The sequence below is a fragment of the Nostoc sp. GT001 genome, assembly GCF_030382115.1.
Classification (GTDB): Bacteria; Cyanobacteriota; Cyanobacteriia; order Cyanobacteriales; family Nostocaceae; genus Nostoc.
In genome coordinates this window covers 1,242,572-1,300,242 of sequence record NZ_JAUDRJ010000003.1, presented here as the reverse complement: position 1 = coordinate 1,300,242, position 57,671 = coordinate 1,242,572, and the positions used below count along the sequence as shown (strand labels likewise).

Below are 57,671 nucleotides of genomic sequence, written 5' to 3'. Positions count from 1 at the left end.
TGCAATACTAAAGTCAATTAATTTAACTTGTTTGGTTTCTGGATTAATTAAAATATTGGCGGGTTTGATATCTTTATGAATAATCCGATCGCGATACAATATATCTAAGGTGTTGCACAGTGCGATCGCTATTTCTAAAAACTCCATCAAAGATTCTAGGTTTCGCCCAATTTTCCACTCCCATTCGGCTACGCTCACGGCAAGCCCACTCCTTAATCCCCAATCCTTGAGAGAAATCCCCCCAAAATCTTCCATTACCAAGGCATAAGTATTTTGATACGGTTCTAGGTTATAGGTTTGGACGATCAGAGGTGAGTTGAGATTTTTCGCTATGGTGTACTGATTACGAAACGACAAAAGTTCGCTGAAACTCGGATAAGGATTTTTCAGCAACTTAATCACTACGGGTAATGAGTCAGTCTCTCGATAACCTCGATAAACGATGGTTCTAGAACCATTGTAGAGTTCTTCGCTAACCTTATATCCGGGAATATTGACTCTCGTACTAACCATACTGCTAAATCTTTAAGACTCCAGATATAGTGTTCCCAGATATAAAGCGAACCCGTCGCTCCACGACTTGAAATTTTCAGGATTTAGAGTCAAAGAAAATCGGCGCTAATCCCATTCCTTCTCTACGAGACGCGGCGCGAACAAGGAGTATCCGAGATTCATACCGGAATTTCAATCGTAAATTCTGTACCCTGATTCAGAACCGAGTTAAAACTTAATTTTCCACCGTGGGTTTCTTCAACGATTTGCCGAGCGATCGCTAACCCTAATCCTGTACCTTTACCCACAGCTTTCGTAGTAAATAAATGGTCAAATATTTTTTGTTTAACTTCTTCGCTCATCCCCTTGGCATTATCAGTAATGGAAACTTTAACGAGATTATTTTCGACTGAGGTTGTAATTGTAATACAGTTAGGATTGTCTTTAATTTCTTCAAAGCTGAGTCCATAGTTAGATTCATCTAATGCATCAATAGCATTAGCGAAAATATTCATAAATACCTGATTTAATTGACCGGGGAAACATTCTACTTGAGGTAAATTACCGTAGTTGGCAACAACTTGAATCGCCGGACGTTGTTCATTGGCCTTGAGACGATGTTTGAGAATGAGAATAGTGCTATCAATGCCTTGGTGGATATTGAAAGGTACTTTGTAGTCTTGATCGGCACGAGAGAAAGTTCTCAAACTGGTGCTGATGTTCTTTAGCCTGTCACACGCCATAGACATAGAATCAATCATCTTTGGTAAGTCTTCTAAGCTATAATCCAAGTCGATTTCTTCGGCGTGGTCTTCGATTTCATCGCTTTTATTGGGGAAACTTTCTTGATATAGTCTGAGATGTTCAACAATATCAGCGATAGTAGGTTTCGCTTGTTTGAGACTAGCAGCAATAAAACCAAGGGGATTATTCATTTCGTGAGCTACACCAGCAACTAAGTTGCCTAGTGCAGACATTTTCTCAGTTTGCACCATTTGTAATTGTGCTTGTTGCAGGTTTTGTAAAGCAGTTTCTAGCTCTTGTGCTTTTTGTTGAAGTTGGATTTCGGCAACTTTGCGTTCGCGTAGCACAGCTTGCTGTTCTGTAATATCATCTGCTAGGGAAGCAACTCCGATTAACTCGCCATCTGCATTTACAAGCGGATTGTTATACCAAGCACAAATGATAATTTGACCATCCTTTGTCACATTTTCATTGATACTGTAATTACCGCCCTCCTGCGATATAATTTCGACGCTGACTCGCTCAATTTCTGCTTGAATTATTTCAGGAATGATGAATTTGAATCCACAACCCAAAGCCTCTTGTTTGCTGTAGCCAAAGATTCTTTCTGCGGCTGGGTTCCAGTCAGTAACCTGGAAATTAGTATCCCATTCGATGACTGCTAGTGGAGTTTGCTGAACCAATAGGTGGAGTCGTTGCTGGGATGATTGCAACACACACTGTGCGGTGCTTAACTCCTCAAGCGATCGCTCTAGCTGTTGGGAATACTCTAGCGATCGCTCATAAAGTCGGGCATTTTCCAAAGAAATTGCGGCTTGGGCGCAGAGTAAGTTGAGAAGTTCGACGCGATCTTTTGTGAACGCCCCCGTTGCTAGATTATTTTCTAGATATAAAATGCCCAGCAACTTCCCTTGATGCAAAATCGGGCTACACAAGATACTTTTGGGCTGCTGACGGATGATATAGGGGTCATTAGCTAAGGTGCGATCGGCACTTGCATTCACCAGCACAGCAGTTTGCTTGTCATGCAAGACTTTGTAAATCAGTCTGTGGGGAATGTCCTGGCTATCTTCAATGGGAATACGCTGCAAGACAACTGGCTTTGAACCTGTGGTAATTGACCCTTTGATTAACAGGCGCGAGTCTCGCAAGAGCATGAACACGCATTTATCAGCCCCCGCATTTTCGATGACGATGGTCAGCAACGATGAAAGTAGATTTTCCAGTTCGATTTCACCGGAAATAGTATGAGAAGCTTTGAGAATAGTAGCTAAATCTAAAGCCACAGAAACATTACTACTGGATATGGCCGAACTGGTGGAAGTGACACTACCCAATGTGAACAAAGTTTCGTGAGTGGAGAGAGGAGAACGGGTTTGCTCTAATATAGGTCTAAGTAGTTGTGGATAGCGAGCTTCTAGGTCAGCGACTTTGGCTTTTGCACCCCAACGAGCATAAGCATAGTAGGCTTCAATCATGTAGTCCCCAGCAATGCGCTGTCTGCCCCAATCTAGGTAGAATTTTGCTGCCAGTTCGTTAGCAAGTGCTTCTTCTTGGGTATATTCGTTGGCTTTGGCTAGAGTTATCGCCTTGTCGTAAAACTCAATTGCTTCGGCTTTTTGTCCTAATACTCGACATTTTTCCGCCTCTACCAAATCAACCTTATGTTGATAATTCATGGGTGCATGATACGCCCATTGCTGTAACTTGGTTTGATTTTCTGTTACACCCTGCAATTCTTCTGATGTTTCATCTAACTGTGGATTTAATTGTGCCAGAGTTAGCAGAGAATCATAAAGATAAAATACTGGTTCGGTGACTAATCCCGCACCAGCCATAAAATAGCGCCTGACTTCAATAGCATGATTTTTCGCTGGCTCAATTTCTCCAAACAAGAAACAAAGCATTAGTTTATACAAATGGAAAATATACAATCCATATCCATCTTTGGCAGACTCTAGCTGCGGTCGAAATTCTGTTTCTTCAAGGGCTTTCCCAGACAAAAAAGTGGTGTGTTCTGCAAAACCCAGCAGATTTAAAACAGGTTGCCAATAAATCCGGCAATAGTTTGCAGTTGTTAATTGATTTAATTGGGTCAAACTATGGCAGTAAGCGCAAATATCCTGCTCTAAGGTAGCCAGGGGTTGACTGCTCCAAAAAGAATTGAGACAAAAACTGTGGCCATTGTACCCAGTAAGTACCAAGTTCCCAAATTCTATGGCACTGGTGTAACCCTCTTGCAACAGGGGTAGTGTTTCTTTAATGTGAGATTTGCGGTGTACAACAAATAACCCCAAGATCATCAAAACATCTGTTTTACTTGCTTTGGCATCGAGTTTTGAAATAATCTGGAGTGCCAGGGAAGCAAACTGTGTTCCTGTATCCACGACTTGGAAGAAATTGCAGAGAATATTGCCATAGTTCACATAACCGAAAGCAGAAGTCGATGTGTTACCGTACTGAATTGATAGTTTAACGGACAAAGTATTCAGCAATGGGTACAGCACAGAGCCAGTGAGGTAAGCTGCTGGGCTGATGATATTGACAATTTTAAGAGTACCAAGTTTTTCTGCATCGGTCATTTCAGGCAAGTGAACCAAATCAGCGATTTCCCTATCTCCAATGAGTTCCTTAATCTGTTGGATTTCCTGTTGAATATCTGATGGTGTCGGTGTTTCAGGAAAGGTTATGCCAAGCTGTTGTAAGATTGGTTGGGCGATCGCGATCGCTAATGTCAGTTTACTTTGGGAAATATGAGATTGAATTCTAATGCAGTAAACATTGACTTTTTCAGGTAAGGAGCGTGCCTGTTGAATGACAATATCAATAAGCTGTTCCATCGCCTCAAAATTACCGTTTAGCATTGCTACTTCCGCAGCTAATTCATATAAGGCGAGGGTCATTTCATACTGCTGCTGCCAAGTATTTTCTGACAACAAAGACAATCCCACTGTCGCATATTCACGCGCTGCTTGATAGGCGGTTGAAGTTTTAGCTTTGCGACAGGCAATTAAATTGAGGCCAGCTAATTCTTCTCGTTGAGTTGGTTGGGTAATTAAAACAGTTCCATGATTTAATTGATTGACGATTTCAAAAATCCGGTCAACTCTAGCTTGTGTGGAAATCTGTTGTAGAAGCAGTTGTCCGATTTGGTAATGAGTCGTTTGTTTTTGGTCATCGGGAATTAGGGAATAGGCTGCTTGTTGAACGCGATCGTGTAAAAATTTGTAGGTAACATTTTGAGACTTTTCTGGCGTAATGGCTTGACTTTCTGCCCCTACATAAAATTTATAAACATCACCAATCGGTAAAATCAAACCTTCTTGCAATGCTTTCCATAAATTGGCTGCGGTTTCTACCTCTGAGTGTTCTGAAACAATTGCTAATGTTGCTAGCTCGAACTGATTGCCAATACAAGCGGCTAACTTCAGAATATTCTGGGTTGCTAACGGTAACTTCTCTAACTGCAACGCCATAAATTCTACGACATCATCGGTCAAGGCTTGTTGATTAATTTTGGACAGATCGCATTGCCAACAGCCTAACTCCAAGTTAAACTGAATGAAATTTTCTTCGTGTAGGGCTTTGAGAAATTGGGTGGCAAAAAATGGGTTGCCTTTAGTTTTTTGATAGACTAATTGTGAAAGTGGTAATGCCAAATTTTCTGTACTTTTTAGGGTATCAGCGACTAATTGATTGATTTGGGATTGACTCAGGGGTGTTAAAGTAATAGTATTAATAGTTGCTTGGTTTTTTTGGATTTCGCTCAAAGTCAACATTAATGGATGGGCTGGATTGACTTCGTTATCACGATAAGCACCAATGATCAAAAGATGACCTGTATCAGCCATTAATAGCTGCATCAACTTTAATGATGCTGAATCAGCCCATTGTAAATCATCTAAAAACATCACTAATGGATGTTCGGCGCTAGTAAAGACTTGGGTGAATTTTTGAAACAATAAATTAAAGCGATTTTGGGCTGCCGTTCCTGATAATTCTACTGCTGGTGGTTGTTCGCCAATGATTTTTTCTAATTCGGGAATGACTTCAATAATTACCTGACCGTTCTCTCCAACAGTTTCTAATATTTGATTTTTCCATTGCTCTAGTTGGACATCACTTTCGGTTAACAATTGCCCCATTAAATCCCGAAATGCTTGTACAAAAGCAGAGAAAGGAATATTGCGTTGAAATTGGTCATATTTCCCTTTGATAAAATAACCGCGTTGCCGAACAATTGGTTTATGAACTTCGTTGACAACGGCGGTTTTCCCAATACCCGAAAAACCTGCTACCAGCATCATTTCTGTTGCACCAAGACTGACTCGCTCAAATGCTTGCAGTAAAGTTTCTGCTTCGGTTTCTCGTCCGTAGAGTTTGTCGGGGATGATGAAGCGATCGCATACATCCCGTTGTGCAATTTTAAAACTTTGAATTTCACCAGAAACTTGTAGCTGATCTAAACATTTTTCTAAATCCAATTTTAGTCCTAATGCACTCTGATATCTCTCTTCGGCATTCTTCGCCATCAATTTCATGACGATATCTGAAATCACCTGCGGTATCTCTTCTCTAATAACTGAAGGAGGTTGTTTTGCAATATGACAATGCACCAACTCCATTGGATCGTTTGATTGAAATGGCAAAACTCCAGTAAGTAATTCGTAGAATGTCACACCCAAAGAATAAAAATCAGTGCGATAGTCAATTCCCCGATTCATTCTTCCTGTTTGTTCCGGGGAAATATAAGCGAGTGTCCCTTCTAATCCATTAGAATTTATCAAAGTTTGTGTTTCTCGTGGGAGTAAGGATGCGATACTAAAGTCGATTAATTTAACTTGTTTGGTTTCGGGATTAATGAGAATATTGCTAGGTTTAATGTCTTTGTGAATAATCCGTTCGTGGTAGAGTATATCTAAGGTATTGCAGAGTGCGATCGCAATTTCTAAAAACTCTTTTAAAGACGAGATATATTGCGTTTCTACAGAGGTAAAATAATTTTTGAGAGAAATCCCCCCAAAGTCTTCCATCACCAGCGCATAGGCATTTTGATAGGGTTCTAGGCTATAAGTTTGGACTATTAGCGGTGAGTTGAGATTTTTAGCTATGGTGTATTGATTCCGAAACGACAAAAGTTCGCTGAAACTCGGATAAGGATTTTTCAGCAACTTAATCACTACGGGTAATGAGTCAGTCTCTCGATACCCTCGATACACAATGGTTCTAGAACCATTGTAGAGTTCTTCGCTAACCTTGTATCCGGGAATATTGACAAGAGTGCTAACCATACTGCTAAATCTTTAAAACTTCCAGATTTAGTATTCCCAGATGTCTAAAATTATTTACCAAAAATAGCCACAATTACACCGAAATTTCAATAATAAATTCCGTACCCTCACTGAAAACCGAGTTAAAACTCAATTTTCCGCCGTGGGTTTCTTCAACGATTTGCAGACTGATTGCTAGTCCTAGACGATCCCTCGCTTTGTTAATTTTTATAACTCAAGCTTGATTAAAAACCATGCCTAACACTAGCTGACAGCAGTAACTTATTAACAGTTGCACAGATAGATACACTTAAGTTAATCTTTAAACTACCTATGGGCACTCCAATTAAAGGCATATTTAGAACCAATCGGTAACAATACAAAAGATGATTAACTATTAACTTAATGACTAACAGACGCCAATTTTTAAAAGGGGTGGCAGCACTTTCTAGCTTATCTTTAGGTGGTTGTGGCTGGAGGCTGGCTGAAGTACGTGCTAATTCTAATACCAGTAGTCAGCGTGACCAACTTTATATCTTTACCTGGACACAATATACTGACAATCAATTACTGAAAACTTTTAGCAGCCAGACTGGCATAAAAGTCCTAGCAGATGTGTATGATTCCAATGATGTCATGCTGGCTAAATTGCAAGCTGGAGGCGGTGGCACTTACAGCATCATCAACCCATCTGATTATATGGTGCAGAAGATGGTAGACAAAGGCTTGTTAACAGAAATAAATCACGATCGCTTAATCGGTCTAGAGAATTTATTTCCCCGTTTTCAAAATCCTAGTTATGACCCCAATAACCGCTACAGTATCCCTTTTAACTGGGGGACAACAGGTTTACTTTACAATTCTGAAAAAATTAAAGATGCACCACAAGACTGGGATTATCTTTGGCAAAATCAAGAGCAACTGAATCAGCGGATGACCTTGCTCAATGATGTTCGAGAAGTGATGGGTGCAACCTTACGAATGCTTGGTTATTCTTATAACTCAAAAAATGAACAAGAAATTAAACAAGCTTATGAAAAATTGAAGCAGCTAAAACCTGCGATCGCCCGTTTTGACACTGACGCTTGGCAAAATCAAATTCTAGCCGGAGATTTACTACTGGCAATGTGTTATTCAGCAGATGCAGTGAAAATCTCTCAAGAAAATCCTAAACTCAAATATGTGATTCCTCGTAGTGGTTCTTCATTATGGACAGACACTATTGTAATTCCCAAAACAGCCCCCAACCAAGCTGGAGCTTACGCTTGGATTAACATGATTTTGCAACCAGAAATCGCAGCCCAAATCACTCAACGCCTAAATATTTCTACGCCGAATAGCGCCGGATTTGAGCAATTGCCAAAAACAATCCAAAACAACACTAATTTGTTTCCCCCAGAGTCTCTGCTAAAAAATTGTGAACGTGTTACACCTGTAGGAGAATTTGAAGAGGTTTACGATCGTTATTGGACTCAATTAACTAGCAGTTAATTGAGTTAGGAGTTAGGAGTTAGGAGTGATTAATTTGGAAAAAAATGAGATTTCTAAAATAGAAGAATTGCAGCACCCCGTCAGAAATTGGCTGCAACCCTTGGTATTGCTTGCACCCTCTGGAATTTGGTTATTACTTTTGTTGGTGCTGCCATCTTTAATAATTTTCGAGTTAAGTTTAGTTGCAGACATCCGACCAGGAGATTTGGTCAATCCTAACGGATTCAAAAACTACACCAGAATATTTGACTCACTTTATCTGCAAGTAATTGGGCGATCGCTATTTTTTGCCTTTGGTACTACGGTAATTTGTTTAATTTTGGGCTTCCCCGTCGCCTATTGGATTGCTCAGATAGCGCCGCAGCGTTGGCGAAATTTATTGCTATTAGGCTTTGTCTTACCTTTGTGGACTTCTTCCTTACTCCGTTCTTATGCTTGGATTACAATTCTTCGTCCCACTGGTTTATTGAACACTTTATTCAGCAATTTAGGCTTGCCTACTTGGGAATTACTCAACAATAGTCAAGCTGTATTAATTGGCATGAGTTACAGTTTATTACCCTATATGGTTTTGATTTTATATGCTTCTCTCGAAAAGCTAGATAAGCGCTTGCTAGAAGCTGCGGCTGATTTAGGTGCAAATCCGGTGGAAACTTTTTTCCAAGTAACTGTACCGCAAATTTTTTCGGGAATTGCGGCTGCTTCCATGCTTGTATTCATCACAGGCTTGGGGGATTTTGTCGATCCAGAATTACTCGGTGGTGCTTCTAGTATGACGGCGGCGCGGTTAGTTTATAACCAGTTTCTTGGAGCAACCCAAAATTGGGGATTCGGTTCAGCCTTGAGTATGACCTTAATTTTGTTTGTTAGTATTGCGATCGCACTTTTAATTAAGTTTGGGGAAGCTGCACCCAAACGCTAAACTTTTGGTCACTCACTTATAATAAAGGCATCAAACGCCAGCGAGACAACGGTTATGCTCTCACCCGATCTCAAAAATGCGTTACCAACTACCGATGAACTTCCCTGTTCAGACGATACGCCAGTGGATAACGAAGATCAAAACTTTTTGCCCAACATTCTACTTTTCTTACTTAACTCCATTTGGGCAAATCGCATGGATTGGTACTTCGGAGTAGATATGGGAGTGTATCACACCACAGGAGTAAATCCCAGAGTACCCGTAGTCCCAGATGCTTTTTTAAGTCTGGGAGTAGAACGGAAAAAGGGTGGTAAATCACGCAAAAGTTACGCGGTTTGGGAAGAAAATGGGATAGTTCCAATATTCATATTAGAAATGGTATCCCATACTCCAGGAGGTGAATACGACGAAAAACTAGATATATATAGAAAACTCGGTGTATTGTACTACGTAATTTATAACCCTGAGTTTTGGCGACGCGATCAACATCAACCCTTTGAAGTATATAAGTTGCTCGATGGAAACTACCAATTACAAATAGGTGAACCCTATTTGATGCCAGAGGTGGGTTTAGGTATAGGGCGACACCAAGCTGTAATTGGCGGGATACAACAGGAGTTTTTATGTTGGTATGACGAGCAAGGAAACCGCTATTTTACAGATGCAGAACAGGCACAACAAGAACGGCAAAGGGCTGAACAATTAGCTGAGTATTTACGTTCTCTAGGTGTAGATCCAAATAATCTACCTGATAATTCGTAATTCGTAATTACAAATTATAAATTATAAATTATTTTTCACTATGAGTAAATGATCTAAATTATCTGTATTATTGTTTATTAACTCCTTAATTTTAGAGATAAACTCATGCTCTAAAAAAGGTTTGGTTAAGTAAGCTTTTGCACCCAATTCTTGGGCAAGCTGGCGATGTTTTTCAGCGCTGCGAGAAGTGAGAATTACTACGGGTATTTTTGCTAAATTGGTGTATTGGCGGAAATTGCTCAACAACTCAAAACCATTCATTCGTGGCATCTCTAAATCGGAGACGACAACTTTAATTTCAGGATGTAACTGCAATTTTTCTAGAGCTTCTACACCATTTTGGGCTTGTATTACTTGATAGCCAGATTTTTGGAGAGTCAGAGAGAGAGTTTGCCGGAGACTAATTGCATCATCTACTATTAAAACAACTTTTGGTGACTTATAATCTGGCTCTTGAGAATAACTGGATTGGGTTTCTATGGTTGTTGTGGAAGTCGATGCCGCAAGTAATGGTGTAGATGAAAAAGTATGCCCTGATATCGACAAGGCTTTTTTATTTGACGAAGAAGCAACTGGTAGTGCCCTGATATCAAGTGTTGTTTGTTGGATTTCGCTAGATTTTACCAGTAACAAAGCATCAATTACTAAGATGAGATTACCATTGGCTAAACTACTACAACCATAAATGTATTTTGGCGGTGCGATCGCATTTCCTAAAGGTCTGATTACCAGTTCTTGTTCGCCGATTATTTGGTCAACTTCTAAAGCAACCTTTCCCTGATTTCGCTGTAGCAAAAGCACCGGATTTTTCGCTACACTTGGGTCGTGAGTATTTGAAGTGTCGTATTGAGTCTCATTATTAATGAATGAACCATTATAATTAATCAACTTTGAAAGTTGACGAAGGCTAACCATAGTCTCATCATTGTCTATATTCCAATATAAGACTTTTTTTCCTTCAATTTCTTTAATCTGTTGTTCAGAGGGAATTAATATTTTTTCGATACTGTCCAATATCAGACCATAAACAACACCTTTGGCTTGAACAAGCATTAACTTTTCTGTAGTCATAGAAAAAGGAATTTTGAGGATGAATATTGTTCCTTGGTTGGGTAAGGATTGAACTGAAATCGAGCCGTTGAGTGCGTGCATCTGAGTACGCACAATATCTAAACCCATACCGCGCCCAGAAATTTCACTTACTTTATTTGCAGTAGTAAATCCAGGCGAAAATATCAAATCTAAAAGTTCAGGTTCAGCCAGACTAGAAGCATATTTTCTAGTTTTTTCTTCAGTTTGTATGGGATAAAGTTCAGCAGCTTTTCTGCGAATTCTGTCTAAATTCAATCCTTGACCATCATCACGAACTTCGATAACAGTTTGGCTACCCTGATGATAAGCGCAGATTTCGATTAAACCTTCTTCTGGTTTACCAAGCTCTCGGCGAACTTGCGGAGCTTCAATACCGTGGTCAAAAGCATTACGCACTAAGTGTAACAAGGGATCGTAGAGTTTTTCTGCGATCGCTTTATCTACTAGTACTTCACTACCAGTAAGTTTCAATTCTACAAGTTTGGCATGAACATTCCCCAATTTATTTACCATGTGAGGGAAGCGATTCAATATATTGCCCAAAGGTGCCATTCGTGCTTCGACTAAGCTATCTATAATATTAAGAGTTAAATTCTCTTGTTTATCACTAATTTGAGTAGCTTGGGTCAGAAGCAAATCGAGAGATTCTGTGGTTTCTTGTAGTTGCAGTGTTTCTTCTATTGCTTCATGCAATGTCATGTGAAATTCTGTATATACATCCATTTCTAGAGAGTCAAAATCCACTGCAAAACTTTGCGTTTGTTGTGAGGTAATATTTTGTATTTGTAAAGGTAGATCGCGTAAATTATTTAAAGTTGTTTGATGTCTAGTGAGTTGCTGTTCTAGTTGCTCAATTATTTCTTTGACCTGTTCATCTTGTAAACTACCCCGTTTTTGGTAAATCAGCAATTCTCCTGCTAAATAATTGAGGTGTTGCAATCTCTCTGTATCTACCCGAATAAATGAAGGTTGACGAAAGTTTTTAGTTTTAACATACTCTGATTTATCGTCTATTTCTTTGTTGATTTGTGTAGCTATATCAGGGATGACTTCAATAGCTGTTTTCGGAACGTCTATAACTACCTGCTCGTTGACAGTTAATGAATCAAGCTTTTCTGAAGAATTATCAGCCTGGGTTGTCACCACTTCAACAGCAAGGTTCTGCCTAGCTTCTTCTCCCCATATTGCTTCTAGTAAGTTATCAGGTGATTGAGAAGATACAATCTCTTTAATAACTAACAATTTTTGTAACTTGGGACTATCAAGCCAATTTTTCTCTTCACTAGTAACAGGAGGATAACTTTTATATTCTTTTGCTAATTTATGAATTTGGTTTTGTAATATTTTAATTCCTGAAAGGTAGCTATCAGATGTTTTCAGAGAATATTGAAATTTTGCAACTGCAAATAAAATGATTAAGATAATCCCATGTCGATAAATACAAAGACTTTGACTATCTTCTTCATCTTGAACAAAATCAAGAAAGTCTTTCAGCCAGTTTTCGATATAGTTCAGCAGACTTCTTCTTTCTAATCTGGGAACTAGTAAATTTAAATTTAGTTCCGTCTCTGGTATTTGCATCTGGTGATTAAACCAGCCAAAAATGTAGCGAATTACTTTTAAATAGAATTTGGCAGTTGTTGGCTTTACCGATTCATTTTTATTGTTATCAGATGTAGTGAGAAATTGATAAAATTGTTCTACATTGATGATAAATGTGTCAGAAAATGAATTATTTGGTAATTCTTCAGATAACTCATTGTTTGCCACTATTGTGAGTTTTTGTAAACCTAAAGACGTTTCTCCACCAGATATGCGATCGCCTGCTAATACTAATTTTTTTGCTTGTTGTAAATCTGCAAGGGCAATTTCTGCAATTTGCTGTACCTGGTTGGGATTTGCTTGCAATGCGGAGAGAATTGTTTCGGAAATTTCTCCCAATCCAGGTAAATTTAGAGATTCTGCCAAGCCAAGAAATACTTCAGCTTGAGAGTGTAAAAACTCGATAAATTCTTCATTATTTGGTGGATTGTTAATAACTTCAGCAAGACTGTTTAGACGTTGTTCTACTCCTACTTCAAAAACAGATTGTACAATATCAAATCCCAATTCTTCAGAAGTGGGAATATGAGATTCAGCACCAAACGCATCACCCAGATTTTCTTGCAACTGTGCAAACACTGAAGTTGCTCGCTGAAGCAGTTCTTCGTCATTAACAGTACTGCCTATTAGCTCAGTATTTAATGCTATACTCAAACACTCATAAGCTTGTAATAAAAGTGTTTGTAATTCTGCATCCACGATTACTTTTGGATTGTATAAAGCCTTAAATACATCTTCTAAAAAATGGGCGATCGTCTTAATTAATTCTAGCCCAACGTTAGCTGCACCACCTTTAAGTGTATGAGTAGCCCGCATTAAATTGTGAATTTTAGTAATGCTATAATCTGCCGATAAGCTAAATAGTTCTTGTTCAATAATTTGGACTAATTCTGGGGCTTCAGCCAGAAAATAGATGTACCCTTGTTCGCGGATTTCGTTATCTGTGATCATAATTAGGGAGTGGGGAGTTGGGAGTTGGGAGTTGGGAGTTGGGAGTTAGGAGTTAAGAGTTGAGCGACCAATTGATTTTTCAGTTGTCTTGACTATTGAACTCAAAATCCGAATGATTTCGTCTGCATAGATGAGTTCATTAGTTAAATCAATATTTACTAGTTTGGACTGTTGTAGTAGACGTAGCCAGTATTTGGTTTCCCTAGCTTCTTTGTATGCAATATACATTTTTGCCAAGAAATCTTTTCTACTCTGACCACCGCTAGCCTCTTCAACATTCGCGCCAATACTTGTCCCACTTCGTAGTAATTGCTTAGAAAGCACATATTCACGTTGATTTTGCAGTTTAATATATAGGTGAATAATTTCTAAAGTAAATTTGAAACTCTTCTGTTGAATAACACTCTCTGCCAATTAGACATCTCCTTTTCTTAACTAAAAAGTTATAAGTAATTAAGGTCAAAGCATTTTACATTTGCCAATAAAATAGTGCTTTATATAATTAATGCTTTGACCTAATAGCTCTTATCTCCTAACTCCTAACCATTTTTCATTTCACTTTAAACTTACTAGCAGTTGTTAATAACTCTTGCGCCATTCCTGATAAATCTTGGAACACAGTTGCAATTTCTTGAGATTCAGCAAAAGTTTTATCAGCAATTTCTGCAACATCTTGCATTGATTTAGTGACTGTTACAGATTGCGCCATTTGTTTTTGAGTCGCTGCGGTAATTCGCTCGATTAGCTGACTAATTTCGGCAGTCGCAGAAACGATCGCATTTAAGTTTTGGCGAGTGTCGCTAACAAGATTTGTACCTTCTACTACCTGCTGAATACCAGTTTCCATTGCTACTGCAACTTCCCCAGTTTCTGCTTGAATTTCCTGAACTAATTTTTCAATTTCGATGGTTGCTGCTGCTGATTGGCGAGATAAAGAACGGACTTCATCAGCTACAACTGCAAAGCCTTTGCCATATTCACCTAAGCACGAGTAGCTTCAATGGCTGCATTCAAAGCGAGTACGTTTGTCTGTGTGGCAAAATTTCCAATCAAATTCACCACTTTGGAGATTTTTTGCGAGGATTCGCTGAGGCGTTTAATCTTTTTGCTGGTTTGAGCAACGGTTTCGCGAATTCCTTGGATTGCTTTTACAGTCAGGTTCATGGCAGTATCGCCAGACTCTACAGTTTGATTGGCTTTTTGCACTGCTAGTTGTACTAACTCAGCATTCGCTACTACAGCTTGAGTAGAGTCCACCATCTGTTGAATGTCATCTAAAGCTGCGGTAATCTCCTCAGATTGTTGTTGTGCCAGATTAGTCAATCCCGCTAATGAAGCTTCGCTATTGCTGGAAGTTTGTGCAACTTGTTGAGCAGCCCCTTGTACTTGAACAACAATTTGCCGCAGTGCTTGCAGAGTATTATTGTAAGCATCTGCGATCGTGCCTAGCTCGTCTTCTGTAATCGGTGCGCGTACTGTTAAGTCGCCGTTAAGGGCGGGTCTAAGGGCTTTTAAGAGTTGAATGGATCGTTGTTGTAGTAACTCCTTAGCTGCCTTTTCCCGTGTTGCGGCTTCTGCTAATTTTGCTGACTGCGCTTGTACTTGTTGCAAATATTCGGTATGTTGTAATGCCAATCCTAATTGGCTGCCAATACGTGCTAACAAAGTAACTTCTAATTCTTCCCAATCACGAGTTCCCGAATTCTGATAAGCTGCCAGCAATCCCCACAATTGTTCTCCAGCAAATACAGGCACAATTACATAAGCTTTGGCTTCAAATTGCTCTAAAACTTCAATGTGACAAGGAGAATGACCTACCTGATAGATATCATTTACAACAAAGTTTTCTCCTTGGGCATATCGACCTCCTTGAGTTTCTTGTAAGTGGGTATCTTCCCAGACAGTTTTGATATCGGGACCTACAAGTTTTACCCAAAGATGACCTGCTGACTCTGCAACAAATTCCCCACTCCAGTTAGGATTGAAACGATACACGGCAACGCGATCGCATCGCAGTAATTGCCTGACTTCTTGAGTCGTTGTTTTGAAGATTTCTTCTACATCTAAAGATTGCCGGATGCGGTTACTAATCTTGGTGACAGCTTTCTCTTGTTCTGCTATTTGAGCTAGTTTTTCAGATTTGACTCGTACTAATTCCAAATAGTCTATCTGTGATTTAGCTAAACTAAATTGCAAGCTAGTCTGAACCAAAAAGTTCACTTCCCAGCTTTGCCATTCACGGGAGCTAGAGTTTTGATAAGCTGCCAGCAATCCCCACAATTTATCCCCGAAGAATATCGGAACAATCATGTAAGCTTTGGCTTCAAACTGCTCTAAAATCTCAATATGACAGGGAGCTAACCCTACTTCATAGATATTATTAACGATAAAGTTTTCACCTCTGACATACCGACCTCCCTTAGTTTCTTGCAAGTAGGTATCATCCAAAACGGTTTTAATATCAGGGCCTACCAGTTTTGTCCAACCACTACTCACAGACTCAGCTACAAATTCACCACCCCAGTCAGGGTTAAAACGATAGACAGCGACGCGATCGCATTGTAGTGATTGACGCACTTCTTGAGTGGTTGTTTTGAAGACGCTTTCTACATCTGAAGATTGTCTGATGCGGTTGACTATCTTAGTGAAAACTTTCTCTTGTTCAACTATTTGAGCTAGTTGCTCAGATTTTGTCTGCACTTGCTCAAGATATTCCCCTTGCGAGATAGCTACACCAAATTGCAGCCCAATTTGAGTTACAAAGCTTTCTTCCCAAGGTTGCCAATCACGAGCCCAGAATTTTGATAAGCTGCCAACAAACCCCATAATTTCTCTCCAGCAAATATGGGCGCAATGATGTAAGCCTTCATTTCATACTGTTCTAAAATGTCAATGTGACATTGAGAATGGCCCATTTGATAAATGTCATTGACTACAAAGCTTTCACCCTTGGCATAACGTCCTCCTTGAGTGTCTTGTAAGTGGGTATCTTCCCAGACCATGTAAAAATCAGGGCCTACCATTTTTACCCAACCATTACCCACAGACTCAGCGACAAACTCACCACTCCAGTCAGATTTGAAGCGATAGACACCGACGCGATCGCATTTTAGTAATTGACGTACTTCTTGAGTGGTTGTTTGAAAAAGCTTATCGACATTTGATATCCGCAAAATTTTGTCGATGACTTTAGCTACCGATTTTTTTGCTAGTAGCCGCTGTTGCTGTTCTTTTTGGAATTCAAAGCTCTGTAATTTGTAAATTAGTTCTGTTGTCAGTTGAGATAGTAGGCTAATTTCTACTTCTTGCCACTGCCGCGTTGAGTAGCAATTATTAACTACTAGTAAACCCCACACTTTACCTTCTACTACAATCGGTAAACTCAAACTAGCTTTAATTTGAAATTTATCTAACAGTTGCTTTTGATAAGGGGTAAGTTGAATTTGATTGATATCGTCAATAACTACAGCTTCTATATAGTCTTGATTGGTATATAGACCAAAAATAATTCCAGGAATATTTTCACCTAAAGTTGGTGTCCAACCTAGTGTTCTCGATTCGGCTAAAACATTACCTGATTCTCGCGAAGTAAACTGATAAATTAAGGCGCGATCGCAGCCAATCTTTTCTCTAATTTGTGCTACAGTAATTTTCAGTAATGTATCAAGGTCTGGGGCTTGGCGCATGTAAGTTGCGATGTCTTTCAACTGTCGCCGCCAAGTTTTAAATTCTAGAGCGATCGCATTTAATAAAGATATTTCACTACTAGCAATATTTGCTATATGAGCGTTACCATTCTGATTTTCTAATTCCGAGATTAGATGCTCGTTCTCATGGCTATTGTTATACAAAAATGTCATTTGATTAACCTCAAAATTGTGATTGGTAATAACTGGATATGTGGCAAGCGATATTTATCTGGTATTTACTCATTAATGATTAGGAGTTTTCAAAACAATATACCTAATCACACCTTACTAAGTATTCAATTATGAATCCCCCATCCTGGAGATTGAATAATAGTTGTAGCATCCAAATTAAAAATTATCTCCTCCGAATCATTAATAAAGTATCCCTGTAAAAAAGGTGATATTTTCGGATAAAATAATTCAGCACTTGCGGGTTTCATTTCTTTAGTATCCAGCCATTCAATATCTATAAGTTGTCGCACCAATAGTCCCAAATACTTACCTTTATTTTCTAGAACAATTGCCATCATTTTTGAAACTAAATTTGACTCTTGTGAAATTGGAGGATAACCTAACATTGCCTCTAAATCGACTAACCAAAGCATCTCACCCCGCCAATTATAAATACCAAAGACACTACTTGGCATCTGAGGAACGCCACATATTTCTGGTAATGATACTTGCAAAACTTCTGCGATGTGTTGTAAAGAAATTACAGCTGTATCAGTTACTCCCAAATTAAAACTTAAAAACTTTTCCTGGGTTTCCAAAGCTATCGATCCTTTGTCCTTGATTATTTATCTTGAGCCACTATTTACAGTTATTGTTTATTCTTGGAGAGATTCATCTAAAAAATAGTGACTTCTAGGATTTTTTGATTTATGATATTTTCACTAATTGAGTAATCGCTTTAAAATTACTACTAGTTCCTCGCGATCAATCGGTTTTGATAGATAACCATCAGCGCCTAACATATTACCCCAAATTTTATCTACATCACTATTTTTTGTAGAGCAAAAAACCACAGGTATATTGCTAGTGTCAGGATTATTTTTCAGTTCTCGGCAAATTTCAAAGCCACTTTTACCCGGTAAAATTACATCGAGAAATATTAAGTCTGGTTTATTTTGATCTATTTTGTCTTGAGCCTCTTCACTACTAGTGGCGCTAATCACAGAATAACCTGCCTGTTGCAAGTAACGGCTGATTATTTCCATATCTGTTAAGCCATCTTCAACAACTAAAACAGTATTCATGGCAATTAATCGTTAACTTTTTCTCAAAATGTAAACAAAATAGACAAATCCTAAATGATTCCTCAAAAAGAAATGGAAGGGACTAGAGACTAGCCCTAACCCCTTTGCCCTAAACAATATTCACAAATCAAATAGGACTGCTATAAATACAAAAATTTGTATTTGTCTAATTTTGATTCAATCTTTATTTATCAACCTCAGAAAAAGTACGTAATAAACATAACTTAATATAAGATTTTTGAATATAAAATAGTTTGATAACCTAATTGTAGATTCTATATTTTGGATTGAAGATTCAAGATGTAAAAATGACTGGCAGCAAAATAATTTCAAGGTAATAACATATCTAAAATCGTAAATAAATGATTTGAAGAAGAGACTTAATTTAAAATTGTTTAACCTCAATAATTTAATTTTTACTGAGGTGGAAAAGTTTATAAGTTTTGAGGAATAATTCAGAACCAAAAATTGCCTCTAACTTTCCCTAATTACAAACCTCTAAATTAGATTTACTCTTTTCACTGGATACGCTTTGTGTAGGTAAATATTTACGTATTATACTCATTACCTTATCAGCCACTACAGGTTTAGTGAGAAAATCTGTAGAACCAACTACTTTGGCACGAACTCGATCTAAAAGACCATCACTGCCTGTTAATATAATTATTGGTGTGTTGGAAAATGTAGATATTCTTCGTAACTGAGTACAAATTTCGTAACCACTAGCAACTGGCATAATCAAATCCAAAAAAATCAGGTCTGGTTTATCCTGAATTAGGGTTGGTAGAGCTTGTACTGCATCTTGAATTTTGACAAACCTCAATCCATTGGAAGTGACAATATCCTCTACCATTTTACATACTTGAGGGCTATCATCGACGCAAGCCACTAGTGGAGCAATCCGCTTCTTGGCTTGTGTGGTGGTAGAGTTATTATTGACTTCAGTAATTCCTAAAGGCAAGTCAGGTACTTCTACCAATTCAATGATTCCTTTAAGGATATAAGGAAGCAAGGAACGGGTAAGTGGTAGTACACTCTGCTTCATTTTCATGGCTAAATCTCGCAGAGTAAATTTGCCATTGATTAAATTTACAAAGTTTTTGTAGACAGATGGACTAACCATCTGCTCAAGTTGTTCTGGTCGCCGTAGAATTGGTGCTAAGTCAGGAGAAAAATTTGCTAAACCTGCTTCTGACCAAATTTTCCATGAGTCTTGCATGTGCTTTACAGACATTTCTGCACTCGTGAAGCTCATTGGGGTTTCTAAGATAACTTCTTGGTTGCGATTGCAACTTAGAGAAGCAAAGTTTCCTTGCAAAGCTAGATCAAATAATAGTTCTGCTATCGTATTTTCCGCAATAGATTGAATCTGTTCTCTCTGAATTTTCTGTTTTTTATAAAATACTTCTATCAGTTTATAGTCCCAGTAATCAATTGATAGGTCTTGCCCACGTAACTGCAACTTATCAACATCAATCTGGGGACAATTCTGGGCTATATGTCTACGCCAACGTCGGAAGGGATGAGTTCCTCCTGTTGCCCAAACTATCCGTCCCAGTCGATAGTAAAAAGTCCATTGGCTGCCCTTTGAACTCTTAATATTTAATTTGCCATTGTATTGCAACTGAGTACAAGTTTTAAATTCATTTACTAGATTATTTGAAATAAGTTCTTGATGAGCCATAGTTTGTTCCTTTTATTAAAAAGCTAGCCATTAAAAACCGATACTAGTAGAGCACAGCGTCAATCTACCTACCATCTCAATTAACCAGACAAATTTCTGAAGTCACTTGTTAAAGATAGGCAACACTTCTGTCCCAGTGTTCTAGCTATATAGCGATTGGCAAATATATGAATCAGTGCAAATGGATTTGGTATATAGCAGTCTAAATCAAGATTATTAAAAGCAAGGCGGATGTTAAGATAGCAAAACTATTGCTAGTAAAGAATTTATCTAGCATCAAGTCTTTATTGGCAGAGTTTACTTTTCTGCTAATATTTATGACTAAAGTAGGTTGCCATAGTCGACATCATAGTGTATTAATATATCATCTTAAGAATTTTCATACTGAATCATATCCGTATAAGTTCTGAATTTTTGTTTAAAAAAGATTAGCAGTCTCCAAAGAGACTTGCTTTAGTTATTCACATTCACAATATAGGTTAAAAATATTTATTTAAGTTTACTATTCTTAATTATGCTAATTGATGTCAACTTTTCTAGGGAATATTATTCTTAAAAAAAGGCGTGCTACTAAAACAAGTAGCAGCCAGATTAGAAAGTATTAATTTAGAAAATTTATTCAAGGTTGCTTGTGGTTTTGATAGCTGATAACGGCTGCTCTGAGATTACTTTGGTGTTCTGAAAGTAGACGATCGCCTTCGTCTTTTTCCAAACCAGTCCAGTGCATCAATAGGGCCAGCTTGACCCATTTACCACTACGTTCTAGTAAAAAACCAGCAGTTTCCCGACTTAAACCTGTGAGGTCTTGCAAAATTCGCAAAGCGCGATCGCGTAATTTTTGATTTGTTACTGCTACATCCACCATGCGATTGCCATAAACTTTGCCGAGCTTAACCATCACGCCGCTAGAAAGGATATTTAAAGCTAATTTAGTAGCTGTACCCGCTTTCAGGCGAGTTGAACCGGCGATTATTTCTGGTCCTGTTAATAGACGAATGTCAATATCGGCATCAAAGCTAACTTGTTCAGCAGGAACACAAGCGATAAAAATAGTTATGGCTCCTCGCTGACGAGCAGCATGAAGCGCACCGTGGACATAAGGCGTTGTCCCACCCGCGGTAATGCCAACTACGACATCTAATTGGGTAACGTGCCGCCCTGCGATCGCAGCCTCGCCATCTTCAATGCTGTCTTCTAAATCTTCAGAACTGCGTACTAGTGCGCCAGCACCACCAGCAATAATCCCCTGTACCAACTCTGGGGGTGTACAAAAAGTAGGTGGACACTCAGCAGCATCTAACACCCCTAATCTGCCACTTGTACCCGCACCGATATAAAATAGGCGTCCTCCGTGGCGCAAACGCTCTGCGGTGCGTTCAATTGCCTCTGCCAACTGAATTCTCGCCGCTGCAACTGCTGCAACAGCCTTTTGGTCTTCGTCATTAAACAACTCCACCAATTCCAGAGAACTGAGCTGGTCTAAGTTCAGACTATTAGGATTTACCAGCTCAGTTAAAAGATGCCCGCGTTCTTGCAAATTTGTCATTTATCATTTGTCCTTTGTCATTTGTCCGTTGTCATTTGTCCGTTGTCATTTGTCATTTGTCAGTTAGCGACCAGTGACCAGTGACCAATACTTCGACTACGCCCTTCGGCTACACTCAGGACAAGCTCAGTACAAGTGACCAATGACCAATGACCAATGACTAATGACTAATGACTACTTACAACAACCCTTCCAATTTGCGACGCATCTTCTCTAGTTCAGAATCCGACAATTCTGGTTCTTCTAGCGGCTGTTGATTGAGAGGGAAAGTATCTTCAACAGTATCCTCCTTCTGGGCATCTTCTTGCCAGTCAGTTTTTTCGACGTTAAGTTCTGGGGGAGTTACAACTAAATTGCTGTTTTCTGGGATGATTTCCCATTCATATCCAGCACTTTCGCAAAATTCCTTAATTTCTTCAGCATCCATCGGCTCCGGTGTGGGTGCGGGGAAATCCTGAGCTTCTAACATCAGGGCAAAGCGCGTCGCATCGTCTTCTGACTCGAACATCAGAATTTTATTGCGTAGCTTGCCGCTTTTGGCATCGCCTTCCCGGATCGTGTGAATCCCCTCATTTTCCGTTCGAGCGTTAAAAATTAACACAAAAACACGCATTGGTGTAATCATCTGTCCTTTTTAAGGTTTATTCATATTAAAGTTCGAGATTGTGCCTCAAGGAAAGTCACAGGAATAATTTTCACTCTATTCAGATTTTCCTGAAAACGCCAATATTATTAAGCATAAGTATTGGATCGAGAAAATACCGTAACTCAACCAATGGGGTCTTGGGTTTTGTTGGCGTATCCTGGAAATGGCATACTGAACCAATGTGCCAGTTAATGCTTGTGTGTGCCAGCGACATCCGGCAATTAATACAGTGAAAGCAAATGATTAAATCTACCAATCAAGATATTCATTCCCCCTCCCCTATCCGCAAACGTTTGTGGTTACTGGTGTTGAGCCGGGGTAGCATTGCCTTGAGTGGACTTTTGCTGTTAGGAGTTCTCGTTGGTATTTGGCGGTTGTGGACTTTTGTCCAAACAGAGTTAACGCCGTTAGCACAACAAAGTCTAACTACTACACTCAACCGTCCGGTAAAACTGGGAAGAGTCACACAATTTTCGTTGACAGGAGTACAGTTTGGGGCTTCAGCTATCCCAGCCACACCTACAGATGCAGATCGAGCCACAGTCGAATCTGTAGAGGTGGGTTTTGATTTGTTACAACTAATTTTTAATCGCCATTTAAAGCTAGATGTAACCTTAGTCAATCCAGATATTTATATTGACCAGGATGACCAAGGGCGTTGGGTTTCTACTACCATTGCGTCGTCAGGTGGAAGCAGTGCCATTAAAACCGATTTGGACTACCTGCGGTTTCGTAATGCCAAGCTGGCCTTGATGCCGGATGAGAGAGAGGGAGANNNNGGGAGCAGAGGGAGCAGGGGAGCAGGGGAGCAGGGAGCAGGGGGAGATAAGGGAGCAAGATCCTCCTCATCCCCCGTAACATTTTCTCAACTCAATGGATCTGCTCAACTTTTAGCAAATAACCAGTTGATACGGTTTGAAGTTGGGGGTCAAGCAGACAGTGGTGGCAATATTTCCATTCAGGGAGAGACACGTTCTAAGGTGCTAGCAGGGACTTTCCAGGTGCAGGCACAAGATTTTCTAGCTGAGAATATTACTCGGTTGATTAAGTTACCAGTAGACTTACAGGCGGGTCGAGCCAATGGCGATTTGTTAGTTCGGTTGACACCTGGACAGCAAACTCTATTGTTTGGCAACGCTACTGTGCAAGGGGTAACGCTGCAAATACCCAAAGTCCCGCAATTGTTGAGCAATAGTCAAGGAAACCTCCGCTTCCAAGGAACGGAGTTGCAGTTAAATAATGTGACTAGCAACTACGGCAAAATTCCTTTAGTGGCTACGGGAATCGTCGATACTCAAGCAGGTTTGAAGTTAGCAGCGCGTGTAAATGCGGTGAGTTTGGCGAATGCCCAGGAGACTCTCAAGGTAAAATTACCTGTAGCGATCGCTGGACAAGTACAAGCTTCTTTGCAGATTACCGGATCGACTAAAGAGCCAATTCTTTCCGGCTCAGTTGCCACTATCCAAACTGCCAGAATTGACAAAGTTGATTTTAATCGCATCAGTAGTAAGTTTGAGCTTGTTACTAGTTCCTCTTTACTGACCCTAAAAGATATTCAAGGTAAAGCTAAAGTCGGTGGTGATATCACGGGCGCTGGTACAATTCAACTCGGTAAAAGCCCACGACTGGATTTAAATTTCGCTGCCAAGAATATTCCAGGGGATGCGATCGCCAAAGTCTACGAAACAACACCTACCTTTCAAATCGGCAATGTCTCAGGTACAGCTCAACTAACTGGCGCTCCTACCAATGTCCAAACTGTGGTACAGTTTCAAGCTCCCAATGGAACTTATCCCGGAACTGGTGAAGTTGCGATCGCTCCAAATCGCAACGTATCTTTCCGCAATGTGGCTCTGAATGTAAGTGGTGGGACAGTTCGGGCAACTGGTAGTTATGCCAATGAGCGTTGGCAAGCTGTGGCTGTTTCCTCTGGGGTGAAGTTAGAACCTTTTGTAGACAAGAGTCAACTGCAAAATGTCTCTTTGGCTGGGGCACAGTTCAATGGTAGTCTCATCCTCTCAGGCAGCACAGCGCCATTTGAAATTGCCACTATTCGCAGTGATGGTGCAGGAGTTCAAATTGGTGGCGGCACAGTTGCAGTTTCTAATATCCAACTGCAAGACCAAAGTTTCTCGGCTCAACTGGTAGCTAATGGCGTGCGGTTGGGACAAATATTAAAACAGTCTCCCCCAGCTTTAGATAATCCTTTGGCGGGAACGTTCCAAATCGCAGGTAGCAGAGATGATTTTAGTCTGAAAACCTTCCGTGGCAGTGGTGAGGGTCGCCTTGCTATTGGCAAGGGTACGGTTACAGCCTCTAATATCCAAGTGGCGAATGGTGTCTATCAGGCACAAGTTCAGGCTAAGAATGTGCCTGTGCAGAAATTGGCAAAAGTACCAAAGCAGTTTCAAGGGGCATTAAATGGTCAGTTCAACGTAGCGGGTTCTGTTGAGTCTTTCCAACCGCAAACTATTCAAGCCAATGGTCAGGCGCGGATAAATGTTGCAGGTGGAACTATTACAGCCTCTAATATCCAAGTGGCGAATGGTTTATACCAGGCGCAAGTTCAGGCTAAGAATGTACCTGTGCGGCAGTTGGCAGCAGTACCACCGCAGTTTCGAGGGACGTTAACTGGTCAAGTAAACGTAGCGGGTTCTGTTGAGTCCTTCCAACCACAAACTATCCAAGCGATGGGTCAGGCGCGGGTCAATGTTGCGGGTGGAACTATTACAGCCTCTAATATCCAAGTGGGTAATGGTGTATACCAGGCGCAAGTTCAGGCAACTAATGTACCTTTACAACAATTAGCAGCAGTACCACCACAGTTGCGAGGGACGTTAACTGGTCAAGCAAACGTGGCGGGTTCTGTTGAATCCTTCCAACCGCAAACTATCCAAGCTAACGGTCAGGGACGGCTGGATGTTGCAGGTGGAAATATTACAGCCTCTAATATCCAAGTGGCTAATGGTCGCTATCAAGCTGTAGTTGATGCTGCTGGTGTGGAATTAAATCGGTTAAATCAGCAATTGCGGGGTCAGTTTGGCGGTCAGTTGCAATTAGCAGGCAATGTCGGATCGTCCAAATTAGCTGATGTGCGTGCTGCTGGACAGGTACAATTATCTCAAGGTATCCCTGGTCTTGAGCGACCTCTGACGGCTGCGATCGCTTGGAGTGGTGAAAGGCTGACTATTGAGCGAGCAACTGCTCCCGGTTTAAGTGTGACTGGTAACATATTAGCCAATGCAACAAAGGCAGGGATACCGGAAATTACTGCCCTAAATCTCAACGTCCAGGCGCAGAATTACAACTTAAAACAGTTACCGATTAATCTTCCCAATCAAGTTGCTGTGGCGGGAAGTGTAGATTTTAATGGTCAAGTCACTGGTAAACTGCCCTTGCCAAATGTAGTAGGGCAAATCAACTTACGAGATTTGGTTGTTCAAGATATTGCTTTTGAACCCTTGTTAACTGGAAACATTGATTCAGAACAGGGGCGCGGTTTGAGTTTGAACTTGGCGGGTAATAGCGATCGCTTGAACTTCAATTTAGATGCTAATAATCGCCCGAAATCCTTCTTAGTAAAATGGCAGCAAGCATCAGCCACAGGTAATGTTCAAGGAAATGATTGGGCGCTGAAAGTTGCCAATTTCCCCTTACAAATATTGAATTTGACTCCACCACCCATTACTCGCCTGGGTGCTGGTAAGATAGCTGGGTTGTTAACTGGGGATTTGCTGTTTAATCAGCAGACATTGGCAACAACGGGAAATTTAGCGATCGCAAATCCCCAAATTGGCCGGGTTAAAGGCGATCGAATAGCTGCTCAATTCCGCTACGGTGACGGTAAAGCCACACTCACTAGTAGCGAATTTGTCAAAGGAAAAAGTAGCTACGCCCTTGTCGGTACTGTGGCTCAAAGCCCTAAAGGGCCTCAATTACAAGGCAAACTGAACGTCAAGCAGGGTGAGATCCAAGATGTTCTGGTTGTAGCACGGGTATTTGATTTACAAAATTTGCCAGGTGGTTCGCCAGAAATTTACGGTACAGCAGCGGATCTGACTACCAATCCCCAAGGAACGCCAGATGAACCCTTATTAACCCAGATCCAACGGTTTTCTGAAATTGAAGCTTTGGTGGCAGAACAGGAAGAACAGCGACTTAATTCCACTCCCATACCAGATTTGGCAGACTTAAAGGGGACTTTCAATGGAGAAGTGGCTGTAAATACAGCTACACCCAATGGATTATCAGTGGATTTTAATTTGAATGGACAAGACTTTGCCTGGGGTAAAAAGGAAGAACGAAATCGTTTTTATACTGCCGATCAAGTTATTGCCGAAGGTAACTTTGAAAATGGTGTTTTGAGTTTGCGACCATTACGAATCCAGTCTCAAAACAGACTGATTGCGTTTACAGGTAACGTTGGTGGTGATGAACAATCTGGTCAGCTGCGGGTGAATAATTTTCCAGTACAACTATTGAATAATGTTGTCAAGCTACCAGTTGGAATCACAGGTAATCTTAACGGTACAGCAGCTTTAGCGGGCAGCATTGCTAATCCCCAAGCTAGAGGGGAATTGCAAATTACAGAAGGAGTACTAAATCAGAGCAAAATAGAGTCAGCAACAGCAAGTTTCAGCTATGCTGATGGACGTTTAAACTTTGGTAGTACTGTAGCAGTTGCTGGGCCAAAACCTGTTGATATTACTGGCAGCATCCCTTATAAATTACCTTTTGCTTCCGTCGCACCAGACAGCGAGCAAATCAGTTTGGATATGAAGTTGGAAAACGAGGGATTAGGGCTTTTAAACGCATTGACTAATCAAGTGGTATTTGAGAGAGGTGAAGGAGAAGTAGACCTCAAGGTGCGGGGAACACTGCAAAAACCCGAAGTAAATGGAATTGCTACTGTCAATAATGCGACTTTTTCAGCCCAGGCTTTGCCAGGTAAATTGAGACGCGTCACAGGTAGAGTGCTATTTAATTTTGACAGCATCTTAGTAGAAAATCTTCAAGGTAGATTTAGCCGTGGAAAGGTCGAAGCTGCTGGAGAAATTCCCATCTTCAACAATGAGAACGTAACTATCAAAAATCCCCTGACTGTTAATCTCGATCAGCTGGCGTTGAATCTCAAGGGACTTTATCAGGGAGGTGCTAGTGGCAATTTGCAGATTACTGGTTCTGCCCTTAATCCCATAATTGGCGGTAAAGTAAATTTATTTGATGGTAAAGTATTGCTGGCAGAATCTACCGACGCCACGACATCTGAAAATGGTAGTATTGGCGTATCACCCATAAAAGACAATAAGCAGAGCAAATCTGAAATTGGAAATGGGACAGGGAATACTAACGCCAGATTTAATAATTTAGATTTGGAACTAGGTAAAAACGTCCAAATTACCCGTGACCCTATTCTCAACTTTCGCGCCAGCGGTAATCTCATAGTTAACGGCTTAATCAATCAGCCGATACCCGATGGCACTATTCAGTTAGAAAAAGGAGGGGTAAATTTATTTACTACCCAATTTAACCTTGCTCGTGGCTATAAACACACTGCAACCTTTAGTCCTTCTCAACCCCGCGACCCCAACTTAGATATTCGGCTATTTGCCAAAGTATTGGATGTAACTCAAAGTAATGACTTCAGCCGGGTAAATTCTACAGGTTTATCAGCGTTAGAGAGTGTTCGAGTCGAAGCTACTATCAACGGTTTAGCTAGTAAACTAAATGAAAATTTAGAATTAACAAGTAGTCCCTCACGTAGTCAAACCGAAATTGTTGCTCTTTTAGGAGGCGGATTTGTAGACACCCAAGGACGTGCAGACAGTACTTTAGGTCTGATTAACATTGCAGGTTCGGCTGTGTTTAACAATTTTCAGTCAGCTTTTAACCAGATTGGGAGTACTTTTGGCTTAAGTGAACTGCGGATATTTCCTACCGTGATATCTGAGAATCCTGAAGCTGGAAGAAACAATTCAACTTTGGAATTAGCAGCGGAGGCTGGGGTTGACATTTCTTCCAAAATATCCGTTTCCAGTATTAAAATTTTGACAACAAACGATCCCTTCCAATGGGGTATTAATTACCGGATAAACAATGAATATCGTGTGCGTGCTTCGACTAACTTAACTGATGACAGTCGTGCAGTAGTGGAATATCAAAAGCGGTTTTAAAGAAATCTCTTCAATACTGAAAACCATCACCTACATAAATGCCCAAAGAGCGAGCAACGGGAACTAAATACCCGTTAGCATCCACAGGCGAAGGACTTTGAAGCATTACTTCTGCCAAAGGGACAGCAACAACTTGGGCATTTTGCCAAGCTACCATCTGGTCATATTTGCCTTGTGCGACCAAATCCACTGCGGTTTTACCAAAAGCTGACGCCACTAGACGATCTAAGGCAGAAGGAATACCGCCTCGTTGAATATGCCCTAAAACTGAAACTCGCGTTTCTATCTTCTGAGTACTACAACGGCTAATTTGGTCGGCTATGTATTGACCCATTCCGCACGTAGCTGTTGGCTGACAAAGCACGTTAAGATCAGATGAGCCTTTCACCGCTTCAATACCTTCTGCAACTACGACGATCGCAAATTTGCGCCAAGAGCGATCGCGCAGTTGAGCAAGATGCTGGCAAATTCCCTCAATTGAATAAGGTATTTCTGGAATCAAAATCACATCTGCACCGCCTGCTATTCCTGCTTGCAACGCTAAATGACCTGCTTTTCTACCCATAACCTCCACAATCATCACCCGGTCATGACTCGCTGCTGTAAAAGTCAGAGCGTTAAGAGCATTTGTAATTGTATTAACAGCAGTATCAAATCCTACAGACCTTTCTGTAAACGCTACATCATTATCAATCGTTTTCGGAACACCGACAAAATTCCAATTTCCTTGGTGTGCAAGATTGTGAAGAATACTTAAGCTACCATCACCACCAATGCCAATTAGTGCGTCTAGCTCTAACGTCTGATAACTAAGCAATAATCTCACTAGCATGAGCCAGTGTATCTCCTTTGTTAATAGTTCCTAAGATAGTTCCCCCCATAAAAAGCAAGGGGTCAATTCCACGCAGGTCTAGACCGTGCATCTTCAGAGTAGTTGCTTTACCTTCCAGCAATCCCTGCGTTGCATAAGAAATTCCCAGCACTTCCCAATCATAAGTGAGTGTTGCGTGGCTGACAACAGCCCGAATCACAGCATTAAGCCCAGGACAGTCTCCACCACTGGTAAGAATACCAACTCGTTTGCGGTTTTTCATAAAACTATTAGATGAGAAATATTTATACGACGTAAATTGCTGGTTAAATGTAGGATGCTACTTCTAACCAGTCAAAAATTTGGTTTAGCTGGGTAACAGTTACTAGTCCATACTGCCAAAGAATTATAGGCAACAAACTTGGAGTTTGCTCAACATGACGCAAAGCCAAGCTGATAGCAGCAGCAGGAATTGCCAACTCCTCTAGTAAAAAGTGAATTAATTTAGTGTATTTTCTAGATTCCACGTTAATTACCCTCTTATAGCTTTGTCCATACAGGACATAGATAAAATTACGCAAAAAGTTTGAGGAACCTGTGAGGAAATGCAATATTATCTCTTCTGTTTCATAAAATCCAAAATTGGATGATAGTCACAATCCGACATCCTCACAAGTTCCTCAAAGTATCTTCCTATAAACATAAGTGTCAGATGAAATGCTCATTAACTCAAAGCAGCCCTTGCAACTCTCTCCACTTATATTAAGGAAGCTTTACTATGGAACTAAAAATACTGTCCAATCAAAACACTGAACATCAAGTTTTATCACAAGCTCTTGTGTTGCCTTTGGAAAAAGTAGGAATTGCAGACATCCCTAGAGTTGGAGGCAAAAATGCTTCTTTGGGAGAAATGATTCAGCAGCTTAAATCCAAAGGCGTAAAAGTTCCTACGGGATTTGCTACTACTGCTTATGCGTATCGCTATTTTATTGAAGCAGCAGGAATAGAACCGCAGTTAAAAGAGATTTTTGCAGACTTAGATGTTGAAGATGTGAATAATCTGCGGCAACGAGGTAAACAGGCGCGGTCTTTAATGCTACAAACTCCGTTTCCTGAAGAATTAGAACAAGCGATCGCTCAAGCATATCAAGACCTGTGTCAAAAGTATGGTGCTGATACTGATGTAGCAGTTCGTTCCAGTGCTACAGCCGAAGATTTACCCGATGCTAGCTTTGCCGGACAGCAAGAAACTTACTTAAATGTCCACGGACTGCAAACTGTATTAGAAGCTTGCCATAAGTGCTTTGCATCTATTTTTACCGATCGCGCCATTTCCTACCGTCAAATCAAAGGTTTCGACCACTTTAGTATTGCCCTTTCTGTCGGTGTTCAAAAAATGGTGCGTTCCGATTTAGCTACGTCTGGTGTGATGTTTTCTATTGATACCGAGACAGGATTTAAAGATACAGCACTAATTACCGCCGCCTACGGTTTGGGTGAAAACGTTGTTCAGGGTGCAGTAAATCCTGATGAATATTTAGTATTTAAACCAACTCTTAAACAAGGATACCGCCCAATTTTAAAAAAACGCCTGGGGACAAAAGAAATCAAGATGGTGTATGACTTGGGCGGCTCGAAAATGACTAAAAATATTCCAGTTACAGCGAGCGATCGCACCGCCTTTGCCCTCAATGATGAAGATATTCTCCAACTAGCACAATGGGCGTATGTAATTGAAGAACACTACTCAAAAGTGCGTGGTGTTTACACGCCAATGGATATCGAATGGGCGAAAGATGGTATCACCAACGAATTATTTATTGTCCAAGCACGCCCTGAAACTGTGCAATCGCAGAAGACTAAAAATGTGTTGCGTAGTTATCATCTTGTAGTGGCAGCAGGGGAGACAAAAGCTTTTTCCCCTCTGCCCCTCCACCCCTCGGTTACTGAGCGTAGCCGAAGTGCTGCCCCTCTGCCTCTTGTTACAGGGCGCAGCGTCGGAGAGATGATCGGACAAGGCAAAGCACGAGTAATTCTCGATGTGCATCACTTGGAACAATTTCAGCTTGGTGAGGTGCTGGTAACTAATCGCACCGATCCCGACTGGGAACCGATCATGAAAAAAGCCAGTGCGATTGTCACCAATTCCGGCGGACGTACTTGCCATGCGGCAATTATTGCTAGAGAAATGGGAATCCCCGCGATTGTGGGTTGCGGTAATGCCACAACGGTAATTAAAACTGGGCAAGAAATTACAGTTTCTTGTGCTGAAGGTGAAACCGGAAAAGTCTACGCAGGTTTGTTACCCTACGAAGTTCAAGAAATACCATTAGAAAAATTGCCCCACACTCGCACTAAAATCATGATGAATGTGGGCAACCCAGAAGAAGCATTTGGCTATAGCGCTATTCCTAATGATGGGGTGGGTTTGGCACGGATGGAATTTATTATTGCTAACCACATTAAGGTGCATCCTTTAGCATTAATTCACTTTAATGAATTGGAAGATGAACTAGCCAAATACAAAATTGCTGAATTAACCGCACAATATGAAGATAAAGCGCAATTCTTTGTTGATAAACTCGCCCAAGGTATCGGCGCGATCGCCGCAGCATTCTATCCCAAACCTGTAATCGTTCGTCTGAGTGATTTCAAAACTAATGAATATGCCAATCTTTTAGGTGGAAAACAATTTGAACCTCACGAAGAAAATCCGATGATTGGTTGGCGGGGTGCATCGCGTTACTATGATGAACGCTACCGCGAAGGATTCGCTTTAGAATGTCGCGCCATGAAAAAAGTCCGCGAAGAAATGGGTTTAATCAACGTGATTTTGATGGTGCCATTTTGTCGCACTCCCGCTGAAGGTCGGCGCGTACTTGCAGAGATGGCGAAGCATGGTTTAGTGAAGGGAGAAAACGGTTTACAAGTATATGTGATGTGCGAGTTACCGAGTAACGTGCAACTTGCAGAGCAATTTTGTGAAGTGTTTGACGGATTCTCAATTGGTTCTAATGACTTAACGCAATTAACATTAGGGCTTGATAGAGATTCCGAGTTGGTAGCGCATTTATTTGACGAACGCGATGATGCTGTCAAAGGAATGATCGCGAAAGCAATATCTACAGTAAAACAGTGCGATGCCTCCGGCGGGCTTCGCCAACGCAAAATTGGTATTTGCGGTCAAGCACCAAGTGACTACCCAGAATTTGCTCGTTTTTTGGTAGAACAAGGTATTGATTCCATTAGCCTCAATCCTGATTCAGTGCTGAAGACGTTGTTAGAAATTGCGGCAGCAGAAAAAGGTAGCAGAGAATAATTATATGCCAAACTCTAGCTTACAAACCCCAAATTTAGCAGCCGATCTATCAGGACCTGAAAATTTGCTGACTGCATTGCGAGAACTTCGTACCACCGTTTATCAAGAAGGACAGGCAATTTTTGACAAATGGCGATCGCATATTCAACGTCCAGCTTTTATTGATAGCAGTTTGAATTTAGCTTACTACCTAGCTTTGCGTCGCCATGATTTACGCTTTCTGCAAACGGCTTTGATGCCTTGGGGTCTATCCTCTCTGGGTCGGATTGAAGCACGAGTTTTACCTAACTTAGATGCTGTGATTGCAACATTGGCAGCAATTTGTCAGCCTTTTGATCAGTCATTAACCCAACGTCCACCACTGGCGGCATTCTTTGAAGGTGAACGTCTGCTGCAACAGCATACTGAAGATTTATTTGGGATATCATCAAGCGATCGCCGAGTGCGAATCATGGTTACATTACCAACCGAAGCTGCAAGTAACTATGAGTTAGTCAAGGATTTGATCCAGCGAGGATGTGACTGTATGCGAATTAACTGCGCTCATGACTCCTCAAGTGAATGGTTAGCGATGATTGTGAATATCCGACTAGCCGAGGTAGAAACAGGACGTGCTTGTAAAGTCTTGATGGATTTAGGTGGCTCTAAACCTCGGACGGAAGGGGTAATCAGTCCCAATGACCAGGAACGCATATTTAGAGGAGATCATTTACTATTAACCCGTGAAATTCCAACTCAGATTCACCGTGACTATTTCCAGGCAAGTTGTTCTATCCCAGAAGTTTTAGACCAATTACAGGTAGGTGCAACAGTTTGGATTGATGATGGCCACATTGGGGCGCGTGTTTGTGCCATTGAGCCTACAGGTGTAATGCTGCAAATTGTACACGCCCGATCTAAAGGTGACAAGCTGCTTGCTGATAAAGGTTTGAACTTTCCAGATACAGAACTGTGTCTAAGTCCAATTACTGATCAAGATCGGCAAGATTTGAACTTTATCGCCCATCATGCAGATATTGTCGGCTACTCCTTTGTTCAAGAAGCGGGCGATATTGCGCTTTTGCAACAAGAATTACGCGTAGGCGTAGCCCGTCGTAGACATCGCTTACCCGATAATATAGAAATACCTGCCATTATCGCTAAAATTGAAACACCTAAAGCCGTTCGCAATCTACCAGAGTTAATTGTGCAAGCAGCTGGTGTACAACCTTTTGGAATCATGATTGCTAGAGGCGATCTTGCTGTTGAGATTGGCTATCAACGTTTGGCTGAAATTCAAGAAGAAATTTTGTGGTTGTGTGAAGCAGCCCATATACCTGTAATTTGGGCGACTCAGGTTTTAGAAAATCTAGTTAAACATGGTATTCCTTCACGAGCCGAAATCACCGATGTGGCAATGGCCGAACGTGCAGAATGTGTCATGTTGAATAAAGGAGCATATATTGCTGATGCAGTGACAATTGTAGATGATGTGTTGGTAAGAATGCAAGCACACCAAATGAAAAAAACGCCTCAACTCAGAGCTTTACATTCTTGGTAGGTAATCAAAGAATTTTCCTCAATTTAATTACATACAGTTATGAATGAAAATCATCAAATTTGGTCACTTACCTCTCAACAAGTCTACAAAAACTTAATCACAACTCCCCAAGGACTAAGCGAATCTGAAGCTAATTTACGCCTCAAACAACATGGTTACAACGAACTACCCGAACCGCAAACCCGCCCTTTAATCCTGCGCTTTATTGACCAACTAACCCACTTTATGGCGCTGTTATTATGGGTAGCAGGAACTTTAGCTTTTATTTCTCAAACCCCGGAATTAGGTTGGGCTATCTGGGCAGTAATTTGGATTAATGCAATTTTTAGTTTCTGGCAAGAATTTCAAGCAGAAAAGGCATTATCTGCATTAAAACAAGTATTACCTAACCAAGTAAAAGCTTATCGTGACAGTACGCTGTGTACTATCCCTGCACGCGAGTTAGTTCCAGGGGATGTAATTCAGTTAGAGGAAGGAGATAAAATCTCTGCTGATGCGCGACTGGTGGAAAGCCAATCGTTGTATGTCGATGTTTCGATTTTAACTGGGGAATCTCTACCCGTTCCTCGGTCTTCTGAACCCGTTGCTACAGAAAATCTCCGTGCTTTAGATGCGACTAACTTAGTATTCGCAGGTTCCACTGTTGCCGCAGGCCGGGGATTGGCTGTGGTTGATGCTACGGGTACGCATACAGAATTTGGCCAAGTCGCACATCTAACTGCTAACGTCAAACGTGAAGCCAGCACCTTAGAAGTGCAAATTTCTAGGGTGGTTCACATCATTACAATTATTGCCATCAGCATGGGCGTGGTTGTGTTTTTACTCACTAATTTTTTGGTGGGTATGGGAATCAAAGAAAGCTTCATTTTTGGCATTGGGATTATTGTGGCTTTTGTACCTGAAGGGTTGTTACCAACAGTTAGTCTTGCTTTGGCAATTGGTGTGAAGCGAATGGCCAAAGAAAACGCATTGGTACGTCGTCTTTCAGCAGTGGAAACGTTGAGTGCGACAACAGTTATTTGCACTGACAAAACAGGAACTTTAACTAAAAATGAAATGACTGTCCGCAAGTTGTGGATTCCTGGTGCAAAGATTAATGTTACAGGTGTGGGTTACGAACCAAAAGGTGAAGTCGAAATTACAAATTTTGAGTGTGAACCCCAAGTCAGATTACTATTAGCAGGTGCAGCACTTTGCTCAAATGCACGCTTAAACCATCCCCCAGGTTCGAGTCAGTGGCAAGTATTAGGAGATCCCACCGAAGCAGCTTTGTTGGTTGTGGCAATTAAAGCTGGTTTTAAATTGGAGGATTTGCAGCACCAAGTACCACGATTGCGAGAAGTACCTTTTGATTCTCACCGCCGGATGATGACAGTGTTACTTGCAAGTAGTCTAGAATTTGCTCAACCGACACAAAAGACTGAAAATGCACTACAGATATTTACCAAAGGTGCACCTTTAGATGTATTGCAACATTCTCAGTTTATTTTACGCGACGGACAGCAACAGGAACTAACAGCACCAGAACGCGCAGAGGTGGAGACGGCAAACGATCAACTTGCTAGCCTTGGCTATCGGGTTTTGGGTGTGGCGACAAGACAAGGTGGTACAGAATTACGGGAACAAGAAAATGCTGCCCTAGAAGAAGACCTGATATTTATCGGACTTGTAGCCATGATCGATCCACCTCGAAAAGAAGTTGCAGATGCGATCGCACTTTGTCATCGTGCAGGTATTCAAGTCACAATGATTACAGGTGATTATGGGTTGACGGCAGCTGCGATCGCTGAAAAAATTGGTTTGATTAATGAGAAATTCAATGGTAAACCCAGAGTTATTACAGGTGAAAAATTAGGGCATCTTTCAGAAGCTCAACTCCGACAAATATTACACAAACATCAACAAGGCTTAGTGTTTGCACGGGTGATGCCTGAACAAAAATTAAGACTTGTACAAGCGTATAAAAAGTTAGGTCATGTAGTCGCCGTCACTGGCGATGGCGTCAATGATGCCCCGGCGTTACGTGCTGCTAATATCGGCATTGCAATGGGCAAAAATGGTACAGATGTTGCCCGTGAAGCCGCAGATATTGTTTTGGTTGATGATAACTTTGCAACTATCGTCATCGCCATCGAGCAAGGAAGGGCAGTTTATCAAAATATCCGCAAGTTTATTACTTACATTCTGGCATCAAACATGGCAGAGTTTCTGCCATTTCTGGCAATGGTCTTTTTAAAAGTACCTCCAGCTTTAGTAATTCTGCAAATCTTGGCCATTGACTTAGGAACCGATATGATTCCAGCGCTGGCATTAGGTGCAGAACGTCCAGAAAAAGGCATCATGACCCAACCACCGCGCAAAAAGTCTCAAACCTTACTTGATGTACCTCTGATGCTGCGTGCTTATTGTTTCTTAGGATTACTCGAAGGTTTAGCTGGGATGACGGGCTTTTTCTTAGTTTGGTGGGCAAATGGTTATGGAATTACCCAATTGCAAGCGGTGAGTTCCAGTATTCTTTCGCAATCAGCAAGCGCTACCACAATGGCAATTTACCATCAGGCGACAACTGTAACTTTAGCGGTAATTGTCGCCTGTCAAGATGGCAACGTTTTTGCTTGTCGTTCTGAAAGAGTTTCAATTTTTAGATTGGGTTTCTTGACAAACCGTTTCATTTGGTTGGGGATTGGGATTGAGTGGGCGTTGATTTTGGCGATTATTTACTCTCCAACGTTGCAGAAAATCTTTGCAACTGCGGCTTTACAGCCTTCTCAGTTGTTGCTGTTGCTAATTTGTCCACCGTTGATTTTGATGGCAGATGAATTACGTAAGTGGATTGTGCGACAGACACCGACGGTTGTGTTTGACCATCCTATCCAAAATATCCAACGTCAGTGAAGAAGCAACGGGAGTAAAAAATTATGCAATTGGGAAGCGATCGCGCCTATGATATTTTACGTACCCAGCATCAACCTTTAGATGCCATATTTGCGCCTAAAAGCATTGCCGTAATTGGTGCTAGCGAACGTGAAAATAGTGTCGGTAGAACTGTCCTCTGGAATCTCATCAGCCATCCATTTGGCGGCACGGTATTTCCAGTTAATCCCAAACGACATAGTGTTCTTGGGATCAAAGCTTACCCAAATATTGCGGCTGTGCCAGAACCAGTAGATTTAGTAATTGTAGCCACACCTGCCCTGACAGTTCCTAGTGTAATTGGTGAATGTGTCGATGTAGGAGTTAAGGGAGCGATCGTTCTTTCTGCTGGGTTTAAGGAAATTGGCACTGTTGGGGCAGAATTAGAACAGCAAGTACTCCAGCAAGTGCGCCGGGGCAAAATGCGGCTGATTGGCCCCAACTGTTTAGGTGTAATGAATCCCCATACTGGTTTGAATGCCACCTTTGCCAATAGTATGAGTATGGCTTTGCCTGGTAAGGTTGGCTTTATCAGCCAAAGTGGGGCATTGTGTACAGCAATTTTAGATTGGAGTTTTCACGAGAATGTGGGCTTTAGTGCCTTTATTTCCATTGGTTCAATGCTGGATGTGGGTTGGGGCGATTTGATTGATTATCTCAGTGATGACCCGCATACTGAAAGCATTGTTATTTACATGGAGTCAATTGGAAATGCGCGATCGTTTCTCTCGGCGGCACGAGAGGTAGCGCTGACAAAACCAATTATTGTCATCAAAGCTGGACGGACAGCAGCAGCAGCCAAAGCCGCAGCCTCCCACACAGGTGCATTGACAGGTAGTGATGCCGTATTTGATGCCGCATTTCGCCGGAGTGGGGTTTTACGGGTTAAGAGTATTGCTGACTTGTTCGACATGGCAGAGGTACTGGCAAAGCAACCGCGTCCCAAAGGGCCAAGACTGACAATTATTACCAATGCAGGCGGGCCCGGAGTCTTGGCGGCTGATGCTTTGATTACCGATGGAGGTGAATTAGCAGAATTATCAAAAGAAACCTATGAAGCGCTGAACCAGTTGTTGCCACCCCAATGGAGTCACAATAACCCAATTGACTTACTTGGAGATGCTGATCCCATCCGTTATGCGAAAGCGTTAGAAATTATTGCGAAAGACCCAAATAGTGATGGATTTTTGACGATTCTCACACCGCAAGCAATGACTGACCCTACACAAACAGCGTATCAACTAAAACCATTAGCTCAAATCGGTAAACCCGTACTTGCGAGTTGGATGGGCGATGCAGATGTGGAAGCAGGTGCAGAAATTCTCAACCAAGCTTTAATTCCGACATTCCCTTTTCCCGATATGGCAGCCCATGTATTCAATTATATGTGGCGTTATACTTATAACCTGCGTGCTTTGTATGAAACCCCTGTACTTCCCGATAATGCAGACATTTGCGATCGCACCATTGCAGAGACGATTATTCAACAAGCACGTCAAGCTGGTAGAACTTTACTGACTGAAGTGGAATCAAAGCAAGTTCTGGCTGCTTACGGTATTCCGACAGTAGCAACGCAGATAGCAACCAATGCTGAGGAGGCAGTTAAACTAGCAGAGGAAATTGGTTATCCTGTAGTTTTAAAAGTATTTTCTCAAACCATCACCCATAAAACTGATGTGGACGGGGTGCATTTGAATTTACACAATGCTGATGCAGTACATGAGGCTTATAATGCGATCGCATCATCTGTAACTGCCAAAGTTGGCGCAAATTCTTTTGCTGGTGTCACTGTCCAGCCAATGATAGATTTGAGAAACAGCTATGAATTGATTCTTGGTAGTAGCATTGACGCTCAATTTGGCCCAGTTTTACTATTTGGCACAGGTGGACAGTTAGTAGAAGTATTTCAAGATAAAGCCTTGGGACTTCCGCCATTAAATACTACTTTGGCACGGCGGATGATGGAACAAACCCGAATTTACAAAGCACTACAGGGAGTTAGAGGTAGAAAAGCAGTTAATTTGGAAGCTTTAGAACAGCTTTTAGTACGCTTTAGCCAGCTTGTAGTCGAGCAACGCCTAATTAAAGAAATTGATATTAATCCGCTTTTGGTAAAGGCAGAAGAAATCAGCCAAAACTCTTTAGTTGCACTTGATGCGCGGATTGTTCTTCATAACTTAGATATCACTGAAGCACAATTACCAAAACTAGCAATTCGCCCTTATCCCACACAGTACGTTTCCTCTTGGACAACGCGGAATGGCATCGAAGTAACAATTCGTCCCATTCGCCCAGAAGACGAACCTTTAATGATTAAGTTACATAAGACATTATCTGAAGAAAGCGTTTTTTTCCGCTACTTCCACTTGATTAAACTGAGTCAACGCATTGCTCACGAACGACTCACGCGCCTATGTTTCATTGATTATGACAGAGAAATGGCACTGGTAGCAGACTATCAAAATCCAGAAACGGAAGAACATGAACTTTTAGCTATTGGTAGACTCAGTAAATTGCACGGTACAAATGAAGCTGAATTTGCAATGTTAGTTAGCGATCGCTACCAATGTCAAGGTTTAGGAACTGAGTTACTCAAAAGATTGCTGCAAGTAGGGCGTGATGAAAATTTAACGCTAATTAGTGCCGAAATTCTAGCTGAAAATTCTGCAATGCGAAGAGTCTGCGAAAAGCTGGGCTTTCGTATTCATCCTACTGCTGAGGGTTCAGTGGTGAGGGCAGAAATGATTACTTGATGCATAACAAATTCTGTTTTTATTTTAGGCGATGCCTGCGGCGGTCACTGAGCGCAGGCGTACCCCTCCGGGGAAGCAAGCTGGAGCGTCTGTCTGCGACACGCTGCGCGAACGTAGAGAAGTGCGGGCTACGCCTACGCGTTTCTGGTCGGCTTCTAACGGCTAAGTTGAGCGGCAGCTAGTATGCTTGGTTTAGATATCCTCTTTATCTTTGATCGCCCTTTGCTCATATTCTGTAATGATGCTCTGAATGTCATCTGCGGCAATATCGACTTGTTCAGATTTTGCATAAACAGTCAGCAAAATAATTCCCGTTGCTGTCTTAACGTAGTAAATCAGACGATAGCCACCGCTTTTACCTTTTTGAATGTCACTATTTCGGACTCTTAACTTGAAGACTGCATAACCAACTCCAGGTATTTGATCTCCTGGCAACTCTCCCTGTTCAAGTTGTTCGATAACGGGTTGTATATCATTCCGAATACTGCGATACTTCTTGGCAAGAGCGCGTAGATTTCGGTTGAACGTTGGCGAAGCTTCAACTTGAATGAAAGGCTGATCAGTCATTTTCAAGCCCTTCCCAAAGTTGAGCCACTGGTATAGTTTGCCCAGTCATGGCTTCATGCCAAGCTTGCCGGAAATCTGCTAAAACTTCTATTTGAGATTGATCATCTAGAACTTCGTCTTCTGAAATTAGAATAATAACTTCTACGCGGCTATTTTTATTCGTTATGAGAGGATGATCTAAGGTTAGTTGTCCTTGCTCATTAATCGTTGCCATGACTTTAAGTGCTTTCATTGCTACTCCAATTCGATACTGGAGTCATATTTGTACTCCTTAAGAATCTAGCTCTATGGTACTTCACAGACAAGTGCGTATGCGTAGCCCGCACTTAGGCTGCGCTCAGTGACCGTCGTAGACATCGCTCTTTGTGCAACTGTCTTAAAAGTCAAGCGATCGCTTCTGAACGAATGGACTTGTGTTCTGAACCAACAAACTTGTGTTCCGAACAAATGGACTTGTGTTCTGAACAAATGGACTTGTGTTCTGAACCCAAACTATCAAGCAATGGTGGGCGAAACCGTGACAGTAGCGATCGCCCTTTTTGAACCCCTACCCCTTCTTGATATAACCTCACAACTTCCTCAAATTGTTGATCTATAACGATATAAGCCCAGGTAAAACTTTAGCAGGCATCTTGCGATCGCACATTATATTTAAAATACCAGCATGGACTCTCACACAGTCAANNNNAAAAATCCCCTAAAAGAGCATCCGAGCGGTGATAAACGCTTCAAAATACTTGATGCAACCATGAAGCGCCATCAATATCAGCAGGATGCACTGATAGAAGTATTGCATAAAGCCCAAGAACTTTTCGGTTATTTAGAAAATGACTTGTTACACTACATCGCCCACAGCTTGAAACTACCACCTAGTCGTGTTTATGGCGTAGCAACTTTTTATCATCTTTTCTCTCTCGCACCAAAAGGCGCACATACTTGTGTCGTGTGTACGGGTACAGCTTGTTACGTCAAAGGTGCAGAAAATTTACTAGCAACCGTAGAAAACACTACCAAAATTCATGCTGGCGAAACAACCCCCAATGGAGAACTTTCACTGTTAACAGCCAGATGTTTAGGCGCTTGTGGAATTGCACCTGCTATAGTATTTGACGGCACTGTTTTAGGTAATCAAACTCCTGAATTAGTGTGCGATCGCATTAAAGACTGGCTAGAGGGAAAAGAGCGATCGCCCCACTCTTAATATTCAATTTCCTCTTTAGATAACATCAAAATTTAAAAAATCTGCGGGAGGAAATGTAAATCAAAATCCTTAAATACATTCCTCCTGTAATTCAAATCTCACTAATAAGTTAGGATGGTCAGTTATGAAATTTAGTAAATATTTTTCTTTCATTATCACTTTTGTATTAGTAGCATCCCTTACTATTTTATTACCCCTATCTGCTCACTCCCAAACAACTAATTCATGCCAGAAGAGCGGTGTTGTCTGCTTAGACGATCAAGAACTCTTTATTATTAAAGAAAAACTCGATTCATTTACTCCTGACCAACGAGCCAAAATCATTACTGAAAATATTAAAGATATTGCTGAAACCTATTCAATTCCAATTGATTCTATTAAAGTTGAGGAAGGATATGATAATAACAATATTATGGCAGGAACTAAAATTATCGTCACCGTGACAGATGACGATGCTAAAGCATTAAAAATAAGTAGAAAATTGTTAGCTGACCGATGGTTAAAAGAAATTAAAAGCTCTATTGGAAAGCATAGAAAAGATCCGCATATTCCTTTTTTAAAAGATATTATTATAAGCTTTTGGAATAAATATATTAAACCTTATTATTTAATAATTATATTAAGTCCGATTGTTGTTGGAGTATTGTATGTATTTTCGACCTTGATTTATTTCTATCGTAGTAAATATAGTAAACTTGATTTATGGCTTAAAAAACATCTAAATAATATTAAAAATTATTTGAAAAGAATCCGACAAGAACAATGGGCAGACCATATATATAAATCTGCATCACAGATACGTAAATTCCCAAAAATAATATATGAATTTGTTATATTTCTATTTAGTAACTTAGGATTTCTTATAATCTTATCCACCATTGGTATTTTAACTTTTACTTTAATACATATAATTTATTATACTAATAATTTTTATGTAACAAACGAGCTAGAAGAACTAAGAAACTATGTTGCTACTCTATTGAATATTATTGGATTGCTCCTCTTATTTGGAGTTGTGTCTATTTTACTTAATTGGCTCTCCAGCAGTAAAGGAAGTACAGTAGTTCTTCCCTTTGATGATACAACTACATCACCGCCTGAAGAAAAAGATAACAAGACCGGGGAAAAAGAAAAATCTAATCGGGGTAAAGCAATCGCTGATTCATTAGTTGAGGAACTTCATAGAATTAATCACATCCACACTACAATGTTTCAGATTATCAAGACAGGAGAAGAAAACATTAAGTCAGAGAGGATAAACCCTCACTTTCCTCCGTTAACTTCCACCCAAGAAAATCTAAACAGCAATCTTACTGATGTTGCGACTTTTGAAGCTGGTAAAACCAATTTATCCATTGGAAAAATAATTCTAATTCTCAAACAGCTATGGCCTTTTGGAGGTGTGAACAGGGCAATCTCTGGAAGCTTACAAAACTACGGCTCGACAACTCGTTTGGTTGTCCGATTAGACGATCAAAATGAAGTAAAGGCTTGGGAGGTGACGTGGCAAAATTATCAGATAGATACAATGACTGAGAAAATTAAGGATCTAGCTTATAAGGTTGCTATGTCTTTAGCACCAAAGATTACTGCTCGAACATGGGAAGGTTTCAAGTTTTTTACTGAAGCAATTTATAGTTATTATCAATATGAACAAACTGGAGATAGAGAACATCTTGATAATGCCGATAACAATTGTCAAAAAGCATACAACGCAGAAAAAAAATATGAGAAGCTGGATAACTTCTTCAATCAAATTGGCACAGCTTATTTTAAGGAAGAATTATATTGTAAAGCGGAAAGAGCTTTTCTGTCATCCCTAAAAATTAATCCTAAAAGCCAAGATTCTTATATTGGACTGGGAAATGTCTATTACAAACAGAAAAAATTTGACGATGCGATAAATCAATATCAGCTTGCTAAGAAAGTAAATAGAGATTTTCCCTCTGCTTACTATGGTCTTGGTAATGTATATTTGCAGAAAGGAGATTTTAAAAAGGCGTGTGAACAGTATGAAAAGGCTTGTACAATAAATGATAATTTCTCGCATTCTCATTTCTGGGAACCTTACCATAATCTTGGACTTATGTACTTATACGGAGATGACAATACATTAGCCGACTATAACAAGGCTGAAGATAAATTTACAAGAGCCAACAATGTTAACAAATACTTAAAAGATGCCCAGAAATTGCATCAAGTCCACAGTGGTTTAGCTTTAACCTACCTTTTTCAAGCTGTAGAGCAATTAAAAGCTTTTGACAAGATTGCGAATTATCTAAATACTCAAAACTTAGCGCAAAATTGTAAAAATGAACTATTAATAATAACAGAAAATTTATCAAAAGCGGTGAAAGAGATAGAAAAAGCTATTGATATCTCTCTTGATAGTCAATCTTATCTTTACTGGAATCTTGGTTTAATACAGTGGGTGAAAAGTTACAAAAGCTTCTGCAAGGGGAACCAAAAAGAGATAGATAATAACAGGAAAGAGGCTTACTATGCTTGGAAAAAAGCTTCAGATATCGCATTGAAAAACCATGAAGAATGGTGGGCATTTTATGCCTATATAGCTAATGTTATCCAACCTCTGGTAAACACAGAAAATTCAGCATCTCCACTCGCTATTGATCAAAATAAACGCTATTTAGATATTATTGTTAATGAGTATATACCTTCTTTGTCTCTAGGAAAATTAAAAATTTTGTTAAAGGATGTAAGAATTATCTCAAAATATTTAGATGAACAAAGGCATCTAACTAATTTAGATGAACAAAGGCAGCTGACTATAGAGGATTTAATTAAAGAAATTAAAGAACTAGGAGAAACAATTAAAAATAAATAAACCCAATAACATCAACACAAGACTTACACAAATACTCTTTTTTCCTTACCAATTAATTTCCTCACAAGTTCCTCAATATTTTCCCCTAACCTCAGGATAGAGCCAAAGCAATGATGGGAGAGGAGGCAGCTAAAAGATGGATCTAGCTGAATTACAGGAAATTGCCCAAAAAGAAAGTTTACCTATGCAAATTCGCTGTTGCGTTGCAGCTGGGTGTCTCTCAGCCAATTCTCAAACTGTCAAACAGCATTTAGAAGCAGCTGTCACTACCGCCGATTTAGAAGAACAAGTGCAAGTAATCGGCGTTGGCTGTATGCGCTTGTGCTGTAATGGGCCATTAGTAGAAGTCAAGGAGAAAACGGCAGAAAGTCTGGGGACACTTTACGAAAAAGTTACCCCTGAAGATGCACCATCAATTGTCGCTGCTGTTAATGGTGGAGAAACAAAAGTTCAAAAAGGTGATTTAACTCAGCCATTTTTTACCCAGCAAATGCCGATTGTTCTAGAAAACAGTGGCAAAATTGACCCGGAACGCATTGAATCTTACATTGCTGCTGATGGCTATCAGGCACTTTATCAAGTACTCCGAGAGATGACACCTGCGAAAGTTGTCGATGATATTACCCGCAGTGGGTTACGGGGAAGAGGTGGTGCTGGTTATCCCACGGGTGTAAAATGGGCAACTGTTGCCAAAGCCAAGGGAGAACGCAAATTTGTCATCTGCAATGCTGACGAAGGCGATCCCGGCGCATTTATGGATCGGAGTGTTTTAGAGAGCGATCCCCATCGGGTTTTAGAAGGAATGGCGATCGCAGCATACTCAGTAGGTGCTAACCAAGGTTACATTTATATTCGTGCCGAATATCCCGTTGCCATTAACCAGCTGCAAATTGCCATTCGCCAAGCCCAACGCCTCGGTTTATTAGGAAGTAATATTTTTGACTCTCCTTTTGATTTTAAGATTGATATACGCATTGGTGCAGGAGCTTACGTTTGTGGTGAAGAAACCGCTTTAATGGCATCAATTGAAGGCAAACGCGGTACACCTAGTCCTCGTCCACCTTACCCAGCAGAGAGCGGTTTATGGGGATTTCCAACTTTAATTAACAACGTTGAAACATACGCTAACGTCCCCTGGATTATTCGCAAAGGTGCAGATGTATTCGCCAGCATCGGTACAGAAAAAAGTAAAGGTACGAAGGTTTTTGCCCTAGCTGGGAAAATTCAAAATACAGGCATTATAGAAGTGCCAATGGGAACAACCCTGCGGCAAATCGTCGAAGAGATGGGTGGTAATGTACCAGATGGCGGTACAGCCAAAGCAGTGCAAACAGGCGGCCCCTCTGGCGGCTGTATTCCCGCTTCCGCGTTTGATACCCCTGTAGATTACGAATCTCTAAGTCAACTAGGTTCGATGATGGGTTCCGGTGGCATGATTGTCATGGACGAAAGCACCAACATGGTAGATGTCGCCCGTTTCTTCATGGAATTCTGCATGGATGAGTCTTGTGGTAAGTGCATTCCCTGTCGAGTTGGTACAGTGCAGTTGTACAAATTGTTAACAAAGATTAGTGAAGGTAAAGCATCCTTTGCTGACTTGGAACTGTTAGAGGAACTGTGCGATATGGTGAAACATACCAGTTTGTGCGGTTTGGGACAGTCAGCGCCGAATCCGGTATTTAGTACATTGCGGTATTTTCGGGATGAGTATTTAACCTTGATTAAGTAAAAACTCCATTTTTGATGGAGGTGAGCAAATGTTTACCAAAATTTTCTTGAGCATTGGTGCATTGCTAGCGATCGCATTCATAATTCTAGTTATTATCGGCGTAAAGAACGAACAGGAAGTTGATAGAATTTGGCGATCGCTCGAAGGATTGCCAACAGGAAATCGTTTTACTAAAGATATGGTTGCAGGATTACCTGCGCCTGTACAACGCTATTTTTTGCATAGCATTGCACCAGGAACTCCTCTTGCTTCCTCAGTCAGCTTGGAAATGAGTGGCAGTTTTAGGATGGCGCAGGATAAACCGTGGATACCGATGCAAGCTACAGAAATTCTCTCAACAAAAGGATTTGTCTGGAAAGCAAGTATTGGTAGTCGTTTGTTCCAAATGATCGGCAGCGATGGCTATACCAACAAATCTGGTCGAATGCAGTTCTCTCTTTGGGGACTAGTTCCCCTCGTCAATGTCCACAATTCTGATATTACTCGCTCTAGCATTGGACGATTCGCAGGAGAATTTTTCTGGCTACCTTCTGCTTTACTACCTCAGCGCGGCGTAAGTTGGAAAGCAATAGATGACAAAACTATCCAAGCTAGTCTAAAAGTTGATGATGAACCTGTAACGCTGACACTGTTTATAGATGCTAACGGCAAACTGCTAAAGCTTTCTCTGCCACGTTGGGGAGATCAAACAGAAGATGGTAGCTATACTTACATTCCATTTGGCGGAGAGTACCAGGAAGAAAAAACATTTGGAGGATTTACAATTCCTTCCCAGATGGGTGCAGGTTGGTGGCTTGGCACACATCGTTACTCAGAATTCTTCTGTGCCACAGTTGAGCAAGCTGAGTTTCGTTGAAGATATAGCTATTTAAAAATACTGAGGTTATAAATGTCAGTAAAAACTTTAACAATCAACGATCAATTAGTTAGCGCCCGCGAAGAAGAAACCGTTCTTCAAGCAGCCCAAGATGCAGGAATTCACATTCCAACTTTGTGTCACCTGCAAGGGGTTGGGGATGTTGGGGCTTGTCGGCTATGTTTAATAGAAATTGCTGGCAGCAATAAACTTCAACCTGCTTGTGTGACAAAAGTTACTGAAGGAATGGAAGTTCAAACAAATAGCGATCGCCTGCAAAAATACCGTCGCACAATTATCGAAATGCTGTTTGTTGAAGGCAATCACATTTGCTCGGTTTGTGTAGCTAATGGTAATTGCGAATTGCAAGACTTAGCTATTGAAATGGGTATGGATCATGTGCGTTTGGATTACCATTTTCCCGATCGCAAAGTCGATATTTCTCACGATCGCTTCGGCGTCGATCATAACCGTTGTGTTCTTTGCACTCGTTGCGTCCGTGTTTGCGACGAAATCGAGGGAGCGCACACCTGGGATATGGCGGGTAGGGGGACAAATTCTCATGTAATCACTGATTTAAATCAGCCTTGGGGAACCTCAGACACTTGTACTTCTTGTGGCAAATGCGTTAATGCTTGTCCGACAGGTGCGCTTTTTGACAAAGGATCAAGCGTTGGTGAAATGAAACGCGTAGACACGAAGTGGCTTGTCGCAAGACATCGCGCCAAACTTGATTTTATAGTTACAGCACGAGAGAAGCAACAATGGCTGGTTTAACTACATTATCACAACGAGGTAAATCTCATGTTACGCCGCATTTTAAAAACTATTTGGTGGTTTCTATTGCTGGGAATATTAACAATATATATATACCTGGGTTTAGCAACGTTCACATCTAAAACGGTGATTGCTGCTGTGATTAAATTAGAAGATGCGCCAGAAGAAATAGTATATCGCTCACAGCAAAAATTAAATGATGAATTGGGAAATTATTGGCAGGTGATCTTATTTAAGCAAATTCATTCTAATAACAATCAAATATCTTCAATAAATCTCCGATTAGTAGGGTTCCCTGGCTCTCAGGAGCTAGCCCATCCCTTACCCTTGAAAATTACTAGCGATACAGGTAAAGTATTGACTGCTGCCGATATTTTTCTAGATGAAGCACCAGCACCAACTATCGGTCAGTATGACTTCAAGGATATTTTACCTCAATTGCCAAATGAAGGTTTATTGATTGGTATACCTCTAGGTAGACAACACTTTATCAATCTTTCAATCCCTCAATATATCGTACAGGAGTGGCAAGAAGTTGCATTGAAATCCTGAGTACTAAGGTCAAAATTCAATCACCTCAAAAAAAGAAAATGGCTCGTTTAAAATTAGCAACAGTTTGGCTAGGCGGCTGTTCTGGCTGTCACATGTCTTTTCTCGATTTGGACGAATGGCTGATTGATTTAGCAGCCCAAGTAGATTTAGTTTTTAGTCCTTTTGTTGATACCAAAGAATATCCCCAAGGAGTGGACGTGGTATTAGTTGAAGGTGCAATTGCGAATGAAGAACACCTGCAAATGATTCACACAGTCAGAGAGCGATCGCAAATTCTTGTTTCCTTTGGCGATTGTGCTGTCACTGGGAATGTTACTGCCTTACGCAACCCTTTAGGTAGTGCCGAACCTGTTCTTCAGCATTGTTACATCGAAGCAGTGGATATTCATGGTCAAATTCCCCATGAACCTGGTATTGTACCAACTTTATTAAATCGGGTGATACCAGTTCATACAATAGTCAAAGTTGATGTATACTTACCAGGCTGCCCACCTTCAGCAACTCAAATTAAAGCAGTACTAGCGCCACTATTAAGAGGAGAAAAACCACACTTAGAAGGACGTGAATTTATTAAGTTTGGTTAAACCTCACAAGTTACTCAAATTCTTTATCTAAATTGAAAGTAAGGTAATTCCAAAATAATTTGGGAAGCAATTATGGCAGTTAATTATCGAGAAAGAATTATTGCTCTTTGGACAGCATTTCTGCTAGGAATACTGTTTCATACACAACTAGGATTAATGCCACTTTTTCACGACTTATCTGTTGTCGAATCTCAAAAAGCAACAAATCTCAATGATATTTCTGGAATCATGTGGTTGATGCTGGGCTTTTTTGTGCTACCAATGCTCGGAATTATCGTTACTGCTTTTACCGATTCCAAGCGTTACCGAACCATTCATTTTGGTTTAACTGTCTTTTACAGCATCATGAACTTACTACATCTGGTTTTAGATTTATTTGTTCAGCCAGTTCTCTGGTATCAGATAGCCTTGATGGTCTTGTTATTTTTTGTGGGTTTATTATTAAACATTACTGCTTTTAAGTGGATGCGGCTGCATACCAGGGCTAATCAATCACAACACCATTTAGAAAGCTCACATTTTTAGCTGTTAATTCAAACTGCAAACAAGATTTGTTTTGGTAAGTTATAAAGTATTGCAACTTAAACCAAATTAAATCAATTCATATTTCAAATATCAGTTTTTCATATACACCTTAAATATTGGGAACGAATCTATTCTCAATATTAAGATGATTAAATTGATGAAATCCGTCTTGCGTCAGCTTCATTATACATTTGGAGAGCATTATGTTGAAAGCATCTGACATTATGACTAAAGATGTTGCTACGATTCGCAGTTATGCAACGGTAACTGAAGCAGTCAAACTTTTAAGGGCAAGGGACTGGAAAGCGTTGGTTGTAGATCGTCGCCATGAACAAGATGCCTACGGAATTATTACCGAAAAAGATATTGTCTATAAAGTGATTGCTTATGATAAAGATCCCTCTAAAGTGCGTGTTTATGAAGTAATGACCAAGCCTTGTATCGTTGTCAATCCCGATCTAGGTTTAGAATATGTAGCACGATTATTTGCTGACCATAATTTGCAGAGAGCGCCTGTTATTCAGGGCAAACTACTGGGTATCATTTCCCTGGTTGACATTCTCGCTAATAGTAACTTTCTTGAAAAACCCCATACTATTCTACTAGAAGAACAGCTTGAGGACGAAATTAAACAAACTCGTACTGTTTGCGCCGAGAAAGGTATTCGCTCAAAAGAATGTGCCGCTGCTTGGGATGCAATCGAGGAATTACAAGCTGAGATTGCACATCAACGAGCAGAGAAAGTTGTAACAACTGCTTTTGAAGAATACTGTAATGAATATCCAGAGGCCAAAGAAATTTATGACAACTGGTGTAGCGGCTAAGCTCAGAAATATATTAACTTGCTCACTTAAATAGTAAGCAATAGGAGGGAAAGATACAAACATAATGAAAGATTTAATAGATTCAAAAGATTCAATAAAATCATCTGAAAAATCGGCAATTTTCCAGTTAGTAGATGGGCGAATTGGCGAAATATCTTTAGTTAAAGGAACGCTATATGTTCATTTTGAGACTGATGATGAAAAAGATTTAACACTTGTGTTTACGGATGTAGTTGGAGTTGAGATGTTCAATATCCAGAATACCGAACTGAGTAAATGGACAGTTAGCTTGAACGATCCTTTCATCGAACGAGCTAGGAAACTTTCAGAAAAACATACTGAAGACCTTGTTTGCTATGCTTTTTGGTCGCCTTGGCTAAAGGAGCCAATTATGCGTATTTTAGCTAGTAATTTTGAGATCAAAACCTAATATAGCAAGGTTGTTCTCTTTGGAAAATGCCAAGAATTACTGCGTGAATTTGCGGCAGTTGTCCGGTGATTCATTATTTAATCTTGCCCGTAATTGGACTAAGAATACTAGCTCCAAAAAATAACAACTCACCACCTAAAAGAGAGGCTTATGTCTCAAAAAATCATTATCGACCCCGTTACCCGCATTGAAGGACACGCCAAAATCTCTATTTACTTGGATGATAACGGACAAGTCAGCGATGCTCGGTTTCATGTCACAGAATTTCGTGGTTTTGAAAAGTTTTGTGAAGGTCGTCCGCTTTGGGAAATGCCAGGAATTACGGCGCGGATTTGTGGAATTTGTCCGGTGAGTCATTTATTAGCTTCTGCCAAAGCTGGCGATCGCATTCTTGCGGTGACAATTCCTAAAGCTGCCGAAAAACTGCGCCGTTTGATGAATTTGGGACAAATTATTCAATCCCACGCCCTGAGTTTTTTCCACCTCAGCGCCCCAGATTTATTATTAGGAATGGATAGCGATCCTCAAAAACGCAATGTATTTGGCTTAATTGCAGCCGAACCAGAACTAGCGCGTGGCGGAATTCGCTTACGTCAATTTGGACAAGAAATTATCGAACAATTGGGAGGACGAAAAATACATCCATCATGGGCGATTCCTGGTGGTGTCCGCGAACCTTTATCCCCAGAAGGACGTACTCATATTCAAAATCGCATCCCAGAAGCACGCGCCACAATCTTAGATGCACTAGGTAGATTTAAAAACTTACTTCATGATTATCAAAAAGAAGTACAAACCTTTGGGAATTTTCCTAGCTTATTTATGGGTTTAGTCACTGCCGATGGTTTGTGGGAGTACTACGACGGACATATTCGCTTTGTAGATAGCGCCGGGAATATTATTGCTGATAAACTCGACCCAACTAATTATCAAGAATTTATCGGTGAAGCAGTTCAACCAGATTCTTATTTAAAGTCTCCCTACTATCGTCCTTTGGGTTATCCTGACCAAAGCGACTATTGTAGTCTCGATAGCGGTATTTACCGAGTAGGACCTTTAGCGCGTTTGAATATTTGCAGTCATATTGGTACACCTTTAGCTGATGCTGAATTGAGAGAATTTCGAGATAGAGGTAAAGGCACAGTTACATCATCATTTTTCTATCATTACGCCCGATTAATTGAAATTTTAGCTTGCATTGAACGCATAGAAATTATCATAGATGACCCAGATTTAATGTCTACCAAATTGCGGGCTGATGCTGCCATTAACCGATTAGAAGCAGTTGGTTGTAGTGAAGCACCACGGGGTACATTATTTCACCATTATCAAGTTGATGAAAATGGGTTACTTCAGAAAGTAAATTTAATAATTGCCACAGGTCAGAATAATTTAGCGATGAATCGCACAGTAGCTCAAATTGCCCGACATTTTATTCACGGCTCAGAAATTCCTGAAGGTATGTTAAACCGAGTTGAGGCAGGAATTCGAGCATTTGACCCTTGTTTGAGTTGTTCAACTCATGCGGCGGGGCAAATGCCTTTGCATATTCAATTAGTTGGTGTTGATGGGAGTGTTGTTAATGAGGTTTGGCGGGAGTAACAGCAGAGAATCTCTGACACTATTATGCAACGCCTATTTGTTAACTTGCGTTTGAGTGCTTGGAAATATATTGCGTACCGGATATATTGGTGACAGCGTATTGCAAGTTTTCCACCAGAGATGTTTAGAAAGAGTGCGGCTTTAGCCCTCAGAGGAAAAAATTGGATTATGGGAACACAGGTTTTTGCTGTTTTTACTCCGCTCCAAAAATACAATAAGCTTTCTCATGAATAATTCTAATTGTCTATGCTCTTCAGCAGGGAAACATGCCTCATAACTTTCAGAGTCTAATATTTCTATTTCTTCATAGGTGAAGTCAAATATCATCTCAGAGCCTGAGATTTCTATTTTTTCATACTTCAAGTTAAATATTATAGAGTTTGTCAGAATTCTGCTGATCAATAATTTTTCAGCTTCTGTATTTTTCATATTGTCCATGCATTTTTTCCATATAATCTTTGCATTCTTCAAAATATCACTGATAACGGCATGTGGCAAAACTTCTTGATGCAATATTTGATTCTGTAGAAGCTGATTGAGTTCACTCAACTTCTGATCTATAATTCCCGTCCGATCAATAGTTTCACTCCTAACGAGTAGCTCATAAAATATATGCTTTATTTTGTCAGAAGTTGTCCTATTTGGACATGATTGAAATGCTTTTCGCCAATTTTCATAAGCATTTTTAACATTTTCTTTTCCGCCTTTATATAATAAGACAATAGCGAGATTACCATAGTCAATGTTAGTGATATCCCGTGACCTTATTATTTTATCCAATCCCTTATAAGCTTTTTCTAACCTAGAATTAGCTTTTCTTTCGGTTCCATTTTTTAATTCATCCAAATGACACAGAAAATCAAGCCAAGCAAGCGCACTCCGAGCAGCACGATTATCACATTCTAGTAATCTAGATTCTAAAAAATTTTTTCGACTCTCAACATATTGTCCATGAATAGCTTGGATAATGCCAATTTTAATCTGAATTTCATAGCTATCTGGCTTTAAATCTTTTGCATGTTTATAGTGCTTAAGCGCTTGTTCATATTCACCTAAATAATAATCTAGAGTTCCATATACGGTGAGAATAGAAGGACTATTAGGACTTATTTGCATTGCCTCATAAAGAGCATTTTTTGCATCCTTGTATTGGTCTATACTTAAATAGCAAAGTCCTATTAAACTTAACATTTCTCCAATTTTGATATAATTTATATCATATTTTTTAGCATCAAGACATAACTTTTTAGCTTTATTGAGATCGTTAATAGATTTAGTTCTTTCATAATGACATATCTGATGCAGTGCCTCAGTAAAAAACTTAAATGCTTCCCAACTATGAGTTGATAATGCTTTTTGCGATAAATCAAGAGCAATTCGGTAGGCAAGCTCTTTTATCATGTCAGATAGGTCAGATTTTTTATTAGAATCTTGAAGTTTTTGAGTTATTTTGTAAGCATGGACTTCGGAAATATGAGTGGTTTGTTGGTAGCGAGCTGCTATTTCTAAAGGGGAATTTTGTTTTTGGACAATAGTTCCAGTGATGACTTGCACAGATCCCTGAGCCACAACTGCCGTAAAGCCAGCAATAGTTTACCTAATTGTAGTGATGTCCCTCCAGATACAGTAACTGTTCCTAATTCCTCAAGAGTATTTTCTAATTTTTCTCCATTGATTTCTCCTAAAGGAAAAATTATATCTTCTCTACAAACAGCTAAAAGGGAAGAGCTAGATCGTACTTTTAGTTTTCCATCTTCAAGAAAATTATGAATGTGAGAAATTTGATGTAGTTCCGCAGTTAGCTGATCGGCAATCGATTGTTTCTCACGTAAACTATCTTTCTGATTTTCATCATCAAAACCAAATGGTTGGATAATTATTCCGGGAGAGCTCGATAGCCAGCGATGTAAAAGATATAAAACAGTAACAAGAATGATAATTGTTATCAGCGAAAGAAATTTTCCAGCATCAAATGTATATAAATAATCTACTAAAAGATAGTTTTCTGGAAAAATCCAATTTTTATTTGTTGTAATTGATTTGTTGATTATATCAAAATATTTTACAGCTAAAAAACCTAATAGGAAAAATATAAATAATCGGATTACCTTGAGCCTTATAGAAAATTTTAAAAACAAAAATAATAAAGAAAAAACAAATCCAAGAAGGAATATTTGCAGCAGAATAAACCTGGATATTCGCTTCTGTATATCACCCGAAATATCTTTCATGCCTAGTAGATCAAAGCAAATCTTGAGATTATTCTTGAGGAATCCCTGAAAACATGCGCCAAATTCATAAATCTTCAGATAATCCCAAAGAAATGCAATCAATAATGCCAATGTGATACATAATATACTCAAGCCCCAATCTGGCCAATTTTTATATTCTTGAAACCATCTGCATATCTTTTGCATTGTACTCTTTAGAGATATTTGCACCTCTTTCACTCTTTCGTCTAAAATTTTTTCGTATAAATCACATAAATCAGAGATAAAAAACATTTTACAGCCTCGCTAGTTTTTCAATTTTTTGCTATTCAAAGTTTGTAATAATGGGTAAAACAAGCTTTTAATGATTTCCCCCTCATTTTTCTACAGGAGAGGATTTGACTATGGCGATCGCCTGTAGCCAGAATGGCTTTATCGAACTGCCAAGAGCGCCAAGAACATAATGAAATAAGTTTACGAATGATTCAGAATTGCTATAGCTTTACTTATATGTCAATAATTTGAGGAACTTGTGAGGATTAGTTCAAAGCTTCTCTATCTCCTCACATTTTCCTGAAGTTTTTTATCTAACTTCAAAATCGGGTTAGACAGCTAAAAAGTATGAATTGTAATGCGATGTCTACGACGGGCTACGCCTACGCCATTGGTTACGGATTATAAAGTCTGACTATCGCCCTTCAATCAACCCATAGAGAAACAAACTGGAAATATTTGCCACTAAACAAACCGCGATCGCTTAATTTTAAATTGAGAATCACTAGCGATCGCAGATTTATTTAACTGGTTAGAAGCAAATCAACCAGAGTCCGTACTTAACTAACTTTTGTGCCCTATGAATTATTGACAAATGCTTGATAATCTGAATCTGTTCCTGATGGGGCTAGATTCAAAACTCACTGTGAGGAATTTCTCAATTTGTTATGTTCTTCTTGAGTAACCCGGTACACTTCTTTGTCCATCATGTGGATTTCATACTCTGCTTCTTTTCCAGGGAAAAATAAAAATCCTGGCTGTTCTTCTTCTACTTCTACTATTTCAGAAATTGCATTAGGATTTATCTCAACATGAACGCCTTCTGTAGTTTTCACTTCTACAGGTTCCATGCCACCCCTCCTTGCTATTGAAGTAGCTTTATGACTAATATTGGTAGATTAATACTATTACAATTAAAACTTACTTACTCAAACTAGCAAAAATACTTAATGCTTCACCAATAGCAGATGCAGAAACCTTAGCCTGAAAGATGCAAGCACCCCTAGCTGTAGGCAGTGCGATCGCAACTAGAACCGCTTGATCTGCACTAAGGGATCTGCGGGTTAATAGTGTCCCAGCCAGGAGGGTTTTCAACAGAAATAACATTGTTCAGCACCAAAAAGATCATAAAAATCATTGACAAACAGACATCAATGAATAGCCTTGGAGATACTGCGAATTTACAAGTTCATTTGGAGACACTTGACGAGGGTCTGTTAGATTTTACAGCGATCGCAGATTTTTGCAGATTTATCAAAACTGAATTTAGGAAACTGGAATAGGTTGACCGCTAGACAGAACCAAAGGAAAATTATGAACATTAGGGGCGTGCATTGCATTTATACCAAGATTGGCACGGTTCAGCATATCAGCGTCGGTTCTAATTACTTCACCCCGACTATCTAAGATGGAATGATTAAAGTTCAATCCATTGATATTAAATGCCATCGAACATACACCCATCGCTGCAAACCAAATACCTACCGTTGGTAATGCTGCTAATAATAAATGGAAAGCACGATGATTTTTGCTAGCAAAGGGAGGAATCAACAACCGACCCAAGAAGCCATAGTGTCCTGCCAAGTAATTGTAGGTGGCTTTCTGCTGACCCAACTTATATCCGGCATTAATTGATTCATTTTCATCAATACCTCTGCCAATTTACGAGGGTTCAACGCCAGTGGAAACGGGATGAATACGTCCTAAAGAAGTAAGCTTGGCAAAAATCTGGGTTAATAAAATAGGCTCAGGGATTTCGGGAAGCATTTTTAACATTTCACGAACATATCGAAAACCACGATGGTAAGCCTTAAGGTCAATAATGCCAGAACCGGGATTGAGTTGCTGGAAATCAGCGAGAAGATGGTGGGATAAATTGACCATAAAAAATGCTAAATTAGAAGCATTAGTCACGGCAGTTTGGCTCAGGTTCATAAAATCTTCCAATCCCCAAAACTGCTTGGCATCCCTAAAATTAAACTCGATTTGGAAACGGAGTTTGTAATAGTCGATAATTTTTTCAAATGACAGAGTTAGGTCGCTAGAAAAAATAATTACATGGCTGCAAGCATTAGTTTTAAGATTGGTTTTGACCAAAATCACTACATTGAGAGCTTGGGCAAATTCTTTGTGAATAAGAGTGGCTTGATAAATATCAGTTTGAATATCATCCTCAATAGCACTTTTACATAAGTATTTGTCAGGTATATTACGATAGTCTAGCTTATCACCGTATTTACGACGAGAGCGCTTACTGGAGTCAGGATTTTCATAAGGGAAGTATAATGCTGAATCATGGCGCAATTTGGAAATTATCTGCAAGTTGACAAGACGTGCCATCTGCAAAGCATTGTTGTTACCAAAATGACCATCTACTACCAAGTAGGTGAGGGAAATAGAGTTAGCTAATAACTTGAATAGTGAACCAATCATTTTCTGAATTAGTATTAATTCAGATGTTAATATCACTTCCTTTTTATTTTTGTTTTTACTTCCTTTTGGTCGTCCACGCCCACGCTTTTCTTTTTTGTTTGGTTTTTCGATTGTCGAGGTACTTTTTGTTTGAGTATCTTTCTTTATTACCTGTTCTATCTGAATCGGAAACGAGTGCCTCTGTTCAACACTCACTAATGATAATACAAAGAAAGATAATCCTGATATCGGTTTATTGGCTAGGCTAGAAAAGAATCTATCTAATCCATAAGTCTTTTTACCCGATTTACTGACTACAACTTCATCTCCTGCAAGCAAATATACCTCATTCGCACGGAACAAATGCTTGCGGAAAAATAGCCAAAACAATGTAGCCCAAGGTATTACTGTATGAAAAAACCGCAACATCGTCCGATAACTACCACCAATGCCTGCCCAACGGGAAATTCCCAACATCGTGACTCGTCCGCTCATCGCTAACATAGCCAGGATTATCTGGTTCAATTGCCGCATCGTCGTAGCGTTTATCTGCGGTAGCAAGCATTGTAGCAGTGATAAGATATCGGACATGGGCTGATTGTAGTTTTTGAGTTGTCGTTGTGAGAGA

37 protein-coding genes and 3 pseudogenes (1 of these 40 cut by a window edge) are annotated in these 57,671 nt (G+C 40.2%); 20 read left to right on the top strand and 20 right to left on the bottom strand.

Annotated elements, in window-relative coordinates; all coding sequences use genetic code 11:
- Both QUD05_RS08280 and QUD05_RS08275 read right to left on the bottom strand, forming a co-directional pair.
- Positions 1-513, bottom strand: the beginning of a protein-coding gene (locus QUD05_RS08280) for an AAA family ATPase (RefSeq protein ID WP_289795645.1). Its footprint begins 5,331 nt before the window's first position; only the first 513 of its 5,844 coding nucleotides appear in the window; the start codon lies at positions 511-513; the stop codon falls past the left edge of the window.
- A gap of 158 nt (positions 514-671) precedes the next feature.
- Positions 672-6,527 carry a trifunctional serine/threonine-protein kinase/ATP-binding protein/sensor histidine kinase gene (locus QUD05_RS08275; protein WP_289795644.1) on the bottom strand — a complete coding sequence of 1,952 codons (5,856 nt, stop codon included), beginning with the start codon at positions 6,525-6,527 and terminating at the stop codon, positions 672-674.
- 384 nt (positions 6,528-6,911) lie between these two features.
- Here QUD05_RS08275 and QUD05_RS08270 point away from each other — a divergent pair, with 384 nt between their 5' ends.
- From QUD05_RS08270 to QUD05_RS08260, 3 genes are read left to right on the top strand one after another with little or no spacing between them, the layout of a single operon-like run.
- Positions 6,912-7,997 (top strand): ABC transporter substrate-binding protein, encoded by a 1,086-nt coding sequence (locus QUD05_RS08270; protein ID WP_289795643.1) that lies wholly within the window; start codon positions 6,912-6,914, stop codon positions 7,995-7,997.
- Positions 7,998-8,025: 28 nt separating this feature from the next.
- The gene (locus QUD05_RS08265; protein ID WP_289799918.1) at positions 8,026-8,919 is read left to right on the top strand and encodes an ABC transporter permease; all 894 of its coding nucleotides are present in this window, start codon (positions 8,026-8,028) and stop codon (positions 8,917-8,919) included.
- A gap of 54 nt (positions 8,920-8,973) precedes the next feature.
- On the top strand, positions 8,974-9,681 hold the full coding sequence (locus QUD05_RS08260; protein WP_289795642.1) for a Uma2 family endonuclease: 708 nt from the start codon (positions 8,974-8,976) through the stop codon (positions 9,679-9,681).
- 21 nt (positions 9,682-9,702) lie between these two features.
- Here the strand turns inward: QUD05_RS08260 and QUD05_RS08255 are convergent, their stop codons facing one another.
- From QUD05_RS08255 to QUD05_RS08220, 8 genes and pseudogenes are all read right to left on the bottom strand, one after another.
- The gene (locus tag QUD05_RS08255; RefSeq protein WP_289795641.1) at positions 9,703-13,326 is read right to left on the bottom strand and encodes a hybrid sensor histidine kinase/response regulator; all 3,624 of its coding nucleotides are present in this window, start codon (positions 13,324-13,326) and stop codon (positions 9,703-9,705) included.
- A 45-nt stretch (positions 13,327-13,371) separates the two neighbouring features.
- Positions 13,372-13,740 (bottom strand): four helix bundle protein, encoded by a 369-nt coding sequence (locus QUD05_RS08250; RefSeq protein ID WP_289795640.1) that lies wholly within the window; start codon positions 13,738-13,740, stop codon positions 13,372-13,374.
- 136 nt (positions 13,741-13,876) lie between these two features.
- A pseudogene (locus QUD05_RS08245) lies at positions 13,877-17,186 on the bottom strand (GAF domain-containing protein).
- Positions 17,187-17,311: 125 nt separating this feature from the next.
- A complete protein-coding gene (locus QUD05_RS08240; protein ID WP_289795639.1) occupies positions 17,312-17,785 on the bottom strand; it encodes a chemotaxis protein CheW in 474 nt (157 codons plus the stop codon).
- Positions 17,786-17,908: 123 nt separating this feature from the next.
- The gene (locus QUD05_RS08235) at positions 17,909-18,271 is read right to left on the bottom strand and encodes a response regulator transcription factor (protein WP_289795638.1); all 363 of its coding nucleotides are present in this window, start codon (positions 18,269-18,271) and stop codon (positions 17,909-17,911) included.
- A 484-nt stretch (positions 18,272-18,755) separates the two neighbouring features.
- Positions 18,756-19,955 carry a response regulator gene (locus QUD05_RS08230; protein ID WP_289795637.1) on the bottom strand — a complete coding sequence of 400 codons (1,200 nt, stop codon included), beginning with the start codon at positions 19,953-19,955 and terminating at the stop codon, positions 18,756-18,758.
- Positions 19,956-20,574: 619 nt separating this feature from the next.
- Positions 20,575-21,501: an N-acetylmuramic acid 6-phosphate etherase gene (gene murQ, locus QUD05_RS08225; RefSeq protein WP_289795636.1), complete on the bottom strand. Its 927-nt coding sequence runs from the start codon at positions 21,499-21,501 to the stop codon at positions 20,575-20,577.
- A 178-nt stretch (positions 21,502-21,679) separates the two neighbouring features.
- Positions 21,680-22,126, bottom strand: a complete 447-nt coding sequence (locus QUD05_RS08220) for a DUF3110 domain-containing protein (RefSeq protein WP_289795635.1) — start codon at positions 22,124-22,126, stop codon at positions 21,680-21,682.
- Positions 22,127-22,386: 260 nt separating this feature from the next.
- Here QUD05_RS08220 and QUD05_RS08215 point away from each other — a divergent pair, with 260 nt between their 5' ends.
- Positions 22,387-28,320, top strand: coding sequence for a translocation/assembly module TamB domain-containing protein (locus tag QUD05_RS08215; protein WP_289795634.1), 5,934 nt, complete (start codon positions 22,387-22,389; stop codon positions 28,318-28,320).
- A gap of 10 nt (positions 28,321-28,330) precedes the next feature.
- On the opposite strand, the pseudogene QUD05_RS08210 reads toward QUD05_RS08215, so the two are convergent.
- Together QUD05_RS08210 and QUD05_RS08205 are read right to left on the bottom strand one after the other, a co-directional pair.
- Positions 28,331-29,414, bottom strand: a pseudogene (locus tag QUD05_RS08210) (ATP-dependent 6-phosphofructokinase).
- Between the two features lie 43 nt (positions 29,415-29,457).
- Entirely contained in the window at positions 29,458-29,658 is a 201-nt protein-coding gene (locus QUD05_RS08205; protein ID WP_289795633.1) for a DUF2949 domain-containing protein, read from the bottom strand.
- A 251-nt stretch (positions 29,659-29,909) separates the two neighbouring features.
- Between QUD05_RS08205 and ppsA the strand changes: the two genes are divergently transcribed.
- From ppsA to QUD05_RS08185, 4 genes are read left to right on the top strand one after another with little or no spacing between them, the layout of a single operon-like run.
- On the top strand, positions 29,910-32,450 hold the full coding sequence (ppsA, locus tag QUD05_RS08200; RefSeq protein ID WP_289795632.1) for a phosphoenolpyruvate synthase: 2,541 nt from the start codon (positions 29,910-29,912) through the stop codon (positions 32,448-32,450).
- 4 nt (positions 32,451-32,454) lie between these two features.
- Entirely contained in the window at positions 32,455-33,990 is a 1,536-nt protein-coding gene (locus QUD05_RS08195; RefSeq protein WP_289795631.1) for a pyruvate kinase, read from the top strand.
- Between the two features lie 39 nt (positions 33,991-34,029).
- Entirely contained in the window at positions 34,030-36,885 is a 2,856-nt protein-coding gene (locus tag QUD05_RS08190) for a cation-translocating P-type ATPase (RefSeq protein ID WP_289795630.1), read from the top strand.
- A gap of 23 nt (positions 36,886-36,908) precedes the next feature.
- A complete protein-coding gene (locus tag QUD05_RS08185) occupies positions 36,909-39,656 on the top strand; it encodes a bifunctional acetate--CoA ligase family protein/GNAT family N-acetyltransferase (RefSeq protein ID WP_289795629.1) in 2,748 nt (915 codons plus the stop codon).
- A 192-nt stretch (positions 39,657-39,848) separates the two neighbouring features.
- Here the strand turns inward: QUD05_RS08185 and QUD05_RS08180 are convergent, their stop codons facing one another.
- Positions 39,849-40,223 carry a type II toxin-antitoxin system RelE family toxin gene (locus QUD05_RS08180; RefSeq protein ID WP_289795628.1) on the bottom strand — a complete coding sequence of 125 codons (375 nt, stop codon included), beginning with the start codon at positions 40,221-40,223 and terminating at the stop codon, positions 39,849-39,851.
- Positions 40,216-40,455 (bottom strand): type II toxin-antitoxin system RelN family antitoxin, encoded by a 240-nt coding sequence (locus tag QUD05_RS08175; RefSeq protein WP_289795627.1) that lies wholly within the window; start codon positions 40,453-40,455, stop codon positions 40,216-40,218. Before QUD05_RS08175 ends, QUD05_RS08180 begins: the two co-directional genes overlap by 8 nt.
- Before the next feature lie 108 nt (positions 40,456-40,563).
- Here QUD05_RS08175 and QUD05_RS08170 point away from each other — a divergent pair, with 108 nt between their 5' ends.
- The 12 genes from QUD05_RS08170 to QUD05_RS08115 all read left to right on the top strand — a co-directional run bounded on the left by QUD05_RS08170 (position 40,564) and on the right by QUD05_RS08115 (position 52,148).
- Complete coding sequence (locus tag QUD05_RS08170; RefSeq protein ID WP_289795626.1) at positions 40,564-40,821, top strand: hypothetical protein; 258 nt, start codon at positions 40,564-40,566, stop codon at positions 40,819-40,821.
- 66 nt (positions 40,822-40,887) lie between these two features.
- Positions 40,888-41,424, top strand: a complete 537-nt coding sequence (gene hoxE, locus QUD05_RS08165) for a bidirectional hydrogenase complex protein HoxE (protein ID WP_289795625.1) — start codon at positions 40,888-40,890, stop codon at positions 41,422-41,424.
- Positions 41,425-41,548: 124 nt separating this feature from the next.
- Positions 41,549-44,269, top strand: a complete 2,721-nt coding sequence (locus QUD05_RS08160) for a tetratricopeptide repeat protein (protein WP_289795624.1) — start codon at positions 41,549-41,551, stop codon at positions 44,267-44,269.
- 136 nt (positions 44,270-44,405) lie between these two features.
- Positions 44,406-45,998 (top strand): NuoF family protein, encoded by a 1,593-nt coding sequence (locus QUD05_RS08155; protein ID WP_289795623.1) that lies wholly within the window; start codon positions 44,406-44,408, stop codon positions 45,996-45,998.
- Between the two features lie 28 nt (positions 45,999-46,026).
- Complete coding sequence (locus QUD05_RS08150) at positions 46,027-46,854, top strand: DUF6920 family protein (protein WP_289795622.1); 828 nt, start codon at positions 46,027-46,029, stop codon at positions 46,852-46,854.
- A gap of 33 nt (positions 46,855-46,887) precedes the next feature.
- A complete protein-coding gene (hoxU, locus tag QUD05_RS08145; protein ID WP_289795621.1) occupies positions 46,888-47,631 on the top strand; it encodes a bidirectional hydrogenase complex protein HoxU in 744 nt (247 codons plus the stop codon).
- A 27-nt stretch (positions 47,632-47,658) separates the two neighbouring features.
- Positions 47,659-48,183: a DUF3122 domain-containing protein gene (locus QUD05_RS08140; protein WP_289795620.1), complete on the top strand. Its 525-nt coding sequence runs from the start codon at positions 47,659-47,661 to the stop codon at positions 48,181-48,183.
- A 38-nt stretch (positions 48,184-48,221) separates the two neighbouring features.
- On the top strand, positions 48,222-48,767 hold the full coding sequence (locus QUD05_RS08135) for an NADH-quinone oxidoreductase subunit B family protein (protein ID WP_289795619.1): 546 nt from the start codon (positions 48,222-48,224) through the stop codon (positions 48,765-48,767).
- A 72-nt stretch (positions 48,768-48,839) separates the two neighbouring features.
- Positions 48,840-49,292 carry a hypothetical protein gene (locus tag QUD05_RS08130; RefSeq protein ID WP_289795618.1) on the top strand — a complete coding sequence of 151 codons (453 nt, stop codon included), beginning with the start codon at positions 48,840-48,842 and terminating at the stop codon, positions 49,290-49,292.
- A 203-nt stretch (positions 49,293-49,495) separates the two neighbouring features.
- The gene (locus QUD05_RS08125) at positions 49,496-50,116 is read left to right on the top strand and encodes a CBS domain-containing protein (RefSeq protein ID WP_289795617.1); all 621 of its coding nucleotides are present in this window, start codon (positions 49,496-49,498) and stop codon (positions 50,114-50,116) included.
- Positions 50,117-50,180: 64 nt separating this feature from the next.
- Entirely contained in the window at positions 50,181-50,546 is a 366-nt protein-coding gene (locus QUD05_RS08120; protein ID WP_289795616.1) for a hypothetical protein, read from the top strand.
- Between the two features lie 150 nt (positions 50,547-50,696).
- Complete coding sequence (locus QUD05_RS08115) at positions 50,697-52,148, top strand: Ni/Fe hydrogenase subunit alpha (protein WP_289795615.1); 1,452 nt, start codon at positions 50,697-50,699, stop codon at positions 52,146-52,148.
- A 141-nt stretch (positions 52,149-52,289) separates the two neighbouring features.
- Here the strand turns inward: QUD05_RS08115 and QUD05_RS08110 are convergent, their stop codons facing one another.
- The 6 genes and pseudogenes from QUD05_RS08110 to QUD05_RS08085 form a co-directional block, all read right to left on the bottom strand.
- Positions 52,290-53,717, bottom strand: coding sequence for a tetratricopeptide repeat protein (locus tag QUD05_RS08110; RefSeq protein ID WP_289795614.1), 1,428 nt, complete (start codon positions 53,715-53,717; stop codon positions 52,290-52,292).
- The gene (locus tag QUD05_RS08105) at positions 53,654-54,652 is read right to left on the bottom strand and encodes a hypothetical protein (RefSeq protein ID WP_289795613.1); all 999 of its coding nucleotides are present in this window, start codon (positions 54,650-54,652) and stop codon (positions 53,654-53,656) included. Before QUD05_RS08105 ends, QUD05_RS08110 begins: the two co-directional genes overlap by 64 nt.
- A 620-nt stretch (positions 54,653-55,272) precedes the next feature.
- Entirely contained in the window at positions 55,273-55,482 is a 210-nt protein-coding gene (locus QUD05_RS08100; RefSeq protein WP_289795612.1) for a hypothetical protein, read from the bottom strand.
- A 70-nt stretch (positions 55,483-55,552) separates the two neighbouring features.
- Entirely contained in the window at positions 55,553-55,738 is a 186-nt protein-coding gene (locus QUD05_RS08095; RefSeq protein ID WP_289795611.1) for a hypothetical protein, read from the bottom strand.
- Positions 55,739-55,897: 159 nt separating this feature from the next.
- A pseudogene (locus tag QUD05_RS08090) lies at positions 55,898-56,287 on the bottom strand (photosynthetic reaction center family protein); the annotation flags it as partial.
- A gap of 6 nt (positions 56,288-56,293) precedes the next feature.
- A complete protein-coding gene (locus QUD05_RS08085) occupies positions 56,294-57,634 on the bottom strand; it encodes a transposase (protein ID WP_289794346.1) in 1,341 nt (446 codons plus the stop codon).
- Positions 57,635-57,671: the final 37 nt, after the last annotated feature.

What these genes read in the sequence shown, in the direction of transcription:
- QUD05_RS08275 (WP_289795644.1), bottom strand. Translation starts at nt 6,527, where the DNA reads ATGGTTAGCACTCTTGTCAATATTCCCGGATACAAGGTTAGCGAAGAA.
- QUD05_RS08270 (WP_289795643.1), top strand. Translation starts at nt 6,912, where the DNA reads ATGACTAACAGACGCCAATTTTTAAAAGGGGTGGCAGCACTTTCTAGC.
- QUD05_RS08260 (WP_289795642.1), top strand. Translation starts at nt 8,974, where the DNA reads ATGCTCTCACCCGATCTCAAAAATGCGTTACCAACTACCGATGAACTT.
- QUD05_RS08255 (WP_289795641.1), bottom strand. Translation starts at nt 13,326, where the DNA reads ATGATCACAGATAACGAAATCCGCGAACAAGGGTACATCTATTTTCTG.
- QUD05_RS08235 (WP_289795638.1), bottom strand. Translation starts at nt 18,271, where the DNA reads ATGAATACTGTTTTAGTTGTTGAAGATGGCTTAACAGATATGGAAATA.
- QUD05_RS08230 (WP_289795637.1), bottom strand. Translation starts at nt 19,955, where the DNA reads ATGGCTCATCAAGAACTTATTTCAAATAATCTAGTAAATGAATTTAAA.
- murQ (WP_289795636.1), bottom strand. Translation starts at nt 21,501, where the DNA reads ATGACAAATTTGCAAGAACGCGGGCATCTTTTAACTGAGCTGGTAAAT.
- QUD05_RS08220 (WP_289795635.1), bottom strand. Translation starts at nt 22,126, where the DNA reads ATGATTACACCAATGCGTGTTTTTGTGTTAATTTTTAACGCTCGAACG.
- ppsA (WP_289795632.1), top strand. Translation starts at nt 29,910, where the DNA reads ATGGAACTAAAAATACTGTCCAATCAAAACACTGAACATCAAGTTTTA.
- QUD05_RS08195 (WP_289795631.1), top strand. Translation starts at nt 32,455, where the DNA reads ATGCCAAACTCTAGCTTACAAACCCCAAATTTAGCAGCCGATCTATCA.
- QUD05_RS08190 (WP_289795630.1), top strand. Translation starts at nt 34,030, where the DNA reads ATGAATGAAAATCATCAAATTTGGTCACTTACCTCTCAACAAGTCTAC.
- QUD05_RS08185 (WP_289795629.1), top strand. Translation starts at nt 36,909, where the DNA reads ATGCAATTGGGAAGCGATCGCGCCTATGATATTTTACGTACCCAGCAT.
- QUD05_RS08180 (WP_289795628.1), bottom strand. Translation starts at nt 40,223, where the DNA reads ATGACTGATCAGCCTTTCATTCAAGTTGAAGCTTCGCCAACGTTCAAC.
- QUD05_RS08175 (WP_289795627.1), bottom strand. Translation starts at nt 40,455, where the DNA reads ATGAAAGCACTTAAAGTCATGGCAACGATTAATGAGCAAGGACAACTA.
- QUD05_RS08160 (WP_289795624.1), top strand. Translation starts at nt 41,549, where the DNA reads ATGAAATTTAGTAAATATTTTTCTTTCATTATCACTTTTGTATTAGTA.
- QUD05_RS08155 (WP_289795623.1), top strand. Translation starts at nt 44,406, where the DNA reads ATGGATCTAGCTGAATTACAGGAAATTGCCCAAAAAGAAAGTTTACCT.
- QUD05_RS08150 (WP_289795622.1), top strand. Translation starts at nt 46,027, where the DNA reads ATGTTTACCAAAATTTTCTTGAGCATTGGTGCATTGCTAGCGATCGCA.
- hoxU (WP_289795621.1), top strand. Translation starts at nt 46,888, where the DNA reads ATGTCAGTAAAAACTTTAACAATCAACGATCAATTAGTTAGCGCCCGC.
- QUD05_RS08140 (WP_289795620.1), top strand. Translation starts at nt 47,659, where the DNA reads ATGTTACGCCGCATTTTAAAAACTATTTGGTGGTTTCTATTGCTGGGA.
- QUD05_RS08135 (WP_289795619.1), top strand. Translation starts at nt 48,222, where the DNA reads ATGGCTCGTTTAAAATTAGCAACAGTTTGGCTAGGCGGCTGTTCTGGC.
- QUD05_RS08130 (WP_289795618.1), top strand. Translation starts at nt 48,840, where the DNA reads ATGGCAGTTAATTATCGAGAAAGAATTATTGCTCTTTGGACAGCATTT.
- QUD05_RS08125 (WP_289795617.1), top strand. Translation starts at nt 49,496, where the DNA reads ATGTTGAAAGCATCTGACATTATGACTAAAGATGTTGCTACGATTCGC.
- QUD05_RS08120 (WP_289795616.1), top strand. Translation starts at nt 50,181, where the DNA reads ATGAAAGATTTAATAGATTCAAAAGATTCAATAAAATCATCTGAAAAA.
- QUD05_RS08115 (WP_289795615.1), top strand. Translation starts at nt 50,697, where the DNA reads ATGTCTCAAAAAATCATTATCGACCCCGTTACCCGCATTGAAGGACAC.
- QUD05_RS08105 (WP_289795613.1), bottom strand. Translation starts at nt 54,652, where the DNA reads ATGTTTTTTATCTCTGATTTATGTGATTTATACGAAAAAATTTTAGAC.
- QUD05_RS08100 (WP_289795612.1), bottom strand. Translation starts at nt 55,482, where the DNA reads ATGGAACCTGTAGAAGTGAAAACTACAGAAGGCGTTCATGTTGAGATA.
- QUD05_RS08095 (WP_289795611.1), bottom strand. Translation starts at nt 55,738, where the DNA reads ATGTTATTTCTGTTGAAAACCCTCCTGGCTGGGACACTATTAACCCGC.
- QUD05_RS08085 (WP_289794346.1), bottom strand. Translation starts at nt 57,634, where the DNA reads ATGTCCGATATCTTATCACTGCTACAATGCTTGCTACCGCAGATAAAC.